The sequence below is a fragment of the Pseudomonas sp. FSL W5-0299 genome (assembly GCF_005930655.1).
In the GTDB taxonomy this organism is placed as follows: domain Bacteria; phylum Pseudomonadota; class Gammaproteobacteria; order Pseudomonadales; family Pseudomonadaceae; genus Aquipseudomonas; species Aquipseudomonas mandelii.
Genome location: NZ_RXHX01000002.1, coordinates 277,944 through 335,614 on the forward strand (window position 1 = coordinate 277,944; position 57,671 = coordinate 335,614).

Below are 57,671 nucleotides of genomic sequence, written 5' to 3' on the forward strand. Positions count from 1 at the left end.
CTCGCGAAAGCGTCAGGTCAGTCGACATTACGTTGATTGAATGACCGCTTTCGCGAGCAAGCTTCGCTCCTACAAGTATGGTTTACAGGATATAACGGGACAGGTCTTCGTTCTGCGCCAATTCGCCGAGGTGACTGTTGACGTAATCGGCGTCGATCAGGATCGCCTTGTCGTCATGGGCGCTGGCCAGGTCGCCGGCGCTGAACGACACTTCTTCGAGCAAGCGTTCGAGCAAGGTGTGCAGGCGACGGGCACCGATGTTCTCGGTCTTCTCGTTGACCTGCCAGGCGATCTCGGCAATACGCTTGATGCCGTCCGGCTGGAACTCGATGACCAGGCCTTCGGTTTTCAGCAGGGCGCAATACTGCTCGGTGAGCGACGCATGCGGCTCGCTGAGGATGCGCTCGAAATCTTCCGGCGTCAGCGCCTTCAGCTCGACACGAATCGGCAGGCGACCTTGCAGCTCCGGCACCAGGTCACTTGGCTTGCTCAGGTGGAACGCACCGGAAGCGATGAACAGGATGTGGTCGGTCTTGACCATGCCCAGCTTGGTGTTGACGGTGCAGCCTTCGATCAGTGGCAGCAAGTCACGCTGTACGCCTTCACGGGATACGTCGACGCCACCGGAGTTGCCGCGCTTGGCGACTTTGTCGATTTCATCGATGAATACGATGCCGTGCTGCTCGACCGCTTCCAGCGCCTTGGCCTTCAACTCTTCATCGTTGACCAGGCGGCTGGCTTCCTCGTCACGCACCAGTTTCAGCGCTTCCTTGACCTTGATCTTGCGGTTTTTCTTTTTGCCCTTGCCCATGTTGGCGAACAGGCTCTGCAACTGGTTGGTCATTTCTTCCATGCCCGGTGGCGCGGAGATGTCGACGCCGGCCATTTCGGCGACTTCGATTTCGATCTCCTTGTCATCCAGCTGACCTTCGCGCAGGCGCTTGCGAAACAGCTGGCGGGTGTTGGAGTCGGCTGACGGGGCGTCGTCATTGTTAAAGCCCATGCGTGCCGGTGGCAGCAGGGCGTCGAGGATGCGTTCCTCGGCGGCGTCTTCGGCGCGGTGGCGAACCTTGGTCATTTCCTGTTCGCGCAGCAGCTTGATCGCCGCGTCGGCCAGGTCACGAATGATCGATTCGACATCGCGACCGACGTAGCCGACTTCGGTGAACTTGGTCGCTTCGACTTTGATGAACGGCGCGTTGGCGAGTTTGGCCAGGCGACGGGCGATCTCGGTTTTACCGACACCGGTCGGGCCGATCATCAGGATGTTCTTTGGCGTTACTTCAACGCGCAGCTCTTCGGGCAGCTGCATCCGGCGCCAGCGGTTACGCAGCGCGATGGCGACGGCGCGCTTGGCATCGTCCTGGCCGATGATGTGGCGATTGAGTTCGTGGACGATTTCACGGGGAGTCATGGACATAGTAATTGGCGGTCCTCAAGCAAAAGTGAGCCGTGGCACTAAGGCCGGAACAGGCTTACTCGGCGAGGTCCTGCTCCTCAATGGTGAAGGTGTGGTTGGTGAATACGCAAATGTCGCCGGCGATACCGAGTGCGGTTTCGACGATTTCCCGGGCCGACAGATCGGTTTTCTTCAGCAGCGCGCTGGCGGCGGCCTGGGCGTAACCGCCACCGGAACCCATGGCGATCAGGCCTTCTTCGGGTTCGACCACGTCGCCGTTGCCGGTGATGATCAGTGAAGCGTCTTTGTTCGCGACGGCGAGCATGGCTTCGAGGCGGCTGAGGGAGCGGTCAGTGCGCCATTCTTTGGCGAGTTCGACAGCGGCGCGAACCAGGTGGCCCTGATGTTTCTCAAGCTGGCCTTCAAAACGCTCGAAGAGGGTGAAGGCGTCAGCGGTGGCCCCGGCAAAACCGGCGATGACCTGGCCGTGGTACAGGCGACGAACTTTCTTCGCGTTGCCTTTCATCACGGTATTACCGAGAGAAACCTGGCCGTCGCCGCCCATGACGACTTTGCCGTGGCGGCGAACTGAAACGATGGTGGTCAAGGGAGAGTCTCCACGCAGCGGGGCGAAAATGCCTTATGCCAACTCATATGGGGGTGGCGATGCGTTTTTCAACTGCGGGGCGGGAGAGGGGACGAGCGGTGTTGCGCGGGGAAGGGTGTGTTGGCTGTACTGGCGCCTTCGCGGGCACGCCTCGCTCCTACAGGGAATCACGCAATCCTTGTAGGAGCGAGGCTTGCCCGCGAAGAACGATAACGCGGTGCCCCTGACGAAATCAGCGGTTCTGGCGTTGTTGTAACAACAGGTTGCTGAAGCCGGCGCCGGACAGTTGTTTCTGCGCCGTGGTCAGCTGTTCGCGATTGCTGAACGGCCCGACCAGCACTCGATACCAGGTTTCGTCTTTGACTGTGCCGGATTCAACCGCCACCGCCTGGCCCAGCAGGATGATCTGCGCCCGAACCTTGTCCGCGTCAGCTTCCTTGCGGAACGAACCGGCCTGGAGGAAGAACTTGGTCACCGGGGCCGCTTTGGACACCGGTGGCGCTGGCGGCGGCGTGATCCCTGCCAGTGCCGCCTGGGCTCGCGCAGTATCAATCTTCGCTGCTTGCTCTGGCGTGACCGGCGTGGTCGGAATTGCCGGCACTTGTGGCGTCGGCAGGGTTTTCTCCGGCACGGCATCCGGCGGCACGATCACTTCCGATTCCGGCAGCAGGGTGTAGAAGTCGTACTTTGGCTTCACCGGTTGCGTCGGGCTCGGCGGGGTCTTGTTGGCCTCGGCGATCTTGGTGGCTTTCTGCTGTTCGATCTTCTCGCGCTTGACGCTCTCGCTGCCCTTGCCCGGTTCCAGTTTCATCAGGAACACAATGAACGCGCCGACCGTCAGGCCGATGGCCATCCACAGCCAACCCGGGATCGGTTGCTTTGCAGGAGCTTGGTAACGGCTGGCGCCACGCTTGGGTGCAGGTTTTTTCTTGGCAGCCAACTTACATACGCTCCAGAGTTTCCAGACCCAAGAGTTCCAGGCCTTGCTTGAGAGTGCGGCCGGTCAGCGCGGCGAGGCGCAGACGGCTTTGCATTTGCGCCGGGGTGTCGGCGCTGAGGATCGGGCAGTTCTCGTAGAAGCTGGAGAACAGGCCGGCGACATCGTACAGGTAGGTGCACAGAATGTGTGGCGTGCCTTTTTCGCACACGTTGTTCAGCACTTCGCCAAATTGCGCGAGCTTGGCTGCCAACTCGTGTTCGTGTGCTGCTTCGAGGACGATCTGGCCTTCGACTTCACTGAAGTCCTTGCCGAGTTTGCGGAATACACCGGCCACGCGGGTGTAGGCGTACAGCAGGTACGGAGCAGTGTTGCCTTCGAAGTTGAGCATCAGGTCGAAGTTGAAGCTGTAGTCGCTGGTACGATGCTTGGACAGGTCAGCGTATTTCACGGCGCCAATGCCCACGACCCTGGCGATGTTGCGCAATTCGTTTTCGGCCAGCTCCGGGTTCTTGTCTTTCACCAGGGTGTAGGCGCGCTCCTGGGCTTCGGTCAGCAGGTCGATCAGCTTCACGGTGCCGCCATCACGGGTCTTGAACGGACGGCCATCGGCGCCGTTCATGGTGCCGAAGCCCATGTGTTCCATTTCCATCGGGTGCGTCACGAAGCCGGCCTTGCGGGCGACTGCGAACACTTGCTGGAAGTGCAGCGCCTGGCGCTGATCGACGAAGTACAGCGCGCGGTCAGCCTTGAGTTTGCCGCTGCGATAACGCACGGCTGCCAGGTCAGTGGTGGCGTAGAGGTAGCCGCCATCGGCCTTGACGATGATCACCGGCAGCGGGTCGCCGTCGGCGTTCTTGAATTCGTCGAGGAACACGCACTGGGCGCCATTGCTTTCGACCAGCATGCCGGCGGCCTTGAGGTCGTTGACCACGTTGATCAGGTCGTCGTTATAGGCGCTTTCGCCCATCACGTCGGCCATGGTCAGTTTGACGTTCAGCAGTTCGTAGATTTTCTGGCAGTGCGACAGCGAGATGTCCTTGAACTTGGTCCACAGGGCCAGGCAGTCCGGGTCGCCGGCTTGCAGCTTGACCACCAGACCACGGGCGCGATCGGCAAACTCTTCGGATTCGTCGAAGCGTTGCTTGGCGGCGCGGTAGAAGTTTTCCAGGTCGGACAGTTCATCGCTGGTGATCGGGTTTTCTTGCAGGTAAGCCATCAGCATGCCGAACTGGGTGCCCCAGTCGCCGACGTGGTTCTGACGGATGACGTCGTCGCCGAGGAACTCCAGAACGCGTGCCACGCCGTCGCCGATGATGGTCGAACGCAAGTGACCGACGTGCATCTCTTTGGCCAGGTTCGGGGCCGACAGGTCGACCACAGTGCGCTGCACCGGGCCAGCTTTGCGCACGCCGATGTGGTCGTCGGCGAGGGCGGCATCCAGGCGAGTGGCCAGGGCATCAGTGTTCTGGAAGAAATTCAGGAAGCCCGGGCCGGCGATTTCGGTCTTGGTGACGTTTTCATCAGCCGGCAGCGCAGCGATGATTTTCTCAGCCAGGTCACGCGGCTTCATGCCGGCCGGTTTGGCCAGCATCATCGCGATGTTGCTGGCGAAGTCGCCGTTCTTCTTGTCACGGGAGTTTTCCACCTGGATCGCCGGCGACAGGCCTTCAGGCAACACACCTTCGTTGACGAGTTGGGTGATGGCTTGTTGGATCAGCTGGCGAATGGTGTCTTTCATGGTGTTCTCTTTCGACCGCAAGCGCGGCGGCGCTTCGATGCGCTAGTGGAAAAACTGGGCATTATCCGTTGCGAAGACGGGCTTGCCAACTATAGCGGGCAGGTTATGGATATGTGGTGACAAATCGGGCCTCTTCGCGGGCCAGCCTCGCTCCTACAGATTTGTGTCGTTCACAATATTGGCAAACGACTCTCCCCCTGTAGGAGCGAGCCTTGCCCACGAAGGCAATTGACCAATCAATACAAATCGACGGGATCCACATCCAGCGACCAACGCACCGCCCGGCCGCTCGGCATCTGCTCCAGCGCCAGCAACCAGCTACTCAGCAGCCGATGCAACGGCGCCCGGGCCGTGGCTTGCAACAACAACTGCGCACGATAACGCCCGGCCCGGCGTTCCATCGGAGCCGGCACCGGGCCGAGCAGCTCAATACCGGTCAGATTCTGCTCAGCCAGCAAGCGCTCGGCCTCGCTACACGCCTCATCGAGAAAACCTTCGGCCTGTCCCGGTTTATGCGCTTCAGCCCGCAGCAACGCCAAATGCGCAAACGGCGGCAATCCTGCCGAGCGGCGTTCGCTCAAGGCCTGTTCGGCAAAGGCGAAATAGCCTTGTTCGGTCAATTGCACCAGCAGAGGATGATCGGCCAGGTGCGTCTGGATAATCACCTTGCCCGGCTCTTCGGCCCGCCCGGCCCGACCTGCCACCTGAACGATCAACTGTGCCATGCGCTCGCTGGCGCGGAAGTCGCCAGAGAACAATCCACCGTCGGCATCGAGAATCGACACCAGCGTTACCCGTGGAAAGTGGTGCCCTTTGGCGAGCATTTGCGTGCCCACCAGAATGCACGGCTGGCCTTTCTGGATGGTGGCGAATAACTGATTCATCGCGTCCTTGCGCGACGTACTGTCGCGGTCGACCCGCAGCACCGGGACGTCCGGGAACAGAATCGCCAGGCGCTCTTCTGCGCGTTCGGTGCCGGCACCCACCGGCCGTAAATCGACCTTGCCGCACTTCGGGCAATGCCGCGGCACGCGTTCCACGTAGCCGCAATGGTGGCAGCGCAATTCGCCGGAGCGCTGGTGCACGGTCATCCGCGCATCGCAGCGCTGGCACTCGGACATCCAGCCGCAGTCATGACACAGCAGCGTCGGCGCAAAGCCGCGACGATTGAGAAACACAAGGACTTGCTGGCCAGCCGCCAGCGTCTGGCCGATGGCTTGCTGCATCGGCCCTGAAATACCGCTATCCAGCGGACGGCTTTTTACATCGAGACGCAGGAATCGCGGTTGTTTGGCGCCGCCAGCACGCTCGTTCAGGCGTAGGAGCCCATACCGACCGGTGTAGGCGTTGTGCAGGCTTTCCAGTGAAGGCGTGGCGGAGCCGAGGACAATCGGGATGTTTTCCTGCCGCGCGCGCACCAAAGCCAGATCGCGGGCGTGATAGCGCAGGCCTTCCTGCTGTTTATAGGAGCCGTCGTGCTCTTCGTCGATGATGATCAGGCCGGGATTTTTCATCGGCGTGAACAGCGCCGAGCGGGTGCCGATAATGATGTCGGCGTCACCGTCCCGGGCCGCGAGCCAGGCCTCGAGGCGCTCCCGATCATTGACTGCCGAGTGAATCAGGGCGATGCGCGCATTGAAACGCTGCTCGAAGCGCGCCAGGGTTTGCGGGCCGAGGTTGATCTCCGGGATCAGCACCAGCGCCTGCTTGCCGGCTTCGAGCGTTTCGCGGATCAGCTGCAGATAGACTTCGGTCTTGCCGCTGCCGGTAACGCCGGCCAGCAGGAACGCATGATAACTGTCGAACCCGGCGCGAATCGCTTCATACGCGGCACGCTGCTCAGGGTTGAGCGGCAATTCCGGTTGCGCCAGCCAATGTTCGTGGCGGGCGCCGGGAGCGTGCTTGCGGATTTCCACCTGCACCAGATCCTTGGCCAGCAGCAGATCCAGGCTGTCCTTGCTCAGCATCAGTTTGCTCAACAACTGATGGGCCACGCCGTGAGGGTGCTGGGCCAACGTGGCCAGGGCTTCGCGCTGGCGCGGGGCACGGGCGATACGCGGATCATCCAGGCTGGCACCGGGCGCGGCGGACCAGAAGCGTTCCTGGCGCGCCTCGGCCAATTCGCCCTGGCGCAGCAACACCGGAAGCGCCCAGCTCAAGGTGTCACCGAGGCTGTGCTGGTAATACTGCGAGGTCCACAGGCACAGCTTGAACAGTGCTGGCGGTAGCGGCGGGGTGGCGTCGAGCAGGGCCAGCGCCGGTTTGAGCTTTTCCACCGGGACTTCGCTGGTGTCGGTGACCTCCACCAGAATCCCGATCATCTCCCGCCGGCCAAACGGCACCCGCAGGCGCATGCCCGGTTGCAACTGGGCGCGCAGGATCCCGGCCGGGGCACGGTAATCGAACAGGCGGCGCAGCGGCGAAGGCAGGGCGAGGCGCAAAATGGCGTCGGGCACGCGGGGATCTCGATAAACGGGCAGTAAAAGAAGTCGGACGCATACTAATTGTGGGAGTGGGCTTGCTCGCGTATGCGTTGGGTCAGACACCTCATCGCTGGCTGGCAGGCCGTATTCGCGAGCAAGCCCGCTCCCACAAGGGGCACATATCAGGCGGGGAGCCTAGCAGACGGTCGGTAGAAGCGACAGCTTGCGCGATTGGCATTGTCTGGTAGAATCCGCGGCCTAATTACGTGCGGTATTCAACAATAGTGTTGAGTGGCGGCACGCTAGCTCGAGGAAGACACCATGAAAGCCGATATCCATCCAGATTATCCAGTCATTGCTGTTACTTGCAGCTGTGGCAACAAGTTCGAAACCCGTTCGACCTTCGGCAAAGCTCTGCCGATCGACGTTTGCAACGAATGCCACCCGTTCTACACCGGTAAGCAGAAGACTCTGGATACTGGCGGCCGTGTACAGCGCTTCGCAGACCGTTTCGGCGCTTTCGGCAAGAAAGCTCCTGCTGCTGCAGAGTAAGCTTGAAAAGCCCCATGGGCTTTACCTTGCTAACGAAAAAGGCGTCCCTCGCGGGCGCCTTTTTTGTGTCCGCGATTTGGCTGTCCGGCGCCCAGGCCTTCTGCCCGGTGCCGAGCGGGCTTACACCCGTCGCGGTGCAGCGTGTGGTGGATGGCGACACTTTGCGCCTGAGCGATGGCCGCAGTGTGCGCATGATCGGCTTGAATACGCCTGAGCTGGGCAAGCAGGGCCGTTCCGACGAGCCGTTCGCCGTGGTCGCGCGCAAACGCCTGGAAGCGCTGGTGGCGGCCAGCGACGGGCGCGTGGGTTTGCTGCCCGGCAAAGAAAGCAAAGATCATTACGGTCGCACGCTGGCCCATGTTTATGGCGCCAATGGCGCCAACCTCGAAGCGCAGATGCTCGCCGAGGGCCTTGGTTTTCAAGTGGCGGTCGCGCCGAATGTCGATTTGGTCAGCTGTCAGCAAGCCGCCGAACTCAGCGCCCGTCAGGCCGGCCTTGGCCTGTGGCGGCAATCCCCTGTACTGAAAGCGGAGCAGATCAACGCCTCCGGTTTTGCCGTGCTCAGTGGTCGTGTGAGCAAGGTTCAGCGCAATCGCGGCGGAGTTTGGATTGAGTTGCAGGACGCGGTTGTATTGCGCGTTGCACCCAATTTGCTCGGGCAGTTCGATGTTGCATCGCTTGAGCGGCTGAAGGGCAAGCAGATTGAGGCGCGTGGCTGGGTCGTGGATCGATCGCGTCGGGGCGGCTTGAAATCCGGGCAGGCACGCTGGCTTCTGCCGCTGACCGATCCGGCGATGCTGCAAGCGGCGCCCCGATAAAAAATTGTAGACATTTTTTATAGCGATTGTGAACAGTCTATCCCTTGTGTTCCGCGGCTCTTGGCCCAAAGTCGTAGGGCAGGGCGCTTGACAGGGGTGACCGGTCAGTCTTGTGGGGACTTTGCGACACGCGTATCCTCGGCGGTCCGTCTGTCCAACAGTAAAAGCGGAATGCCCACATGTCTGATTTGAAAACTGCCGCTCTCGAATATCATGCCCATCCTCGTCCAGGGAAGCTGAGTGTCGAGCTCACCAAGGCCACCGCTACCGCCCGCGACCTGTCGCTGGCCTACAGCCCCGGCGTAGCCGAACCAGTACGCGAAATCGCCCGCGATCCTGAACTGGCCTACAAATACACCGGCAAAGGCAACCTGGTTGCAGTCATTTCCGATGGCACCGCGATTCTCGGCCTGGGTAACCTCGGCCCATTGGCTTCCAAGCCAGTCATGGAAGGTAAGGGCGTGTTGTTCAAGCGCTTCGCCGGCATCGACGTTTTCGACATCGAAGTCGACTCCGAAAGCCCGCAAGCCTTCATCGACACCGTCAAGCGTATCTCCATCACCTTCGGCGGCATCAACCTGGAAGACATCAAGGCACCTGAGTGCTTTGAGATCGAGCGCGCTCTGATCGAGCAGTGCGACATTCCAGTGTTCCACGATGACCAGCACGGCACCGCAATCGTTACCGCGGCCGGCATGATCAACGCCCTGGAAATCGCTGGCAAAACCCTCGCTGACGCCAAGATCGTCTGCCTGGGCGCCGGTGCGGCCGCCATCTCCTGCATGAAATTGCTGGTGAGCATGGGCGCCAACATCGAAAACATCTTCATGGTTGACCGTACCGGTGTGATCCACTCCGGCCGTGACGACCTGAACCAGTACAAGGCTGTCTTCGCTCACGCGACCGACAAGCGCACCCTGGCTGACGCCCTGACCGGTGCTGACGTGTTCGTTGGCCTGTCCGGCCCGAACCTGCTGAGCGCTGAAGGCCTGAAGTCCATGGCGGCCAACCCGATCGTGTTCGCCTGCTCGAACCCGGATCCGGAAATCGCCCCGGAACTGGCGCACGCCACCCGTGACGACGTGATCATGGCGACCGGCCGTTCGGACTACCCGAACCAGGTCAACAACGTATTGGGCTTCCCGTTCATCTTCCGCGGTGCCCTGGACGTTCGCGCCAAGCGCATCAACGAAGAAATGAAAGTGGCAGCGGCCAACGCCCTGCGCGAACTGGCCAAGCTGCCGGTTCCTCAGGAAGTGTGCGACGCCTACGGCGGCATCAAGCTGGAATTCGGTCGTGAGTACATCATTCCGAAGCCAATGGATGCCCGCCTGATCACCGTGATCTCCGATGCCGTGGCCAAGGCCGCCATCGAGACCGGCGTAGCGACCCTGCCGTATCCGAAGAACTACCCGCTGAAAAGCGTGGATGACGTGTTCAACGGCTAAGCCGTTGTAGCGCTTCAACCGAAAGCCCCGGCTCATTTGAGTCGGGGCTTTTTTTTGTCTGTGGTTTTTGTGGTGTCTGTAAGGATCTCTTTGCGGGCAAGCCTCGCTCCTACAGGGGCAAGCGCTGGGAACTTTCCATGTCCGTAGGAGCGAGGTTTGCCCGCGGAGAGGCCCTCAAGGACAAAGCAAAACCTGCAGGCCATAAAAAGCCCCGCTCTTCTTGAGAAGGCGGGGCTTTTGCGTTGCGCTACGCGATCAGAACAGATCGATTGGCGCTGCTTCGTCCGCTGGCAGCGGGCTGCCCGGCGCATTGCCGTTACCCAGTTCATTCACCGACGGAGGCGTGTCCTCGGCCTTGAACAGCTCGAAGTACGCGCCAGGCGTGCCTGGGCTGGCCGCACGGCCGCTGACGGGGTCAACCCGCAAACTGAGAATGCCTTCCGGCTCTGGTTGAGTGTGAGGCGGCTTGTCCTTGAGCGCGGCCGCCATGTAGTTCATCCAGATCGGCAGCGCGACGGTGCCACCGAACTCGCGCTTGCCCAGGCTTTCAGGCTGATCGAACCCGGTCCAGACGGTGGTTACGTAATCGGCGTTGTAGCCGGAGAACCAGGCGTCCTTGGATTCGTTGGTGGTACCGGTCTTGCCCGCAATGTCACTGCGACCCAAGGCCAGTGCGCGGCGGCCGGTGCCGAGTTTGATCACGTCCTCAAGCATGCTGTTGAGGATGTAAGTGGTGCGACCGTCGACGATGCGTTCGGCCACGGCCGGCGTTTGCGGCGCAGTGCCGGGTGCGGCTGGAGCTTCCCCTGGAGTCGCATTGACCGTGAATGCCTGGGCGTCGGTCGGTGCGGCGATGCCGTTGGTCACTGCGGCGCCCTGAGGAACGCTCGGCGGGTTGGCGACGAACAGCGTGTCGCCATTGCGGCTTTCGATCTTGTCGATGATGTACGGGCTGATTTTGTAGCCACCGTTGGCGAAGGTGCTCCAGCCGGTGGCGATTTCCATTGGCGTCAGGGTCGCGGTGCCCAGGGCCAGGGACAGGTTGCGCGGCAGGTCCTGCTTGTTGAAGCCGAACTTGCTGATGTAGTCGATGGTGCGATCGATGCCCAGCGCCTGCACCAGACGGATCGACACCAGGTTGCGCGACTTGTACAGCCCTTCGCGCAGGCGGATCGGGCCGAGGAAGGTGTTGGTGTCGTTCTTCGGGCGCCAGACCTTGTCCAGGTATTCATCGACGAACACGATCGGCGCATCGTTCACCAGGCTGGCGGCGGTGTAGCCATTATCCAGCGCGGCGCTGTACACGAAGGGCTTGAAGCTCGAACCCGGCTGACGCTTGGCCTGCATGGCGCGGTTGTAGTTGCTCTGCTCAAAGGCGAAACCACCGACCAGCGAGCGAATGGCGCCGTTCTGCGGATCAAGTGACACCAGCGCGCCTTGCGCTTGCGGGATCTGGCTGAACTTCAGCGAATTGTCCGGTTGGCGCTGCACGCGAATCAGGTCACCGACCTGAGCCACGTCCGAGGGCTGCTTCGGATTGGCGCCCATGCTGTTGGTGTTCAGGAACGGACGCGCCCATTTCATGCTGTCCCAGCCGACGTGTTCTTCGCCGGTGCGGGTCAATACTTGCAGGCCAGTCTTGTCGACCTGAGTGACGATGGCGGGCTCGAGGCTGCTGATGGTCCGCTGTTTGGTCAGTTCGGTGGCCCAGGCCTCGCGAGTCTTGCCCGGCAGGCGCGACTCGGGACCGCGATAGCCGTGACGCTGATCGTAGGTCATCAAGCCTTCGTGCAGCGCGGTGTTGGCCATTTCCTGGAGATTGCTCGGCACCGTCGTGGTCACGCGAAAACCTTCGGTGTACGCATCGCTGCCATAGCGGCCGACCATTTCGGCACGGGCCATTTCAGCAATGTACGGCGCGTTCACTTCCGGCGTCGGCACGTGGTAGCTGGCGTTCAGCGGTTCGTTGATCGCAGTGGTGTAGTCGGCTTCGGTGATTTTGCCGAGCTTGTACATGCGCCCCAGGATCCAGTCGCGACGTTCCTTGCTGCGGGCCGGATTGGCCAGCGGGTTGAAGCGCGAAGGGGCTTTTGGCAGGCCGGCGATCATCGCCATCTGCGCCAGGCTGACATCACGAATCGATTTGCCGTAGTAAACCTGCGCGGCGGCTTCGATGCCATAGGCGCGGTTACCCAGGTAGATCTTGTTGACGTACAGCTCCAGGATTTCGTCCTTGGTCAGCTGCCGTTCGATCTGCAGGGCCAGGAGGATTTCGGTGGTTTTGCGCGAGAAGCTGCGTTCGCTGGTCAGGAAGAAGTTCTTCGCCACCTGCATGGTGATGGTGCTGCCGCCGGACTGGATGTGTCCGCTTTTTACCAACTGGGTTGCAGCGCGCATCAAGCTGCTGGGATCGACGCCGTAGTGGTTGGCGAAATTATCGTCTTCAGCACTTAGTAACGCATTGATGAAATTGGGGGGAATGTCGGCGAAACGGATTGGTGTGCGGCGCATCTCGCCAAATTCTGCGATCAACTTGTTGTCGCTGCTGTATACCCGCAATGGAATCTGCAACTGGATGCTTCGCAGAGCCTCCACAGATGGCAATCCCGGACTAAGGTAAAGAAACGCGCCGCTCAGACCAAGGAGCAGTCCGCAGAAAACGGCGACGATGGACCAACCGAAAAATTTCAGCAGACGAATCAAGGCTTTGGGATATCCAGGGCAAAGAATGAATTGGGCAACAGGGTTCAGATAACAGGGAACGACCCGCGCTTGCAGTAAAAACCGGAAAAAATCGCTGGGCATTATAAGCATTTTTCCGTCGAGGGCGTCATTTGCGCTGCTGTCAAGACGGGTGGTTTGAACGCAATGGGTATTACAGAGTCCGTAAGACACGGATAGTCATAGGGAATTGGTAGTGCTAGGACTCTTCAATAAAAAAGCCAATACGCTTCTGGGCATCGACATCAGCTCCACGTCGGTGAAGTTGCTTGAGCTAAGTCGCCAGGGTGAGCGTTATCGGGTCGAGGCCTATGCGGTCGAGCCCTTGCCTACCAACGCAGTGGTCGAAAAAAATATCGCCGAGCTCGAAGGCGTGGGCCAGGCACTCGCGCGCGTGCTGCTCAAGGCCAAAACCAACCTCAGGAATGTCGCCGTGGCCGTCGCCGGTTCGGCAGTCATCACCAAAACCATCGAGATGGACGCAGGTCTTTCCGATGACGAGATGGAAAACCAGCTGAAGATCGAGGCCGATCAGTACATCCCCTATCCATTGGATGAAGTCGCCATCGACTTCGAAGTCCAGGGCGTGTCGGTGCGTAACCCCGAACGGGTCAATGTGCTGCTGGCGGCCTGTCGCAAGGAAAACGTGGAGGTGCGTGAAGCTGCCCTGGCGCTGGCCGGCCTGACCGCGCGAGTGGTGGATGTCGAGGCCTATGCGCTGGAGCGGTCGTTCTCCTTGCTGGCGGGGCAACTGGCGGTCTCTCAGGAGGGGCTGACCGTGGCGGTGGTCGACATCGGCGCGACCATGACCACCCTGAGCGTGCTGTACAACGGGCGGATCATCTACACCCGGGAACAATTGTTCGGTGGTCGTCAGCTCACGGAGGAAATCCAGCGTCGTTATGGCCTGACCGTCGAACAGGCGGGGCTGGCGAAGAAGCAGGGCGGGTTGCCGGATGACTACGTCAGCGAAGTCTTGCAACCGTTTCGCGATGCGCTGGTGCAGCAGGTTTTCCGGTCGTTGCAGTTCTTCTTCGCATCCGGTCAGTACAACGCGGTCGATCACATCCTGCTGGCTGGCGGTACCGCGTCGGTCCCGGGGCTTGACCGCCTGATCGAGCAGCGGTTGGGCACGCCAACCCAGGTGGCCAATCCGTTCTCCGACATGGCATTGAGCAGCAAGGTCAACGCCGGGGCCCTGGCAAGCGATGCGCCAGCACTGATGATCGCTTGCGGGCTCGCCCTCAGGAGTTTCGACTGATGGCACGGATCAATCTTTTACCCTGGCGCGAGGAGCTGCGTGAAGAGCGCCGCAAGCGCTTTTTGCTGGCGCTGGTCGGCGTATTGGTGTGCTCGGTGGGCGCGATTTTTATCGCGGACCAGGTCATCAGCAGCGCCATTGACCGACAAGTGGCCCGTAACGAATACATCGGCAAACAGATTGCCGTGGTCGATGAGCGCATCAAGCAGATCAGCGACCTGAAGTCCCGTCGCCAGCAGCTCGTCGAGCGCATGCGCATCATCCAGGACCTGCAAGGTAACCGTCCGATCAGTGGGCGGATTTTCGACCAGTTGGCGCGTACCCTGCCTGACGGGGTGTATTTCACCGAAGTGAAAATGGCCGGAAAAACCCTGTCCATTACCGGTGCGGCGGAATCGAACAATCGTGTTTCGGACCTGATGCGCAATCTGGATGCGTCCGATTGGTTCGATGCGCCGAGTCTCACGGAAGTCAAAGCCACCACCGCCGGTCAGCTGGATCAGGCCAACGTCTTTCAGTTGACCGTCCGTCAGACTCAGCCCGCCGTTGTGGAGGCTGGCAAATGAGCCCCTCGGAATGGTTCGAAAGCCTGCGCAAGATCGACATCAACGATCTGGACACCAACAACATGGGGTCCTGGCCGCCAGCGATCAAGGCCCTGGCGGGCGTCTTGCTCATGGTTCTGGTGTTGACCCTCGGCTACACCTTTTACATCAGCGATCAGGAAGATCACCTCGGACTCAAGCGTGAAGAGGAGTCGACCCTCAAGGAGCAATTCGCGAACAAGGCGCACATGGCGGCAAACCTGGAGCTGTATACCCAGCAAATGAAAGAGATGGAGAACTCTTTTGGCGTGTTGCTGCGGCAATTGCCCAGCGATACCGAGGTGCCCGGGCTGCTGGAGGACATCACCCGCACCGGCCTCGGTAGCGGGCTGGAGTTCGAAGAGATCAAGCTGTTGCCGGAGGTTGCCCAGCAGTTCTACATCGAACTGCCGATCCAGATCACCGTGACGGGTGCCTATCACGACCTGGCGACGTTCGTCAGTGGCGTGGCCGGGTTGCCGCGGATCGTTACGCTGCATGATTTCGACCTTGCGCCGGCCGACCCCGAGGGCGGTCCGAAACTACGCATGAGCATCCTTGCCAAGACCTATCGCTACAACGACAAGGGGTTGCAGAAATGAACCCGATTCGTTGCGTGTCGATGGTTGTGTTGCTCGCCGGCCTGGCCGGTTGCGGCAACGGCAATGACGTTGGCGACCTCGACGCCTTCATGAATGAAGTCCGTCTGCGGCCGCCGGGCAAGATTGAACCAACGCCGACATTCCGGTCTTACCCAACGTTCACCTATAACGCTGCCAACCTGCGCAGCCCGTTTTCTCGGCAGGTCAGGGTCGATCTGGCGGGGCAGAAGCGCGGCTCGCGCAACGTCAAACCCGACCCCAACCGGGCCAGGCAATACCTCGAAGGTTTCAACATCGAGCAGTTTGAAATGGTCGGCACGATCTCCAATGCAACCGGCTCCTTTGCGCTGTTGCGCGGGGCAGGCGGGGTGCATCGGCTGAAAGTCGGCGATTACCTGGGGCGTAACGATGGACGGATCGTCGCCATCAGCGGCTCGCAAGTCGATGTGGTCGAAATCGTTCCCGACGGCGAAGGCGCCTGGCTGGAACGGCCACGAACCATCCCTTTGAAAGAGCACTCATAGTGGAACTCGAATAATGAACAGGATTTTCTCAACCCTCGGTATCTCGCTATGGATAGCGTTGCTGTCGCCGATGGTACAAGCGGCCAACCTCAAAGCGCTGGATGTTGCTGCGCTGCCGGGTGATCGTGTCGAGTTGAAGTTGTCTTTCGATGGCCCGCCCCCACAACCTCACGGTTATACGACCGAGTCGCCGGCACGAATCGCGCTGGATCTGCCCGGGGTGGTCAATCAGCTTTCGAGCAAGAGTCGTGAGCTGGGTGGTGGCAATGCCCGTAGCGCGACGGTGGTGGAAGCCAAGGACCGGACGCGGCTAATCATCAATCTGACCCAGTTGACCCCGTACAGCGCCCGTGTCGACGGCAACAACCTGATTGTGGTGGTCGGGCAAGGCGCCAATAACAAAACGCCTCGGCCGACTACCCGCGCGCCTCGCGCCGCGACTGCAATGCCCGCCCCGACGAAAGCCTATGCGCCCGTGGGCAAAGCCATTCGCGGTGTGGATTTCCAGCGCGGTACGCAGGGTGAAGGCAATGTAGTGATTGATCTGTCGGATCCGTCCATCGCCCCGGACATCCAGGAGCGCGACGGAAAGATCATCCTGGGATTCGCCAAAACCCAATTGCCAGAACCGTTGCGCGTGCGCCTGGACGTCAAGGATTTCGCCACCCCGGTGCAGTTCGTCAATGCCAGCGCCACGGGGGATCGGGCCACGATCAGTATCGAGCCTAGTGGAGCCTTCGATTATTCGACCTACCAGACCGACAACAAGCTGACGGTCAGCATTCGGCCAATGACCGTCGACGACCTGCAAAAGCGCAACGCCGAACGTTTTGCCTATACCGGTGAAAAACTCTCGCTGAATTTCCAGGACATCGATGTGCGTTCGGTGCTGCAACTGATCGCTGATTTCACCAACCTCAATCTGGTGGCCAGCGACACGGTGCAGGGCGGCATCACCTTGCGTTTGCAGAACGTGCCGTGGGACCAGGCGCTGGACCTGGTGCTGAAAACCAAAGGCCTGGACAAGCGCAAGATCGGTAACGTCCTGCTGGTGGCGCCGGCCGATGAAATCGCCGCGCGTGAACGTCAGGAACTGGAATCGCAGAAGCAGATTTCCGAGCTCGCGCCTTTGCGTCGCGAATTGCTGCAGGTCAACTACGCCAAGGCCGCCGACATCGCCAAGCTGTTCACGTCGGTGACCAGTGCCGAAGCGAAAATCGACGAGCGGGGTTCGATCACGGTTGATGAACGGACCAACAACATCATTGCCTACCAGACCCAGGACCGACTCGACGAACTTCGTCGCATCGTCGCGCAACTAGATATCCCGGTGCGTCAGGTGATGATCGAGGCTCGAATCGTCGAAGCCAACGTCGACTACGACAAAAGCCTCGGCGTGCGCTGGGGCGGTTCGGTGCAGAACAAGGGCAACTGGAACACATCCGGCGTCAGCAATGGCTCGTCGACCACTATTGGTACTCCGGGCAGCACCAGCACCAACTCGCCGTTTGTCGACCTGGGCGCTGCGGGCAACACCTCGGGGATCGGCATCGCCTTCATCACCGATAACGTGTTGCTGGACCTGGAGCTGACCGCAATGGAGAAGACCGGTAACGGCGAAATCGTCTCACAACCCAAGGTGGTCACGTCCGACAAGGAGACCGCGAAAATTCTCAAGGGCACCGAGATTCCCTATCAGGAAGCCAGTTCCAGCGGTGCCACGTCGGTGTCGTTCAAGGAAGCGTCGCTGTCCCTTGAGGTCACGCCGCAGATCACCCCGGACAACCGGATCATCATGGAGGTCAAGGTGACCAAGGATGAGCCGGACTACCTGAACAAGGTCCAGGATGTACCCCCGATCAAGAAAAACGAGGTCAATGCCAAGGTCCTGGTCAATGATGGCGAGACCATCGTGATTGGTGGGGTTTTCTCAAATACTCAGAGCAAGGTTGTAGATAAGGTGCCATTTCTCGGTGATGTGCCGTATCTTGGCCGCCTTTTCCGGCGTGATGTGGTTTCGGAGAAAAAATCCGAGCTGCTGGTATTTCTCACTCCGCGTATCATGAATAACCAGGCGATTGCTGTGAGTCATTGATTCTGTGCGAAATTTGATTCTTGTTGGACCGATGGGGGCTGGAAAAAGCACCATCGGCCGGTTGCTGGCCAAAGAGCTGCGCCTGCCGTTCAAAGATTCCGATAAGGAAATTGAATTGCGCACGGGCGCCAATATCCCGTGGATTTTCGATAAAGAAGGCGAACCGGGCTTTCGTGACCGCGAGCAGGCGATGATTGCCGAGCTGTGCGGCTGCGACGGCGTGGTGTTGGCGACCGGTGGTGGCGCGGTGATGCGCGAAGCCAATCGTCGGGCGTTGCACGCCGGCGGTCGGGTGGTCTATCTGCATGCCTCTGTCGAGCAGCAGGTCGGCCGCACGTCCCGCGATCGCAATCGCCCCTTGTTGCGCACCGCTGATCCGGCCAAGACCCTGCGGGATCTGCTGGCGATCCGCGACCCGCTGTATCGGGAAATCGCTGACCTGGTGGTTGAAACCGATGAGCGGCCGCCGCGAATGGTCGTGCTCGATATTCTCGAACGCTTGCAGCAACTACCTCCCCGTTAAAGCGAGGCGCGAAATGCGCTATCCTCGGCGTCCTGTCACGACTGCTCATGGTTGTGGCGGATGGCTACCGAACGGCGTCACACCAGCAGACGCCGTGGACATTCGTTAATTCAAGGCAGGACGCCTGATTCCATCTTCACTGTGGGGACACATGCAGACACTCAAGGTCGATCTAGGCGAGCGCAGCTACCCGATTCATATTGGCGAAGGTTTGTTGGATCAGCCGGAACTGCTGGTACCGCACATCCGCGGACGGCAAGTGGCGATCATCTCAAACGAGACCGTTGCGCCGCTCTATCTCGAACGTCTGACCCGCAGCCTCGCGCAGTTCTCGGTGATTTCCGTGGTGCTGCCCGACGGCGAAGCCTTCAAGACCTGGGAAACCCTGCAACTGATTTTCGACGGCCTGCTGACTGCACGCCACGACCGCCGTACCACGGTGATCGCCCTCGGTGGCGGTGTGATTGGTGACATGGCCGGTTTCGCGGCTGCCTGCTATCAGCGCGGTGTCGATTTCATCCAGGTCCCGACCACGTTGCTGTCGCAAGTCGACTCCTCGGTGGGCGGCAAGACCGGGATCAACCATCCGCTGGGCAAGAACATGGTCGGCGCGTTTTATCAGCCGAACGTCGTGCTGATCGATACCGCGACCCTAAACACCCTGCCGGCCCGCGAACTCTCAGCGGGGCTGGCGGAAGTCATCAAGTACGGGCTGATCTGCGACGAGCCATTCCTGACCTGGCTCGAAGAAAACGTCGATCGCCTGCGCGCCCTGGACCAGGTCGCCCTGACGTATGCCATCGAGCGTTCCTGCGCCGCCAAGGCTGAAGTGGTCGGTGCCGACGAGAAGGAAACCGGTGTTCGTGCCACGTTGAACCTGGGCCACACCTTCGGCCACGCTATCGAAACCCATATGGGCTATGGTGTCTGGCTTCATGGTGAAGCCGTCGCTGCTGGCACCGTAATGGCTTTGGAAATGTCCGCGCGATTGGGCTGGATCAGCGAGCAAGAACGCGATCGCGGCATTCGCCTGTTTCAGCGTGCCGGCCTGCCGGTCATCCCGCCTGAAGAGATGACTGAAGCCGATTTTCTAGAACACATGGCAATTGACAAGAAAGTGATCGACGGTCGTTTACGCCTGGTGCTGCTGCGCCACATGGGCGAAGCGGTGGTGACCGACGATTATCCGAAAGAAGTTTTACAGGCCACGCTGGGAGCGGATTACCGCGCCCTGGCTCAGCTTAAAGGTTAATAAGATCCCGATGACTAGTTTGCATGCCGACGAGGCTTTCCTCGGCCATTACCAGTTGAGTCATGACCCTTTTGCTCCACGGGTGCCTGGCTTCAAATTCTTCCCGGCCCAGCGCAAACCGGTGCTGGGGCAGCTGCATCATCTGGCGCGCTATAGCCAGTTGCTGCTGGTGGTCACCGGCCCGCAGGGCAGCGGCAAGACCCTGTTGCGCCAGGCCCTGGTGGCCAGCACCAACAAGCAATCGGTGCAAAGCGTGGTGGTTTCCGCCCGTGGCGCTGGCGATGCGGCCGGCGTGCTGCATCAGGTGGCACAGGCGCTGAATGTTGCCCAGGCGGAGGTCAATGCGATTCTTTCGCAGGTCGTGCAACTGGCGCTGACCGGGCAGGAAGTCTATTTGCTGGTCGATGACGCCGAGCAGCTCGACGAATCCGCGCTGGAGGCCTTGCTGGCCCTGGCCGCCGGTGCGCCGGAAGGTCGTCCGCATGTGTTTCTGTTCGGTGAGTCGTCGCTGATTGCGCAACTGGACGCGCTGAGCCTCGAGGAAGAACGCTTCCACGTCATTGAGCTGCAGCCTTACACCGAAGAAGAAACCCGCGAATACCTGGACCAGCGGCTCGAAGGCGCCGGCCGGGGTATCGAACTTTTTACCGCAGATCAGATCTCTGATATTCACGAAAGCTCCGACGGCTGGCCTGGCAACATCAACCAGGTTGCCCGCGATGCAATGATCGAAGCCATGATTGCCAGCCGCTCAGCGGTCAAGCGTCCAAGTATGGGGTTCAACATGCCGAAGAAACACGTATTGGCGATTTCCGCCGTCGTCGTGGTCGCGGTAGCCGCCGCCTGGTTGATGCCGGGCCGCAGCAAAGCACCGACCACCGGCGCGCCGGCCAACGAACAGGCGCAACTGCCGCTCGGCCAGGGCACGCCACAACCTAATAGCGGCGGGGCACCTTCCGTCGAATTCGCCGGCAATTCGCAGCCGATGCCATTGCCGCTGGTCGGCAACTCGCAACCGGTCATGCGCGGTCCGCTGGCCGAAGCCGCCGGTGGCATCACCGAAGGCGACGACGGTGTGCCGGTCGAAGGTTCCAGCGCTACACCGCCAACCGTGACCACCACTGCGCCGCCGGCGGGCATCCAGCCTGGCCCTGCGCCGACGCCTGCCGCCAAACCGGTGCCTGCGCCGACTCAGGTTGCGACCGCCAAGCCAGTCCCGACTGCGCCAGCCGTGAAGCCGGCCCCAGCCCCAGCCAAGCCAGCCGCCGTGGCCACCGCCAAGCCTGTCGAGAAGCCAGCCGCCGCTCCTGCGAAAGGCGCTGGTGGCACCTGGTACGCCGGGCAGCCTACCAGCAACTACGTGGTGCAGATCCTCGGCACCAGCTCCGAAGCGACTGCGCAAAACTTCGTGAAAGAGCAGGGCGGCGAGTACCGTTACTTCAAGAAAGTCCTCAACGGCAAGCCGCTTTACGTCATCACCTACGGTAACTTCGCCAACCGCGATGCAGCCCTGACCGCCATCAAGGCCTTGCCAGCGAAGGTTCAGGCTGGTAAACCTTGGCCTCGCACTGTCGCCAGCGTCCAACAGGAACTGGCAACAACTCGCTGAAGATTCGGCGGCCTTACCCAGGCCGCCTCTCCAAGCACCTCAAAATTTCTACAAGTGCATGCCGCCTCTACAGGCCGCGTGCCTTGTGGTGTCTGCGTCACAGTAGTCTTTGAGTCGTTGCGGTCAAAATTAAAAAAGTTTTGACTAGCACAGCAGATCGCTTTAAACCTTTCACAAATGCGACATAGATTTGCGACAGTTCGTCGTCAAATTTGTGAGCCTCTGTGTCGCTGTGTACAATGACCACCCTTTTGCCCCCGCTAAAGCCGGCGAACGTTCGGCGCGGAACGCAAGTGGTTGAATTGAAAAGAAATTTGCCTCGAAAAGAGGCAGCCTGGTGAGAAAGTGTCTATGAAAGCAGGTCTGTACCAACCAGATGAATTCAAGGATAACTGCGGTTTCGGCCTGATAGCCCATATGCAGGGCGAGCCCAGTCATACCCTTTTGCAAACGGCCATCGAGGCCCTGACCTGCATGACCCACCGCGGTGGGATCAACGCCGACGGCAAGACCGGTGACGGTTGCGGTCTGCTGATTCAAAAGCCGGACGTGTTCCTGCGAGCCATCGCCCAGGAAACCTTCGGCGTCGAACTGCCCAAGCAATATGCCGTGGGCATGGTCTTCTTCAACCAGGACCCGGTCAAAGCCGAAGCCGCTCGCGAGAACATGAACCGCGAGATTCTGGCCGCTGGCCTGCAGCTTATCGGCTGGCGCAAAGTGCCGATCGATACCAGCGTCCTCGGCCGTCTGGCCCTGGAGCGCCTGCCGCAGATCGAACAGGTGTACATCGGCGGTGAAGGCCTGAGCGACCAGGACATGGCGATCAAGCTGTTCACCTCCCGTCGTCGCTCGTCCGTGGCCAACGCTGCCGATGCCGATCACTACATCTGCAGCTTTTCGCACAAGACCATCATTTATAAAGGCCTGATGATGCCGGCGGATTTGACCGCCTTCTATCCAGACCTCAGCGATCAGCGCCTGCAAACCTCGATTTGCGTGTTCCACCAGCGCTTCTCGACCAACACCCTGCCGAAATGGCCGTTGGCGCAGCCGTTCCGCTTCCTCGCCCACAACGGCGAGATCAACACCATCACCGGCAACCGTAACTGGGCCGTGGCCCGTCGCACCAAGTTCACCAACGATCTGATGGACCTGGAAGAGCTCGGCCCGCTGGTCAACCGTGTCGGTTCCGACTCCTCCAGCATGGACAACATGCTCGAGCTGATGGTCACTGGTGGCATCGACCTGTTCCGTGGCGTGCGGATGATCATTCCGCCTGCGTGGCAGAACGTCGAAACCATGGACCCGGATCTGCGGGCGTTCTACGAATACAACTCGATGCACATGGAACCTTGGGACGGCCCGGCCGGCGTGGTAATGACCGATGGTCGTTACGCGGTGTGCCTGCTCGACCGTAACGGTCTGCGTCCGGCGCGTTGGGTCACCACCAAGAACGGTTTCATCACCCTGGCCTCGGAAATCGGCGTCTGGAACTACCAGCCTGAAGACGTGATCGCCAAGGGACGTGTGGGCCCGGGCCAGATCTTCGCCGTGGACACCGAAACCGGTCAGATCCTCGACACCGATGCCATCGACAACCGCTTGAAGTCCCGTCATCCGTACAAGCAATGGCTGCGCAAGAATGCCCTGCGCATCCAGGCGACCATGGAAGACAACGACCACGGTTCGGCTTTCTACGATGTCGACCAGCTCAAGCAATACATGAAGATGTACCAGGTCACGTTCGAAGAGCGCGACCAGGTATTGCGTCCGCTCGGCGAGCAGGGCTACGAAGCTGTCGGCTCGATGGGCGACGATACGCCAATGGCCGTGCTGTCCCAGCGCGTGCGCACGCCGTACGACTATTTCCGCCAGCAGTTCGCGCAGGTCACCAACCCGCCGATCGACCCGTTGCGTGAAGCCATCGTCATGTCGCTGGAGATCTGCCTCGGTGCCGAGCGCAACATCTTCCAGGAGTCGCCGGAACACGCCTCGCGCGTGATCCTAAGCTCGCCGGTCATTTCGCCGGCCAAGTGGCGTTCGCTGATGAACCTGGATCGTCCGGGCTTCGAGCGCGCGATTATCGACCTCAACTACGACGAAAGCGTCGGCCTCGAAGCGGCCATCCGCAACGTCGCCGATCAGGCTGAAGAAGCCGTGCGCTCCGGCCGCACCCAGGTCGTGCTGAGTGACCGCCACATTGCCCCGGGCAAGTTGCCGATCCACGCTTCGCTCGCCACCGGCGCGGTGCACCACCGCCTGACCGAGAAAGGCCTGCGTTGCGACTCCAACATCCTCGTGGAAACCGCCACCGCTCGTGACCCGCATCACTTTGCGGTGTTGATCGGTTTCGGCGCCTCGGCGGTCTATCCGTTCCTGGCCTACGAAGTGCTGGGCGACCTGATCCGTACCGGTGAAGTGCTGGGCGACCTCTATGAGGTGTTCAAGAACTACCGCAAAGGCATCACCAAAGGTCTGTTGAAGATCCTGTCGAAGATGGGTATCTCGACCATTACGTCGTACCGCGGTGCGCAGTTGTTCGAAGCCATCGGCCTGTCTGAAGAAGTCTGTGAGCTGAGCTTCCGTGGCGTACCGAGCCGCATCAAGGGTGCGCGTTTCGTCGACATCGAAGCCGAGCAGAAAGCCCTGGCGGCCGAAGCCTGGAGCCCGCGCAAGCCGATCCAGCAGGGCGGTCTGCTGAAGTTCGTCCACGGTGGCGAATATCACGCGTACAACCCGGACGTGGTCAATACTCTGCAAGCCGCTGTGCAGCAGGGCGACTACAGCAAGTTCAAGGAATACACGGCGCTGGTGGATAACCGTCCGGTGTCGATGATCCGCGATCTGTTCAAGGTGAAGACCCTGGACACGCCGCTGGACATCAGCGAGATCGAACCGCTGGAATCGGTGCTCAAGCGCTTCGACTCTGCGGGCATCTCGTTGGGCGCATTGTCGCCAGAAGCCCACGAAGCCCTGGCCGAAGCCATGAACCGCCTCGGTGCGCGTTCCAACTCCGGCGAAGGCGGCGAAGACCCGGCGCGTTACGGCACCATCAAAAGCTCGAAAATCAAGCAAGTCGCGACTGGCCGTTTTGGTGTAACCCCGGAATACCTGGTCAACGCTGAAGTGCTGCAGATCAAAGTCGCTCAGGGCGCCAAGCCCGGTGAAGGGGGTCAGCTGCCAGGCGGCAAGGTCAACGGTCTGATCGCCAAGCTGCGTTACGCGGTGCCGGGCGTGACCCTGATTTCGCCGCCGCCGCACCACGACATCTATTCGATCGAAGACTTGTCGCAGTTGATTTTCGACCTGAAACAAGTCAACCCGAAGGCCCTGGTCTCGGTGAAGCTCGTTGCAGAAGCGGGCGTCGGCACCATCGCCGCCGGTGTGGCCAAGGCCTACGCGGACTTGATCACCATCTCCGGCTACGACGGCGGCACCGGTGCATCGCCGCTGACGTCGATCAAATACGCCGGTGCTCCGTGGGAGCTCGGCCTGGCCGAAACCCACCAGACCCTGCGTGGCAACGACCTGCGCGGCAAAGTCCGGGTGCAGACCGACGGCGGCCTGAAAACCGGCCTCGACGTGATCAAGGCCGCGATCCTCGGCGCTGAAAGCTTCGGCTTCGGCACCGCGCCAATGATCGCGTTGGGCTGCAAATACCTGCGCATCTGCCACCTGAACAACTGCGCCACCGGCGTCGCCACTCAGAACGAGAAGCTGCGCAAGGATCACTACATCGGGACCGTCGACATGGTGGTGAATTTCTTCACCTACGTCGCCGAAGAAACCCGCGAGTGGCTGGCCAAGCTGGGCGTGCGCTCCCTCGAAGAGCTGATCGGTCGTACCGATCTGCTGGATATCCTCGAAGGCCAGACCGCCAAGCAGCAACACCTGGACCTGACCCCGTTGCTCGGCAGCGATCACATCCCGGCAGACAAGCCCCAATTCTGCCAGGTCGACCGCAACCCGCCGTTCGACAAGGGCCTGCTGGCCGAGAAAATGGTCGACATGGCCACCTCGGCCATCAACGACATGAGCGGCGCTGATTTCGCCCTGGATATCTGCAACTGCGACCGTTCGATCGGCGCGCGGATCTCCGGTGAAATCGCCCGCAAACACGGCAACCAAGGCATGGCGAACGCGCCGATCACCTTCCGCTTCAAAGGGACGGCCGGTCAGAGCTTCGGCGTGTGGAACGCCGGCGGCCTGAACATGTACCTGGAAGGCGATGCCAACGACTACGTCGGCAAAGGCATGACTGGCGGCAAGCTGGTTATCGTTCCGCCGAAGGGCAGCGTCTACAAGACTCAGGACAGTGCCATCATCGGCAACACCTGCCTGTACGGCGCCACGGGCGGCAAGTTGTTTGCCGCCGGCACCGCGGGTGAGCGGTTTGCCGTGCGTAACTCCGGTGCTCACACCGTGGTTGAAGGCACGGGCGATCACTGCTGCGAGTACATGACCGGTGGTTTCGTCTGCGTCCTGGGCAAGACCGGCTACAACTTCGGCTCAGGCATGACCGGTGGTTTCGCCTACGTGCTCGACCAGGACAACAGCTTCGTTGACCGGGTCAACCACGAACTGGTGGAAATCCAGCGGATCAGCGGTGAGGCGATGGAAGCCTATCGCAGCCACCTGCAACGCGTGCTGAACGAATACGTCGAGGAAACCGACAGCGAGTGGGGTCGTAACCTCGCTGAAAACCTCGATGACTATTTGCGTCGTTTCTGGCTCGTCAAACCTAAGGCGGCGAGTCTGAAATCTCTGCTCTCAAGTACTCGTGCGAGTCCGCAATAAACGACGCAGCGGCAAGTCGCAAGCTTCAAGCGCCAAGCTTGAAGCTTGCGCGGTGTGGCGGATTAATTTGATTTTCTTGCAGCTTGAAGCTTGTAGCTTGAAGCTGTCGTGTACGAGGTTTTGAAGATGGCCGAACGTCTCAGCAACGACTTCCAATTCATCGATGTCGGGCGCAAAGATCCGAAGAAGAAACTGTTGCGTCAACGCAAGAAAGAGTTCGTGGAAATCTACGAACCCTTCAAACCCCAGCATTCGGCCGATCAGGCCCACCGCTGCCTGGGTTGCGGTAACCCGTATTGCGAATGGAAGTGCCCGGTGCACAACTTCATTCCGAACTGGCTGAAACTGGTGGCCGAGGGCAACATCCTCCAGGCCGCCGAGCTGTCGCACCAGACCAACACCCTGCCGGAAGTCTGCGGTCGGGTGTGCCCGCAGGATCGTCTGTGTGAGGGTGCCTGCACCCTCAACGACGGCTTCGGCGCGGTGACCATCGGTTCGGTCGAGAAGTACATCACCGATACCGCGTTCGCCATGGGCTGGCGCCCGGACATGTCCAAGGTTATACCGACCGGCAAGCGTGTTGCGGTGATCGGTGCAGGCCCGGCAGGTTTGGGTTGTGCCGACGTGCTGGTACGTGGCGGTGTGACCCCGGTGGTGTTCGACAAGAACCCGGAAATCGGCGGTCTGCTGACCTTCGGTATCCCCGAGTTCAAGCTGGAAAAGACCGTGCTGAGCAATCGTCGCGAAGTCTTCACCGGCATGGGCATCGAGTTTCGCCTGAACACCGAAGTGGGCAAGGACGTGACGATCGAGCAACTGCTCGAAGAATACGATGCCGTGTTCATGGGCATGGGCACCTACACCTACATGAAGGGCGGCTTTGCCGGTGAGGATCTGCCGGGCGTGCATGACGCGCTCGACTTCCTGATCGCCAACGTCAACCGCAACCTGGGCTTTGAAAAGTCGCCGGAAGATTTCGTCGACATGAAAGGCAAGAAGGTTGTGGTGCTGGGCGGCGGCGACACGGCGATGGACTGCAACCGCACCTCGATTCGCCAGGGTGCCAAGTCGGTGACCTGCGCTTATCGTCGTGACGAAGCGAACATGCCGGGCTCGCGCAAAGAGGTGAAGAACGCTAAGGAAGAAGGGGTGAAATTCCTCTACAACCGCCAGCCGATCGCCATCGTCGGTGAAGACCGCGTCGAAGGCGTGAAGGTGGTCGAGACCCGTCTCGGCGAACCGGACGCCCGTGGCCGTCGCAGCCCCGAGCCGATCCCGGGCTCCGAAGAGATCATCCCGGCCGACGCCGTGGTCATCGCATTTGGTTTCCGTCCGAGCCCGGCGTCGTGGTTCGAGCAGTTCAGCATCCAGACTGACAGCCAGGGCCGCGTGGTGGCCCCGGAACAAGGTCAGTACAAGCACCAGACCAGCAACCCGAAAATCTTCGCCGGTGGCGATATGGTTCGCGGATCTGACCTGGTGGTAACGGCGATCTTCGAAGGCCGCAATGCGGCCGAAGGGATCCTGGATTACTTGGGCGTCTGATCACTTTCCAGAACTGGAATGCGATCAATTGTGGGAGCGAGCCTGCTCGCGAAAGCGGTGGATCAGTCAACAGAGATGTTGAATGTGAAGCCCTCTTCGCGAGCAGGCTCGCTCCCACATTGGTTTCAGCGTGTTGCTAAATAGCGTATTTCCCCGCGACATATTGACCCGATAGACAAAAGGCTGACCTGCAACCGTGCCTTTTGCGTCGAGCTCTGAGAAAATGCCCGCACTTTTTTTCCGGATGCCGACATGACTGCCCTGAAGAACGACCGTTTCCTTCGCGCCCTGCTCAAGCAACCCGTAGACGTCACGCCGGTATGGATGATGCGTCAGGCCGGTCGCTACCTGCCGGAATACCGCGCCAGCCGTGCCAAGGCCGGTGACTTCATGAGCCTGTGCATGAACCCGGAGTTCGCTTGCGAAGTCACGATGCAGCCACTCGACCGCTATCCGCAACTGGACGCGGCGATCCTGTTCTCCGACATCCTCACCATCCCGGACGCCATGGGCCAAGGCCTGTACTTCGAAACCGGCGAAGGTCCACGCTTCAAGAAAGTCGTCAGCACGATAGCCGATATCGAAGCCCTGCCGATTCCTGATCCGCACAAAGACCTTGGCTACGTCATGGACGCGGTCAGCACCATCCGACGCGAACTCAACGGCCGCGTGCCGCTGATCGGCTTCTCCGGCAGCCCGTGGACCCTGGCCACTTACATGGTCGAAGGCGGTTCGTCGAAAGACTTCCGCAAGACCAAGGCCATGCTCTACGACAACCCGCAAGCCATGCACCTGCTGCTGGACAAGCTCGCGCAGTCGGTCACCAGCTACCTCAATGGCCAGATCATGGCCGGCGCGCAAGCGGTGCAGATTTTCGACACCTGGGGCGGTAACCTCTCGGCGGCGGCGTACCAGGAGTTTTCCCTGGCCTACATGCGCAAAATCGTCAGCGGCCTGATCCGCGAACACGAAGGCCGCAAAGTGCCGGTCATCCTGTTCACCAAGAACGGCGGCCTGTGGCTGGAAAGCATCGCCGACGCTGGCGCTGATGCGTTGGGCCTGGACTGGACCTGCGACATTGGCGAAGCCCGCCGACGCGTCGGCAACAAAGTCGCCCTGCAAGGCAACATGGACCCGACTGTGCTGTACGCCAAGCCAGAAGCCATCCGCACCGAAGTCGGTCGGATTCTCGCCAGCTACGGCAAAGGCAGTGGTCATGTGTTCAACCTCGGCCATGGCATTACCCCGGAAGTGGATCCTGAACACGCGGGTGCGTTCATGCGCGCAGTGCATGAACTGTCGGCGCAGTATCACGAGTGATCGTCGTCCAATAAAAAACGCCCGGCTTATGCCGGGCGTTTTTGTATAGAGATCTCAGGTCACACTCGGCCCCTGTGGGAGCGGTGTCAGGCTTTGACTCCGCCCAACGGCGGTAACTTCGCCAGCTTCAACGCCACCAGCAGCGCAATCACCAGCAACGCACCAATGAACAACCCGATCCCGTTCCACCCGCCCAAGTGCCAGAACACCCCGCCCGCTGTCCCTGCAATACTCGACCCGGCGTAATAGCTGAACAGGTACAGCGACGAAGCCTGCCCCTTGGCTTTCACCGCTCGCCGTCCTATCCAACTGCTGGCCACGGAATGCGCGCCAAAGAAGCCGAAGGTGAAGATCAACATGCCGATAATCACCAACGGCAGCGGCGTGAACATGGTCAGCGCAAGGCCTGCGAGCATCAGCACAATCGTCGCCCACAGCACTTTGCGCCGGCCCAGTTGGTCGGCCAAGGAGCCGATTTTCGCCGAGCTGTAGATGCCCGACAGGTACACCACTGACAGCAGACCGACGAAGACCTGGTCCATGTGGTACGGCTCGGCCAGCAAGCGATAGCCGATGTAGTTGAATAGGGTGACAAACGCACCCATCAGCACGAAGGCTTCAAGGAACAGCAGCGGCAGGCCAGCGTCGCGAAAGTGCATGGTGAAGCCATCGAGCAGACTGCGCGGGTGCAGCGAGCGGGGGCGGAAGTTGCGTGATTCGGGGAGAATTTTCCAGAACACCGTCGCCGCGATCAGCGCCAGCCCGCCAATCACCAGCATTGCCGTGTGCCAGCTGACGAAGTCGATCAACACGCCGGTGATCAAGCGGCCGCTCATCCCGCCAATCGCATTGCCGGCGATGTACAAACCCATCGCCAGCCCGATGTGCTGCGGGTGGATCTCTTCGCTCAGATACGTCATGGCGACCGCCGCCAGGCCGCTCAACGACAAGCCGATCAACGCACGCATCACCAGCACGCCTTGCCAGCTCGGCATCATCGCGCTGGCCATGGTGCACAGTGCGGCGGCGAACAAGGCCGCGACCATCACCGGTTTGCGTCCGACACGGTCGGAGATCGGGCCGGTGATCAACAAGCCAATGGCGAGCATGCCGGTGGCCACCGAGAGGATCAGGCTGCTCTGCGCCGCATTGATCGAATACTCGTGGGACAGCAGCGGCATCATCGGCTGTACGCAGTAGAGCAGGGCGAAGGTCGCAAAGCCGCCGGAGAACAGCGCCAGTACCGTGCGCATGAACATCGGCGTGCCTTTCTCGATGTAGATCTCTTTCAATTCGGCGACAACATCGTCCACCGAGGTGGGCGGAACTTCGTGGGCAAGGGGGGCGACAGCAGTTTTCACTTCGGACCTCGGAGGGCGCAGCCGGTCAGGCAATGAAAAAAGCATATAGCTGCCTAATGATTCAATCCAATATATTGTTCGACCTGTTTGATAGGTTTAACGACCTAATGGAGTTTTCATGGAATTGCGTCACCTGCGCTACTTCATCGCCGTCGCCGAAGAATTGCACTTCGGCCGCGCCGCTCAGGTGCTGGGCATCTCGCAACCGCCCCTGAGCCAGCAGATTCAGGCGCTGGAACAGGAAGTCGGAGCACGGCTGTTCGAGAGAACCAATCGTCGGGTCGAACTCAGCGAGGCCGGTCGGCTGTTTCTGGAAGAAGCGCGACTGGTGCTGGCGCAGGTCGACAAAGCGGCCGACGTGGCACGGCGTGCGCAGTTGGGTGAGTTGGGCGAACTGAAAATTGGTTTCACTTCGTCGGCGCCGTTCAACTCGACCATTCCCCAGGCGATTTTCTCGTTCCGCCAGCGTTTCCCGGCGGTGCATTTGAATCTGCGGGAGATGAGCAGCACCCAAGTGGCCGAAGCGCTGGTCGATGAGTCGATCGAAGTCGGCATCATGCGACCGCTTGGGCTGCCGGATTCCCTCAGCGTCGTGGAGTTGATGCGTGAGCCGCTGGTCGCGGTGCTCAGCTCCAAACATCCGCTAGTGAACGACAGCGAAGAGGGTTTGTTCCTCTCGGCATTGGCCCTCGAACCGTTCGTTTTCTTCCCACGCAGCTATGGCAGCGGCCTGTATGCACAGTTGCTCAGCCTGGCCCGCGATGCCGGTTTCAGCCCGCACTTCGCGCAAGAGGCAGGCGAGGCAATGACGATTATCGGGTTGGTGGCGGCGGGGCTGGGCGTGTCGGTGCTGCCGGCGTCTTATCAGCGGATGCGCATTGACGGCGTGGTGTACCGGCCGTTGCTTGATCCGGAAGCGGTGTCGGCTGTGTGGCTGGTGCAGCGCAAGGACCAGAAGTCGCCGATGGCCAAGGCGTTTGTGGATTTGTTGACGAGGAAGGTTGAGGGGGCTTGAGCGCAGGGACACTTAAAGTAACGGATCCTGTTTAGTGATTTGCGCGATTGTTGAGCAAAATCGATTTCTTTCGATGAGTGCCATGGATGCCACTTCTATATCAACCGAAGGAAGGCAGTGTGCTGATTTGTGATTTCAGGGGGTATGAAGTCCCCGAAATGATCAAAGTCAGACCTGTTGTCGTGATACGAAAACACAAAACCAACAGCTTACTGGTGACAGTTGTGCCGCTCAGTACTACCGCTCCGGATCGCATACTTGATCACCACCTGGAACTTCAAAGTCATCTACAGGGTGCCAGTCCTGTTTGCTGGGCGAAATGCGATATGGTTGCGACAGTAAGCCTCTCCAGGCTGGACCGGATCAAAAGTCGAGACCGACATGGAAAGCGTGTTTATGTTATTTCACACCTTGAAACAGATGAGTTTTACGCAATCAAAGTCGCGGTACGTAGTGCGCTTGGCCTGTGATGGCATCGGAAGTGGCGCAGTCAGGCGAATGGCCAGTCGTTGCCCTTGATCCTGTTTCGGGCAATACTCCCCCCGTTCCCGTAAGGGGCTTGTGAGACTCTGAGGATCCTGGGCAACCAGCCATCGCAGAGCCAGACAGGTACAGGGCGATGACAAGCCGACCTGTTTGTGAAGGGGCGCCGAAAGGCGCCCTTTGTCGTTCTCGAGGTGCTCGCCTCAGTCAACCCGCACCAGATCCCCGCGCAACGCCACCCCGGACACCACGGCCTTGAGCGCTTCCAGCCCAGGTATTTCCTCGTCGTCACTGCACTGGTATTTCCCGGTGTCCTGGCTCAGGTCGCGCTTGTTGATGCCGGCGATGTTGATCACGGCGTTAGCACCAGCCTTCTTGGCCTTGCTTTGCAACGTCGCCAAGGTCGATTGCAACGCCCAGTAGCAGGCGTCTTCAGCGGAGTTGTCTTCGTTGTCGTCGGCTCTTCGGCTGCTGCTCACCGCCTTCAGCTTGTGCACTTGAGTCGGCAGTGCTTCTCCTGCCAGGTAGAACTTGACGCTGCCGTCCAGCAGACCGACTTCGGTGGCGCGTTTCACGCCTTCCTGAAAGTCCTGGTAGGTGGGTTCATAGGCGCCTTGCGAGGCGAAGACTTGATCAGCGTCCGGGTCGGTGGCCAGTTGCTTGACCACGTCGTCGCGCAGGTAATTGATCCAGCGGTTGTAGGTGCCGTGGATCCTGCCGTCCTTGTAGTCCAGGCCGCGGCTGTCGCGGTAGTCCATTTCGAACGAGGTGGAGGTATAGGGAATGTCGATTTCGGCGTGGTGCCGGTCGCGCACGGTGATTGCCGCTTTGATCATGCCGGGGCGCGCCGACTGCACGATCCATTGGCGCTCGATCAGTGCGGTGACGATGGCGCGGCTCATCCTGTCGTCGCTCAGGCCCTTGTCGCCGGGAAAGTGTTCCTTGGCGGTGTACACCGGGCTGGTGCAGCCGCTCAGCGCAACGGCCAGGGTGAATACTGCGCCGATGCGCTGAAACAGAGTCATTCCCTTCACTCCAGACGTTTTTTCAGATCAGTGCCAGCGACGGAAAATCAGCGAAGTGTTGACGCCACCAAACGCAAAATTGTTGTTCATCACGTACTCATTACTCATCTGGCGGAACTCGCCGCGCAGGTAGTCGAGCTTGCCGCAGTGCGGATCGACCTCGTCGAGGTTGAACGTGTGCACGTACAGGTCGCGGTTCATCATTTCGATGCTGAACCAGGATTCCAGCGCACCGCAGGCGCCCAAGGTGTGCCCGAGGAAGCTCTTCTGCGAACTGATCGGCATGTGCTCGCCGAACAACGCGCTGGTGGCCAGTGTTTCGGCAATGTCGCCCTGCTCTGTCGCTGTGCCGTGGCCGTTTACGTAGCCGATGTCTGACGGTTGCAGCCCGGCGTCTTCCAGCGCCAGTTCCATGGCCCGGCGCATGGTGACTTGCTCTGGGCGGGTGGTGTGCTGGCCGTCGGCGTTGCTGCCGAAACCGACGAGTTCGGCATGGATGTGCGCGCCGCGTGCCAACGCATGTTCAAGCTCTTCGAGCACCAGCATGCCGCCGCCCTCACCGATCACCAGGCCATCGCGGTCTTTGTCATACGGACGTGGGCTGGTTTGCGGGGCGTCGTTTTTCAGGCTGGTGGCGTAGAGTGCGTCGAAGACCATGGCTTCGGTGGGGCACAGTTCTTCAGCACCGCCGGCGAGCATCAGCGGCAGGCGCCCGAATTTGATCGACTCGTAGGCGTAGCCGATGCCCTGGCTGCCGCTGGTGCAGGCGCTGGACGTCGGGATCAGCCGGCCGGTGAGGCCGAAGAAGATGCTGATGTTCGCCGCAGTGGTGTGCGGCATCATCCGCACGTAGGAGTTGGCATTAAGGCCCTCCGCCACCGAGTTGAGCAGCATATTGCCGAACGCCTTGATCTCGTCGGTGCTGCCGGTGGAGGAGCCGCAGGCGACGCCCATGCGCCCATCCTTGATGATCGGGTTACCCAACAGTCCGGCATCGGCCAGCGCCTGCTCCGACGCGCCGACCGCCAGGCGCGAGACTCGGCCCATGCTGCGCAGCTGCTTGCGGGTCCAGTGGCTCGGGACTTTGAAGTCGTCGATAGGCCCGGCCAGGCGCGTGTTGAGTTCGGTGAACCGATCCCACTCGTCCATCCGGCGTATGCCGCTGCGGTTGGCCGCGAAGTTGCCAGCGATGGTCTCCCAGTCGCTGCCCAGTGAAGTGATGCCGGCCATGCCGGTGACGACGACGCGCTTCATCAGCACAGGCCTCCGTTGACGGCCAGAACCTGCCGGGTGATGTACGACGCTTCCGCCGACATCAGGAAATTCACCGCGCCGGCCACCTCTTGCGGAGTGCCCATGCGTTGTGCGGGGATCATTTTCATCAGTTCTTCCACCGGCACGTTTTCGTCGAGCATGGCCGTGTCGATCAGGCCGGGTGCGACACAGTTGACGGTGATTTTGCGCTTGCCCAGTTCGATCGCCAACGCTTTCGCCGCGCCGATCAAACCGGCCTTGGAGGCGCTGTAGTTGACCTGGCCACGGTTACCGATCAACCCGGAAACCGAGGTGATGCAGACAATCCGCCCGGCCGCGCGACGCCGAATCATCGGCATCATCACCGGGTGCAGCACGTTGTAGAAACCGTCGAGGTTGGTGCGCATCACCACATCCCAATCATCCTCGCTCAGCGCCGGAAAAGCACCGTCACGCGTCAGGCCGGCGTTCAGCACTACGCCGTAATAGGCGCCATGAGCTTCCACGTCGGCTTCGAGGATGGCCTTGCAGCTGGCGCGATCTGAGACGTCGAACTGCAAAACGCGAGCATTGCGTCCCAGCGCCTGGATTTCGCCCTGGACGGCGATGGCGTCGGCCAGGCCGCTGCGGCAATGCAGCACGATGTCGTGCCCGGCCTGGGCCAGACGCAACGCAATGGCACGGCCGATACCACGGCTGGAACCGGTGACCAGTACGGATTCAGTCATGGCTGGCTCCTTGGGATTCATGAAGGTATTGAGCGGCCTGAGGCGGGCGGAACACGTTCAGGCGGGCGGTGGCGTGAATGCCGGGGGCGTTGATGTGGCATTCGAACACGCCCATGCCGTTGTCGTCTTCCAGCGAGCGCAGTCCATGGATGGTCAGCTCGGTGCCCGCGGGGAAGTGCTCCACGTTGCATTCGAATTTCCGGGTGCCGAGCAGAAAACCCAGCGCCACCGCATCACCGCGCTGGCGCGCATGGCAACCGGCGTAGGCGGCAACACTCTGGGCCATCAGTTCGATACCGACCCACGCCGGCAGGCTGCCGTCGGGACGATTGAACAGGCCCCCGGGCTTGACGGTGAGGCGGGTGTGAATCTGCTCGTCATCGAACGCCAGGATCTGCTCGATGAGGATCATGTCGCCAGCGTGCGGCAGCAGCTCGGCGAGCGGCCAGTCAATCATGGGGCATCTCCGATAATCAGGCTGACGTTGTTGCCACCGAAGGCAAAGGAATTGCTCATCAGGTAGCGAGGTGCAATGGACGTCAGGCGATGGTCCGGGGTCACCCACTGCAAGGCCGGCAAGTCGGGGTCGGGCTGACCGTCCCACACGTGGGGCGGCAGGAGGTTTTCCCGATTGTTCGTGCTCAGGCTCAACCAGCAGAACGCCGCTTCCAGGGCGCCGGCCGCGCCGAGCGTGTGTCCGGTCATCGGCTTGGTGGAGGAGCAGGGCACGCCCTGCGGGAACAGGGCCGAGACCGCCAGGCTTTCCATCGCGTCGTTGTGTTGGGTCGCGGTGCCGTGCAGGTTCAGGTAGCCGATTTGCTCGGGCTGCACCTTCGCGCGGTTCAGGGCTTTGCTCATCGCTTGCAGGGCGCCCCGGCCGGTCGGTTCCGGCGCCGAGATATGGTGCGCATCGGAACTGGCGCCGCTGCCGAGCAGGGCAATCGGTTGGCTCGCGCCGGCTTTTTTGCTCATCAGAAACAGCACGGCGGCTTCGCCGATATTGATGCCGTTGCGGTTGGCCGAAAACGGATTGCAGCGCTGCTCGGACACCGCTTCCAGGGCCGAAAAGCCGTTGAGGGTCAGTTTGCACAGACTGTCGACGCCGCCGCACAGTACGGCATCGCACACACCCAGATCGAGCAGCCGCTGGGCACTCATCAGCGCCCGGGCGCTGGAGGTGCAAGCCGTCGAGATCACATAGGCCGGGCCGCTCAATTGCAGCCAGTCGGCGAGGAAGTTGGCCGGCGCGCCGAGTTCCTGCTGCTGATAATCGTAGTCGGCAGGGAATTCATGTTCACGAATGTAATGGGCCAGGCCACGGCTGGCTTCATCGATGCCGGAAGTGCTGGTGCCGAGGATCACGCCGATTCGATCGCGGCCGTAAGTCTGGATCACTTGATCAATGTCATCGCGAATTTGCAGCGCGGCTTCCAGCAGCAGTTGGTTGTTGCGGCTGCTTTGCTCGGCCAGTTCCGGCGGGATCGGCGCCAGCTCACCACGCACCGCCGCCACCGGCAACGACCGCTCCGGCACCCAGCCGGATTCGCTGCGCATGCCGGAGCAATCGCCAGCAAACAGGTTGCGGGCGACTTCCTGTTTGTCGCGACCCAGGGCGCAGATCACCCCGAGAGCATTCAGGTAAGCGGTCATGGCGTCTCCCCGCTCAAGGGCGTTACCAAGTACTTCGGACCTTTAGGCAGGTTCAACTCAAATCTCAGTGGTGGCGAGTAACGCACGTCCCAGCGAGCGGGCAGGGAGCGTTGGGAGCCGTGTTGCCAGGCTTCGGGGTAGTTGGCCTGCAATTCGTCTTGCGGGGTCAGCGCGAACAGTAACGCTGCGAACAATTCCCGGGCTTCCGGATTCGGCGGCAGCAGGCCGTCAGCTTGCCACTGGCCATCGATCAGTTTCTGGCGTGCCTGCGGAATGCCCAACAAATCCATCATCGACCAGCGAATGCCGGGGCCTTCGCGCGCAATTACTAACACCCAGTCCTGACGCTGATCAGCCAGCAAGCGCTGAATGTGCAGTTGCTGCGGCAGCGGCAGGTTTTCGGTTTGCCCGGGCAGCGGCGCCTGGCTGGCGCAAGCGCTCAGCAGCAGGAGGCAACCCAGAAGCAGGTAACGGATCATGTGGCATCTCTAGCGCAAAGTTCCGACAGCACGCGCAGCCGACGTTTGGGTTCGCTGACGAACGGATTGCGCTCGTCCCAGGCATAACCGGCGAGGATTGCACTGATCATACGGCGGATATCCGCTGAGCTGCCTGGATGATAAATCACATCCTGAAAAGTCCCGGCGTACCAGCCTTCGACGTAGCAGCGGAACGTGTCGACGCCGCGCTTGAGCGGTGCGGCGAACTCGGTCTGCCAGTCGACGCTTTCACCTTGCAGCTGGCGATGCAACACGCCGGCGGCCATGCTGGCCGAGCGCATGGCGATGGTCACGCCGGAGGAGAACACCGGATCGAGGAATTCTGCCGCGTTGCCGAGCAACGCAAAGCCCGGACCGTGCAAGGTTTTGACGTTGGCCGAGTAGCCGCCGATGGTGCGGGCTGGCGTGTCCCAGACCGCGTTTTCCAGGACACAGGCCAGGCTTGGAGTTTCAGCGATGAAGCCGCGCAGGCACTCGTCCAGGTTGTCCATGCGGCCTTCGAAGTGCTCGGCGGCCGCGACCACGCCCACCGAGCAGCGACCGTTGCTGAACGGAATGGTCCATAACCAGATGTCGCGATGGATCGGATGGGTGGTGATAAGGATCTTTTCCCGCTCGAAGGTCGGGCTGTCGATATGGTCTTCGATGTGGGTGAACACCGCCTGGCGCACCGGGAAATTCGACGGTGCTTCAAGGTCCAGCAGGCGTGGCAACACGCGGCCGTAGCCGCTGGCATCCAGTACAAAATCAGCTTCGACGCGGTACTGGCTGCCATCCTCACGAAGCACATCGAGCTGCGGCTTGGGCAGGTCGAAATCGGCACTGACGATGGCTTCGCCATAACGAACGTCGACGCCTTGCAACGCGGCCTGATCGGCCAGCAGTTTGTCGAAATCGGCGCGCTGGACCTGGAAGGTGGTCGGCTTGCCGTTGCTGAACGTGTCGCCGAAATCAAAGGCGCTGTAGTGCTCGCCCCAGGCGAACGCGGCGCCGTTTTTCATCTGGAACCCGGCGGCGTTCACGGCGTCGAGCATGCCGGCTTCTTCGACGAAATCCAGGCAGTGCGACAACAGGCTTTCACCGATGGAAAACCGTGGAAAATGCTGGCGTTCAATCATCAGCACGTCGTGGCCTTTGCGCTTGAGCAGCGCGGCGGCAATGGCGCCCGAAGGACCCGCGCCAATGACAACAACCTGGCGACGTTCCATTTCAACTGTTGGCACGGGGGCTCCTTGCCGGGGCGGCGATATTCAAAGGGGATTGGTGCATGCCGGCAAGTGCCGGCAGCAGTGTGGCGATCAGGCCCATCACCATCAGCGCGAAGTACAACGCCGGGCTGATGAGCTGTTGTTGCAGCAGCAGGTTGAGAAAGACGATCTCGCTCAAACCGCGAATATTGAGCAGCAGGCTTTCGCGCCAGCGACTGGCGCCTTCAAATGAAGCGCCGGCCCAGCCGAGACCGAGCCAGTTACCCAGCAGTTTGCTGGCAATCGGCAACAGCAGCAGCGCCGCCAACTGCACCCAGCCGAGACTGGCCATGGCGGCGTGGACATTGATCTGCACGATACCGAAGGTGAGGATCAGCGGGATGGCGATCCAGGTTTGCAAACGGTTCATCCAGATCGCCGGCAACGGCAACACCAGCGGCACTTTCAGCGCGGCCATGCACAGCAAATAACCGATGCCGAAAATCAGTGCATTGAGCTTGAAGTGTTCGGCGACCACCAGCAGCGCAAAAAAGCAGCCGCTGTGCAGTAACGGTTGGCGCAAACCCAGCAAATGAAGAAGCACCGGAAAGCAGGCGCCGACCAGCGGCAGTAGCAGACTGCTCAGGTGCAGACTGCCTTGGGCGAAGCCGAACAGGGTCCAGCATGCCAGGTCGATGAGGATCGCGGTTTGCACCAGCCGCCGGGTTGCGGCGGGCGGGTAATTGATGTGTCGCAGGTAGAGGTACAACACCGGGATCGCGGTGATGGCGAACACCAGGCCCACTGCCAATGAACTGATCCACGGCTGTGCGGGTAACAACCAGACCGCAGTCGCCAGACCGCAGACAAATGGAATGCAAAAACTCGGCAGGGCGATTTTCAGGCTCTGGCGATCGAGTCGCAGGTCGATCACATCGCTGAGGATGTTTCCCAGCAATAAGGCAAAACCGAGGCTGTAGAGGTTTTTCAGCCATACCGGCGAGATCAGCTCGGCGCCGCTGAGTTGCCAGCCCGGCTCGATCCAGAAGTACATCAGCAGCGGTAGACCGAATGTCGCCAGCAGCAACTGACTGACGATCGGGATCAGGCCGAAGTGACGACCCACACGGGTGGCCACGGCGAACATCGTCAGGGCCATCAGCCAAAACAGGGCGATCATCATGCGGCTGGCTCCACGACGGCGGCGGCATGCACTTGGCGTCCGGCCCAGGGCGCCAGGATGAAACTGAACGCCAGCCCGAGGCTCACGGACAGGCCGAAGTTGCTCACCGCCGGCGTGCTGGACACGGCCAGCAAACCGAATGACAGCCATGTGGTCACCGCTGCCAGCAAGGTGCCCAGCAGGCTCACGGCGGCGCCGCCGACCTGTTCGCGCATGAGGATTGCGTAATCGACGCTGATCGCCGTCACCAGTAACAGGCCGAACAGGCTGAACAGGGTCAGGGGTTGGCCCATCCAGCCGAGGCTGGCCAGGCTGCACAGCGCGGCCAGCAAGGGCAGTGAGACGATGCGCAACGCACCACCGAAGCCAAACGGCAGGATCAGCACCAGCACGATCAACACGCAGGAGGCGAGTTTGAGCTGCGCCGCGCTGATCTGTGTCGCGGCGAAAACGCTGTTCAGTTCACCGAGACGGTCGACCAGTTCGACCCCCGGCAAGTCCAGCGCCTGAATGCGCAACAGCGAAGGATTATTCAGGCCTTGCAGGCTGACCATCGCCGCCACGCCTTCATCGGTCGGCCCCAGCCATAGGATGCGATAAGGTTCCGCCAGCGGACCGACCAGCGAGGCGTCGATGTCTTCGGCGGGCAGCGCCAGCAACGTTGCAAGCTCCGCTTGCAGCGCTTCTGCCGGCACGCCGAGGTCGAGCAAGGGTTGCCAGAACTGCGGCAACTTGCTCAACGCTTCGCGCACTTTGCGCTGCTCGCTCGGTTGGCTGACCAGTTGATTTAGCGACAGGTAACCCTGGAGTTTTTCCAGGTTGACCAACTGATCCAGGCGCTCGCTCAGTGCAGTCTGGCGTTCGAGCAGTTCCTGTTGATTGGCCGCGCGCACCAGGAAGAACTGGCTGGTCGGCTGATAGCCGGTGATGCGCGCAATGGCCTGGGCTTCGTCGGTCAATTGCTGCGGTGCGCCGATCCACTGGCGGATATCGTTTTTGCTTTCCAGTTGCAACAGGCCGCCGACGCAGAAGGCAATCAGCAGTGCCAATAACACGGGCGTACTGACGTGTTTGAGCAGCGCTTCGCGCAGGTTCAGCAAACACTCGCAGATACGCAGCGGCCAATGCGCCGGTCGCAGGTTCACGCCCTTGAGCAACGCTGGCAGCAGGCACACGGCCGACAAGTAGGCGCCGAGCAGGCCGGCGGCGGAGAACACGGCAATCTGGGTCAGGGCCGGGAACGGCGTCCAGGCCAGGGCCAGGTAGCCGATGCAACTGGTGATCAGGCTCAGCGTCAGGCCCGGCAGGGTCAGGCGTAACGCCGGCCAGCTGTTCCAGGGTTTCAGGCTCCAGCTTTTCGACAGGTAATGCAGCGGGTAATCGACAGCCACGCCGATCAGGCTCGAGCCCAGTACCAGCGTCATCACATGCATGTGACCGAATAGCGCCACGCACGCCACCGCACCAAACAGCATGCCCACCAGCACGGGAACGAAAGCGAGCAAGACACGCCAGCGCCGGAAGGCCAGCAACAGCAGCAACAAAATGCCCACGGTGGCACCGCCGCCGACCCATGTCATTTCGCGGGTGGCTTGTTGCTGACCGTTGGCCGCGTACAGCAGGCCGCTGGCAGCGAGCAGTTGCACGTCGGCCTGGGCGGCTTCTTTTCGGCTGCGTTCAAGCAGGTCAGCCACTTGCAGCGGCAGGCTCATGTCGAAGGCATTGCCGGTGGTTTTTGCCCGCAGCAACACCCAGCTCTTGCCGTCGGCATCGGCGACCAGCGCTCCGCTGCCGATGTCCAGTTGCACGGCGCCGTGTTGTGGTTGGCTGTTCTGGATGCGCCCGGTCAGGCCCAGCCAGTCATCCTGGCTCGGCACCAGGCTGAAACCGGTGAACGGGTCGAACAGCGCTTGCACCCGCTGCTGGATAAAGGCGTCGGGGTGTTCGATCAACTGCTGCCGATCCATCGCCGAAAGCATCGACAGCCGGCCTTGCAGCAATTGCGTGCGCAGCGCCGGCAAGTCGGCTTGCAGGTTCCACTGAACCTTCTCGAACAAACCGCTGGCCTGCCACTGCTCGCCGAGTTTCTGCGCCATGGCAATGGCTTGCGGGCGATCTTTATGGCCTACCAGCACCAGCATTTCCCGGTTCAACGGTTCTTGTATGCGTTTTTCGGCGCGCAGTTCCAGCGCGTCCGGCGCCGTGCCCGGCACCAGTTCCATCAGGTTGGCCGACAGCGGTGCACCGTCGCGCCATTGCCAACCGGCGAGCGCGAGCACCGCCAACAGCAGGATCAGAAACAGCCACGGAAGTCTGCGTTCACTCGGCAAAGTCATGTTGCTCCGCGTCGCTCAACGGTTGGGTGCTGGTGCTGTCCTGCATGCGCAAAAGGGTGCTGTCGCCCTGGGTTTCCAGCAGCTCGATGCTGTGCACCAATTCGCTGCCGGTGATGTTGATCTGATTGAACACCTGCTTGAGCAGCATTGAGCGCGGGATCAGCGTCAGTTTCCAGTTCTGTGCGTCGCCGCTCAGAGACAGTTCGAAGTCCCGTTGCAGACCGCTGCTGTCACCTTGCAACACGGCGAGGAACAAGCGGTTCTGCTCGGCGCCGGCGCTCTTGCCCGGGAGCATTTGCCAGCCGCTGGCGTCGCGGCGGGCGATGCCTTTGTTGGTGATGCGGTAATCCTGTTGCAGCGGGGTTTTCAACAACCAGAGCAATCCGTGGTTTTTAGCGAGGATAAAAGTGCCCTTGCTGGTCAGCGGCTGGGGCAATGCGCGCAGGTGTTTTTCCTGGATGAAATGGCCGTGGATCACATCAGGCTTGGCCAGTTGATCGCTCAACTGCTGCAAATCGAAGGCATGAGCCATCGATGACAGCCCGAGCAACGCCAACGCACCGAGGTATTTGAAAAACGGGGTCATGCGAGCATCCTTTCTACGGCATCGGTGAAGATCTTCGGTGAGGCCAGCTGCATCTCGCGGCTGCTCATGTCGACAGCGACCTGTACGGAACTGGCGCGGGTCAAACGCTCACCGGTTTTCACATCGCTGATCAGGTAATTGATCTTCAGACGGTTCTCCCACTCCACCAGATTGGCCCGCACGTTCAGCTTTTGACCGAACACGGCGCCGCGCACATAGCGCAATTGCAGGTCGATCACCGGCCAGGCATAACCCGACTCGACCATGGCGGTGTAGTTGTGACCGATCTTGTCCAGCAGCGCACAACGGGCGACTTCCAGGTATTTGACGTAATGGCCGTGCCAGACCACGTTCATGGTGTCGACGTCAAAGAACGGCACGAGGATTTCCGTATCGGTGTGAAGCACTCCCTTGCTACGCATGCAGCCTCCAGTGTTGCTCGGCGATACGTTTCAGGCACAGGCGCAATTCGCCTTCCAGCGCGCGATCTTCGATGACCGGCGGGAAGTCTTTGGCCAGCTCTTCGTGCATGGCCGCCAGGGCTGGCGGTAACGGGCGCGCGTCCTCGGCTTTGCTGCGCAGCCAAACACCCTGGTTGGCGGCGAGCAAGGTGGCGGCGGCGACCTGTTCGGTCAGCTCCAGCACACGGATCGCATCGCGGGCGGCAATGGTGCCCATGCTCACCTTGTCCTGGTTGTGGCACTCGGTGGAGCGCGAGAAGACGCTGGCCGGCATGGTGTTTTTCAGCGCTTCGGCGGTCCAGGCGCTGGTGCCGATCTGCACGGCCTTGAAGCCGTGATTGAGCATCGCGCGGTCAGCCGTGGCGCCGGAAAGGTTGCTTGGCAAGCCATGGTTGTAACGCTCGTCCACCAGCAGGGCGAGTTGCCGGTCCAGCAGATCGGCCACGTTGGCCACCAGGTTTTTCAGGCTGTCCATGGCGAACGCAATATGGCCACCGTAGAAGTGCCCGCCGTGCAGCACGCGTTCGGCTTCGGCGTCGATGATCGGGTTGTCGTTGGCGCTGTTGAGTTCGATCTCGATGAACGAACGCAGCCAGTTCAGGCTGTCGGCCAGGACGCCGAGCACGTGCGGCGCGCAGCGCAGTGAATAGCGGTCTTGCAGGCGGTGCAGCGGTGCGGTCGGCGCATCGATTGCCAGATCCTTGCGCAACCACGCGGCGACTTGCATCTGCCCCGGATGCGGTTTGGCGGCGAACAGGCGCTCGTCGAAGTGCTCGGGATTGCCTTGCAGCGCGACCACGTTCAGCGCGGTGATACGGGTCGCCAGTTGCAGCAGGTAATCGGCGCGGGCGTAGGCCAGGCAGGCGAGGCCGGTCATCACGGCGGTGCCGTTCATCAGCGCCAACGCTTCTTTCGGGCGCAGCACCAGCGGTGTCCAGCCCAGTTCGCGATGGACGTCGGCGGCTTGTCGGCGCTCGCCCCGGAACATTACTTCGCGCTCGCCGGACAAGGTTGCGGCGACGTACGACAGCGGCGTCAGATCACCGCTGGCGCCCACCGACCCTTCTTCCGGGATCAGTGGCAGGATGTCGTGTTCGAGGAAGGCCTGAAGACGCTCCAGCAGTTCCACGCGCACCCCGGACACGCCGTGGCACAGCGACTGCAAACGCGCCGCCAATACAGCTCGAGTGGCCTGGGCGTCGAGCAGTTTGCCCAGTCCGCAGCCGTGGAAGGTGTACAGATGACGGGGCAATGCCTCGACGTGATGCAGCGGCACCGCGACCACGCACGAGTCGCCGTAACCGGTGGTCACGCCATAGATCACGCCTTCCTTGTCCAGCAGGGAATCGAGAAATCGCGCGCCCTTGGCGATGCGCTCACGGTACGCAGGGTCGCTTTGCAACTGCGTCGGCACCTGACGGTTGGCCGCGGCCAGCACGTCTTCGATGCGCAAAGGGAGTTCGCCGAAGGTTACCGGCTCAAGCGTTGGCGTCGTCATCGGTCTTCCAGAAAGGGTAAAAGTTGAACCATTGTTGGGGCGCTTCAAGGCAATAGTGACCCAGGCGTTCGGCGTAGCGGGAAGCCCACTGATGAATGACCTGTTCGCGGTCGTTGCGTTTCCACACCACGGCCTCGGCAAACGGTTCGAGGGTCACGCGATATTGGCCCGTCGGTTTCTTCAGGCACATCAGCAAATTGATCGGGCATTTCAGCAAGCCGGCCAGCAGCCACGGCCCCTGGGGCAATGCAGCCTGATGACCGAGGAAGTCCACGGTCACGCTGCGCCCGCCATGCAGCGGCACGCGGTCGCCGGCAATCGCCAGCCACTCGCCACGCTCCAGTCGTTCATGCAGTTGCAGCATGATCACCGGGTCCAGTTCACTGACCTGAATCAGCCGCAGATTGGTCGCGCCGGCCTCGCCCAGCAATCGGTTGAACTGCTCGGCGTGCTTGGTGTGCACCAGCACATTCATGGTGACCTTCTCGCCGATCTCCGCGAGTGCGCGGCAGACTTCGAGATTGCCCAGGTGCGCGCCCACCAGCATCTGCCCGCGAGTGCCACGCAGCTGACTGCGCAGCAGCGCCGGGTCGACGATTTCGATGTGATCGATGCTCAACTTGCCGTTCCATACGTCGAGTTTGTCGAGCATCGAATCGGCGAAGGCCATGAACTGGCTGAACACTCGCCAGTGGGTCGGTCGCAATTGCGGGCGTGCGCTCCAGTCCGCGAGGCGTTGCTGGTATTGCCAGGCACTGCGGCGGGCACTGCGACCGAACAGGAAAAAGTACAGGACGATGCCGTACAGCAACGGACTCAGCAGCCGTCGGCCCAGCACTTTGGCGCAGAGCGCGGTGAATTTCATCAGCCAGAAGCTGCCGCGCTCCTGGCGGTCGGCCCAGTGCTGTTTGTCTGCGTTACTGCTCATGCTCGCCACCGTCGCCAGAGGATCACCGGGGCCCGCAGCAACATGCCGAAGAACAGCCGGGTGTGCATGCTCGAAATCAGCACATTGTCGTGGAACATACGGAAATGCGAGACACCGTCCAGCGGGTAATGGACCTTGGTCGGCAGCCACTGCATCGGCTGATTGCGCCAGGCCAGGCGCACGAGGATGTCCGAGTCGAAATCCATGCGCTTGCCGATCTTCGCCGAGTCGATCACTGCCAGGGTCGGCGGCAACGGGTAGACGCGGAAACCGCACATGGAATCGCGGATCTGCAAGGAAAGCGTGTTGATCCAGACCATGACGTGGGTCAGGTAGCGGGCGTACAGACGGCCCTTCGGCACGCTGGCGTCGTATTGCGGATAGCCGCAGATCACCGCGTCGGGATGAGCGCGCGATTGTGCGATGAAGGTCGTGACATCCTGCAGGTCGTGCTGGCCGTCGGCGTCCACCTGCAAGGCATGGCTGAAACCCAGGCGCGAGGCTTCGCGCAGGCCGGTCATGACCGCGCCGCCCTTGCCTTGATTGGCGGCGAGGCGGATCAGGTTGACCATTTCACGCTGGGCCAGTTGGTCGAGCACCCTGGCGCAGGATGGATCGCTGGCATCGTCCACCAGAATGCACGGCAGGCCACTGGAGATCAGCGCGTCGACCACCGTGGTGATCGCGGTTTCGTGGTTGTAGACCGGGATGATTGCGCAAGGGTTATACATCACCTGCAACCTCCAGCAGAATCCGCCCACTGGAGCAGGTTGCGGTTTCATTGCGGTAGGCGAAATACAATTTGCCGCGTTCCGGATCGAAGCGCAGGTGCAGTTGGACTTCATCACCGGGGCGCACCAGTTGCTGGAACTTCAGCACTTCCATGCCAGCGAATTTAGCCGGCAGGTCCATCAATTGCTGGCCGAGGCTCAGCGCCCAATCCACCTGCACCACACCGGGCAATACCGGCGTTTGCGGGAAGTGTCCGCTGAAGTAGGCGAGGTCCGGCGGAACGGCCAGTTGCAGGCTCCATTCGCCATCGACCTCGACCTGTTCCAACACTTCCGGCGCTTTCGGGCGGGCGGCCAACAGCAAGGCTTCGACGTCGGCTTGAGGCAGTTTGCCTTGAGCGTTCAGGGGCAATTGCCGCAGTAACCGCCAGCGTCTTGGCAGGGCCAGGGCTTCGCAGTGCTGGCTCAAGTGCTGACGCAATTCTTGCGTGACGGTGCGTCGGCCCTGATTGCGCAAGGCATGCAGGCCGGCGTCGGTCAGCACCAGCAGCGCGCCCAGCGAGGCGCGGTTTTCCCGGACCACGCCGAGGCGTGCTTCTGCGACCCAGTCATGCTCCATCAACGCCTTTTCCAGCATCGGCAGCGAGATACGTTTTTCTTCCAGTTTGACGATCCGGTCCAGCCGTCCGAGCAGTTCGAATCGGCCGTCGGCAGCGATTCTGGCGGCATCAGCGGTGTGTTCAATATGGCCGACGGGCAAGTAGGGAGAGGCGATCAGCAGCGCGCCCTCGCTGTCCTGACTCAGTTCGACTTCAGCAAACGGCTGCCAGAGATCGTGACCCTGACGCCAGGCGATGCCACCGGTTTCCGAGCTGCCAAGGATTTCCGTCGGCCATTGCTGCAAGCGTTCGTAGAGGCTTTGCGCAGCCTCGGCCGGTAGCGCTCCACCCGAGGAAAACACCCTGCGAACCGCGCTCAAGGCCGGCCAGTCGAGGTTGTCGCCCATGCGCTTGAGCAGCGCCGGGCTGGCGACCCAGGCAAACGCCATGTGTTCGCGACTGGCTCGCTGCAAGTCTTCCGGGAAGGCCAGTTGCTTGCGCACAAACGAGCGCCCGGCACACAGCGGCCACAGCACCCGAAACAGCAGGCCGTAGATGTGTTGGGCGGCGACGCTCCCGATGATGCACGCCTGGCCCAGATCGGCACCCCAGAGCTGCTCCAGCGCCTGCACTTCATTGGCTATCTGGCGCAGGGTCTTGTCGATGCGCTTGGGTTCGCCGCTGGAACCGGACGTGCACAGGCTCAGGCGACAGGCGTCCAGATCCAGTGCGGCGTGGGGCAGGGGCGGTTGCCGATAGTCGGTGAGGTGCGCGTCATCGGCCAGGTCGGTCAGCCACAGATCGACTTCGCTCGACCAGCGTTGGCGAGTCTGCGGTTGCAGGTCGGCAGGCAGCAGCACACTGACCCCGGCACGCCAGGCGCCGAGCAGGGCAATCGCCAGGTCAGCAGCATCTTCAAGGTGCACGGCGATGCGCTGCACGCCTTGGGATTGCAGGCCGGCCGCCAGGCTTAGCGCCTGTTCGCACAGCTGTGCGTGATTCAACGCCGGTTCTGCCGTAACGGCACGCTCCGGCTGTGCCTTGAGCAACAGCTGCTCAAGTGATATCCAATTCATGGGTGGCCTCGTACCCGTTGTCGTATGAGCCATTCAATGGCAAACAGCAGGCCCATCAATCCATAGGAAATCAGGCCGGTGTACAACATCCACCAACTCAGCGGCGCCCACAGGGTCAAGGCGGCGGCAAGCAAACCGTTACAGAGGAAAAACACACACCAGACGACGGTCACCTGGCGGGTGTAAACAATCGCCTTGGGCGGCAAGTGCGGCTCACGCAGGCGCGCCAGGCGCTCAACCATCGGCGGCCCGATTTTCAGGCTCAGGCCAAACAGCCCCAGCATGAAAGCGCTGATCAGCACCGGATACCAACGCAGCAACAACGGGCTGTCGAACAGCGCCAGCAACAGGCAAAAGCCGATCGCAGTGAGCGCCATCCACAGGCTGCCGGGGCGACGGGCACCCAGCAGCGCCCGCGCCAGCCACAGGCTGCCCAGCAGCAGACCGAACTGCCACGGAGCAAAGTGTTCCATGCCGAAATACACCGCAAAGGGGTACAACAGGCCCGCCAGCAGCAGGCCAAGGCCGATCAGTCGACTCATGCGGCCGGTTGAACCAGACGGTAGACCGCCTCGACCACGTCACTGACGGTGCGCACCGATTTGAATTCTTCGGCGGCGATTTTCTTGCCGGTCTGACGCTTGATGTGATCAATCAGGTCGACGGCGTCAATGCTGTCGATTTCCAGATCCTGATACAGGTTGGATTCGAGGCTCACGCGCTCAGGGTCCAGCTCGAAGAGTTCTACCAAGGCATCGCGCAGGGTGTTGAAAATGTCATCACGAGTTTGCATGGTCCGGTCTCAAGCTGCCTGTTTTGCGGTGACGAACGCCGCAAGGCTCGCCACGTTGCTGAAGTGATTGCGGGTGTCCTTGGCGTCGGCGTCGATTTTGATGCCGTACTTTTTCTGGATGGCCAGGCCGAGTTCCAGGGCGTCTACCGAATCCAGGCCCAGGCCTTCGCCGAACAGCGTCTGGTCATCGCCGATGTCTTGTGCGCTGATGTCTTCAAGGCCCAGGGCGTCGATGATCAGTTCTTTGATTTCACGGTGTAGATCGCTCATCTTCGGCGAGCTCCTTAATAAAGTAAGAGTGCAAATAATCGTTGAGCTTGCGCGAAGCCTGAGGTGCAGGGCCACATGAAGCAAAGGCTTGTGGGTCTATATCGGCCCCGACACGGAAACTGAAGTGCACGCGACGTTTCGGGATGCGATACCAGGGTTCGGCCTTGGTCAATGTGGTCGGGCTGACCTTGATGATCACCGGGGTCAGGATTCTCGCACCGCGCAGGGCGATTGCCGCGCCCCCCCGATGAAAGGCTGGCGGTTCGCCTGGCTGGGTGCGCGTGCCTTCGGGAAAGATGATCAGCGTCTGACCGCTTTTCAGTGCGTCAGCCGCGGCGTCGAGCATGTCCATGCTGCCGTCGTTGCTGATGTAGTCGGTACGGCGTAGCGGGCCGCGGGTAAACGGGTTCTCCCAGAGGCTGTTTTTGACCACGCAGTTGGCGTGACGCACCAGGCCGATCAGAAATACCACGTCGATCAGCGACGGGTGATTGGCCATGATCATCTGTCCCGGGCGACCGAGTTTTTCCGCGCCCTGGATGTCGTAAGTCAGTACCCCGGCACGGGCCATGAACCGGACGAAAAACCAAAAGCAGCGACTGACGGTTTGCCGTGCCCGTAACCGATGGGTCTGCGCATCGCCGGGCAGGCAGCCCAGCAACGGGAACACCACCAAGCGCAGGCACAGCCCGCCCAACCCGAACAGGGTGAAGCTTGCGGCAGTCGCCAGCAGACGCCAGTAATAGGCGTCGCGGTTTTTTTCGCTTACAGGTTGCGTTGCCAGGTCCATACACGATTTTTCCAGGCATGTTGGCAGGTAGTCTGCTGGCCGAGCAGGGTACGCAAGAGATTCAGGGCATGGGGCCAGTGGGCATTGGACAACGTATCTGAAGTGCTGTTCAGGGACAGCTGCCAGTCGGTACCCGGTGTCAGCAATAGGCCAACTGCATAGGGGAACGGCACGTCGTCGATCCAGGCCGAGTAGGCTTCGGGCGGTATTTCTTCAGTGACGATCAGCAGCACGGCAGGCGCGCCTTCGGAAAGTAGCGCCGCGGCCTCTAGCATGCCGTTTTCAAGGCCGTCACCCGCGGCGGCAAGGGCGGTCATCTCGCTGGTTTCACCGCGCATGATCGACCACAGGCCAATGACCGCGTTGTGCACCGACAAGCTGAATTGAGTTGGCGACAAGGGTTGCCCGGCTGCCAGATCACTCAGGATCTCGAAGGTACGGGGTGTTTCGCCATGACGGGAAATAAAGACCAGCGGTAGGTCTTGGCGACCATCGGCCAGGGGCCAGCCGACGCTGAACGCCATCCGCGCCAGGCGACTGAGCCGTCGGCGCTGCATGGCGGGCAGAAAAGACACGTCGGGGGCGGCATCGCTGCTCTGAAGCACGACCGGTTGTCGGCTCCAGGCCTGCCAATCGTCCACGCTTTCGAGCCCAGGGGCCCACGCGCGCCATTGGGCGATGTTGAAATTGATCACAGCCATTCATCCCGCCCCTGCGGGCTTTCTTGACACGGCGAATCGCAAAAAAAAGCGAACGGCCATACGTGGCGCTTAGCGCCGAGTGGCGCGCATTATCCCGTTGCGACGGGCGTGTAGCAAATGATGGTTACATTTTGCTCAGTGAAACGTACTGGTTGGTCCGTGAAAAAGCTGTCGTTTGGCCATTATCCACATCGGGGTGATCATGTCTGTCAGCTCTGTCGGTAATCAGTGGCGGGGTTGGCGGCTTTTTTATTAAGAGATTGCCGCTGACTGTGTAGTCCCCATGCCAGCGAGGTAGCTAAGCAGTGTCGTGGACTACTACACTCGGTCATTCTTTGATACACGGAGGTTTTTGACATGCGGCGCGTGGTGTTCAATCAGAAAGGTGGCGTGGGCAAATCCAGCATTGCCTGCAATCTGGCGGCGGTCAGTGCCAGCGAGGGTTATCGCACCCTGTTGGTGGATCTCGATGCCCAGGCCAACTCCACTCAGTACCTGACAGGCCTTACCGGTGATGACATCCCGATGGGCATCGCCGACTTCTTCAAGCAGACCCTGTCCTCTGGACCGTTCTCGAAGAAAAACAAGGTCGACATCTACGAAACGCCGTTCGAAAACCTCCATGTCATTACCGCGACCGCCGAGTTGGCTGACCTGCAGCCCAAACTTGAGGCCAAACACAAGATCAACAAGCTGCGCAAATTGCTGGAGGAGCTGGGGGAAGATTACGACCGCATCTACCTTGATACCCCGCCTGCGCTGAACTTCTATGCGGTATCGGCATTGATCGCCGCTGACCGGGTGCTGATCCCCTTCGATTGCGACAGCTTCTCGCGCCAGGCGCTGTACGGTCTGCTGGCGGAAATCGAAGAGTTGAAGGACGACCACAACGAAGGCCTGGAGGTTGAAGGCATCGTGGTCAATCAGTTCCAGGCCCGTGCCAGCCTGCCGCAGCAAATTCTCGACGAGCTGATCGCCGAAGGATTGCCGGTGCTGCCGGTGTACCTGACCAGCTCGGTGCGCATGCGCGAATCCCACCAGGCCAATACGCCGCTGATCCACCTCGACCCACGGCACAAGTTGACGCAGCAATTCGTCGAGCTGCACAACCTGCTCGAAAACGCCTGACAGTCCCCTGTAGGAGCGAGGCTTGCCCGCGAAGAGGCCATAACATTCAACACTGCAGTTGACTGCCAGATCGTCTTCGCGGGCAAGCCTCGCTCCTACAGTTGCGGGGTGATGACGAGATCTCGTTCAGATCCCCTGGCTACGCAACCAGCTCATCAACTGCGGTAACGGAAACGCCCCGCTCTGACGCGCCACTTCCCGGCCGTTCTTGAACAGAATCAGACTCGGAATCGAGCGAATCCCCAACTGCGCCGACAATTGCTGATTCGCCTCGCTGTCCAGCTTGGCCAGCCGACACTTACCCGCCAATTGCCCTGCCGCCTGCTCGAACACCGGCGCAAACGACTTGCACGGCCCACACCACTGCGCCCACACGTCCACCAGCAGCGGCAGATCACCCTTGATCTGACTGGCGTAATCGCCTTGCTTCAATTCGAACGGCTTGCTCAGCAGGACCTGGGCCTTGCAGCGGCCGCACTTTGGATGGTCGTTGAGGCGTTCGGCGGGGATGCGGTTGAGGCCGTTGCAGTGGGGGCAGGGGATGAGGAGTGGGTCGGTCATGGTCGGAGCTCTGAATGTTTGGGCTGTCTAAAACTGATTTGGAGTCGCACGCTACGTTTATCAAGACAACACAACCGGGCAGGCACGGTGATGCTCACATATTCGGGAGAAACAAACGGTGTCGCGGTTTGTAATCAGGTACGTAGTTTTGATATTGAGCAGCGTGTGCGCGACGGCTCAGCCAGGTTCATTGAGCGACTTGATGACGTTACGATGGCAGACATCGTTGCTCGCGTCGTCAGCGCCATTGATCCCCTGGACTGACCAACATCACGACGAACAACTGATCTCCAAATGCTTCCCCCACTCCGGCGGCCGCTCGGCGTAGCTTTCCATCCCCGCTTGCTCGTCGAACGGATTACTCAGCACCGTATGCAGTCGCCGAACCTCTGAATAGTCGCCGCTCTCTGCCGCATCGATGGCTTTCTGCGCCAGATAGTTGCGCAGGATGTACAGCGGATTGACCGCGTGCATCCGCTTGCGCCGCTGCTCCTGATCTATCTCGCCTTCGCGGACAACCCGGGCGACATAAAGCTCGGCCCAGGCATCGAAGCCTTTGATGTCGACGAAGTCATCGCGCAAGCGGGCGACGGCCAGTTTCGGTGATTCATCCCCCAGGCGACGGAAGAACAAGGTGTAATCGACGCCGCTGTTCTGCATCAGTTGCAGCAGGTGTTCCAGCAGTTTCTGGTCATCGTCTTCAGCGGTGGTGAGGCCGAGGCGGCGGCGCATCAGGTCCAGGTAGTGGGCCTGGTACAGCGGCAAGTACAGGCCAAGGGTTTCGCGCAGGGCGTCGACGCTGATGAACGGCGTCAGTGCCTGGGCGAGGGCGCTGAGGTTCCACTGGCCGATCGGCACCTGGTTGCTGAAGGAATACCGGCCCTGATCATCCGAGTGATTGCAGATGAAATGGGCGTCGAAGTCGTCGAGAAAGGCGAACGGTCCGAAGTCGAAGGTGATGCCAAGGATCGACATGTTGTCGGTGTTCATCACGCCGTGGCAGAAGCCGTACGCCTGCCATTTGGCGATCAGCTCGGCATTGCGTTCGACGATTTCGCGGAACATCGCCAGATACGGTTCCGGTTGTTCCAGGCACTCGGGGAAATGCATGGCCAATACGTGCTCGCCGAGTTCTTTCTGCTTCTCGGGGCGTTTGGTGTAGTAGAAATATTCGAAATGCCCGAAACGCACATGACTCGGCGCAAGGCGCAGGACCATGGCCGCGCGTTCCTGCTTCTCGCGCCACACCGGGGTGTCGGAGCCGATCACGCACAGGGCGCGGGTGGTCGGGATGTTCAGGGCATTCAGTGCTTCGGAGGCGAGAAACTCGCGGATCGACGAGCGCAGTACCGCGCGTCCATCGCCCATGCGCGAAAAGGGGGTCTGACCGGCGCCCTTGAGGTGCAGGTCCCAGTGTTCGCCGGCCTCGTTGTAGACCTCGCCCAGCAACAAACCGCGACCGTCGCCCAGCTGCGGGTTGTAAGAACCGAACTGATGCCCGGAATAAACCATCGCCCTCGGGACCGCATCGGCCCAGAGCTTGTGGCCGCTGAACAGCTCGGCGAACTCCCGGGTGTCGGCTACGGCTGGGTCGAGGTCGAGCAACGCCATGGCTGCTGGGCTGGCCACCACCAGGCGCGGGTTGTCGATGGGCTCGGGCAGCACATGGGCGGAAAACGTATCGCCCAGGCGGGCGAAGCGATTATCGAAGGTCAGTTCGTCGAGAGGTTTCAACGGCCATCTCCAGCAGAATGTCCGAGCATTCTGCTAGGGATAGGGCCGTTAGTCGAGTTTGGTGGGCGGCGGCTCTTGCGGCGCCTTGCTATCCACCAGCGGCGCGATGGTTTTGGATTCGGGATCGATCGGTACCATTTTGTATTCCTGGCCTTGAAGGTTCTTGAGGTAAACCTCCATCTGCCGGAACGAGATGTTGATGTGTTGCTTCTTGAATTCGCGATTGATGAAGCGGTTGACCTCGTCCAGCACCGGGTTGCGGTCACCGAGGTCGCGCACGTGCATGCGCAACTCGTGGTCGAGGGTGCTTTCACCGAAGTTCAGGAAGTACACGTGGGGTTCCGGGTCTTTCAGGACTCGCGGGTTATCGCGCGCGGCCTTGAGCAGCAGTTCTTTCACCAGGTCCAGGTCTGAACCGTAGTCGACGCCGAGCTTGAGGGTCACCCGGGTGATGGTGTCGGTCAGGGACCAGTTGATCAGTTGCCCGGTAATGAACGTCTTGTTCGGGACAATGATGTCCTTGCGGTCGAAGTCGGTGATGGTTGTGGCGCGGATACGGATCTTGCTGACCGTGCCCGACAGGTTGCCGATGGTGATGGTGTCGCCGATCCGCACCGGGCGTTCGAACAGAATCATGATGCCGGAGATGAAGTTGGCGAAGATCTCCTGCATGCCAAAGCCGAGGCCGACCGACAACGCCGCCACCAGCCATTGCAACTTGTCCCAGCTCACGCCGAGGGTGGACAGGGTCGAGACGAAACCGATGCCGGCGATCGCATAGGAGAGCAACGTGGTCGTGGCGTAGGCGCTGCCCTGCGCCAGGTTCAACTTCGACAGCACCAGCACTTCCAGCAGCCCCGGCAAGTTGCGCGCCAGAGCGAATGTGATGCCGATGATGATCACCGCGCCGAGCATGTCGCCGATGCTGATCGGCACCATGCTCATATTGGCGCCGGTGCCGCTGGTGTATTCGTAGAGGGTGACGTTGTCCAGGTACGAAAACACCGAGATCAGGTCGGACCAGACCCAATACAGCGCCGCGATGAATCCGCCCAGCAGTGCCAGGCGAATCAGGCGCAGGGACTGTTCGTTGACCTTCTCGATGTCCAGCGTCGGCTCTTCGATCACCGCTTCGCCGTCGCCGGCCTCTTTCGCCGCCTGGCGTTTGGCCAGGGCGCGTTGGTAGGCCAGGCGTCGTGCCGCCACGCTGAGGCCACGAACGAACGTGGCTTCGATCACCAGCCAGAACATCAGCAGGTAAAGGGTGTTGATCAACCGGTCGCTGAGCTTCAGCGCGGTGTAGTAGTAGCCGAAGCACACCGCCACGAACAATGCCACGGGCAGGATGGTAAACAGGACCCCGACTGCTTTGCGGAACAGCGAAGCGTTCTGGTGCGTCGGGCTGCTGACCAGCAGGCGGCTGAGCAGCCAGGCCATCAAGGCGTAGCAGGTCAGCACCACGGGCATGCCGAGCACGTCATCCGCCAGCGTCGAGGGTTGCAGTTCGGCAACCGCCACCACGGCGACCAATGCCATCACCACCAACCCGAGTCGGCGGACCCAGCCCTGAAGGAATTCGACCTGGGGTTTTTCCCAGCGGAAATGCAGTTCAGCCACGCCGCCCGGCGCGAGAATCCGGTAAGCGGTGTAGAACACCAGCCAGGCCTGGGCCATTTGCAGCAGCGCCGCGCCCATGTTGGCGTTCTGCCCGCGGGCGTCGATCTGCAGGGCCAGGCCGCACAAGGCCAGGCCCAGCGAGACCGGCATCGCCAGCAGAATATTGATCAAGATGGCCTGCGGCGTGTGCCATTGGCTGTCACGCTTGAAGTGGCCGATGTCCTGGTGAACTTTGCTCAGTCGGGCGTACAGGCTTTTACGCCGCCACAGCAGGGCGCCGATCAGCAACACCAGGGGCAGGAACAACAACGGCCGCTGGATCAGGCCATCGCTCAATTCGCTCAGGCTGGAAGCCCACGGCAGCGTGGTGACCTGCCGTTGCAAACGCTCCGGTACGCCGTGCATCCATTCCAGATCCAGCGGCTTGTTGCTGGGGATCCAGAACATCTGCTCATCGAGCGTCGCCCGCAGGCTTTGCGTGGTACTGAGCAGTTGCTTCTGGTTGAGTTGCAGGGTGATGGATTGGTTGAGCACCGCGCTCAGTTCGCGGTTGAGGCGCTCCAGCAGGTCTGCGCGGGTGGTGGCCAGCTCCAGCAGGCTCTTGCGCAGCTGCGGGGTGACTTGCTCCGGCGGTTGGGTCGCCAACAGATTGTCGACGTAGGTTGCCGGGTTGTTGAGCAGCTCCCGTTGCTGGCTGACTTCGAATTGAAACAGGCGAATGTCGGCGATCTGGTCAGCGAGGTCGCGGTCGAGCTTGAGGCGCGGCAGGGCCGCCTTCTGTTTGTAGAGAATCTTGGAGAGCAGCAGGCTGCCCTTGAGTACGCTGATCTGCTCGTCCAGGGCCGAATCGCTTTGGGTCACGCTGTCCAGTTGCTGCTTGGTTTGCAGGTTTTGCTGGGTGATTGCGTTGAGGCGGTCGGTGTTTTTGAGCAGGTAGTCAGAGAGTTTCAGGTTCGCCGCGCTTTCGGTGGCCAGCAAGCTGCTGCTGCCGGATTTCTGCGCTTCGATGGATTGTTGGGTCACCGCCTCTTGGGAGTGGGCCAGGCGCTTCTGATTGATCAGGGTCTGCAACTCCTGGATTTCCTGATCCAGGCGATCGGTTTTTTCCGTGAGCAAATCATGCTGGCTGTTGCCCAGGTCCTGCAACTGGCTGTTACCGGCCAGTTCCTCGCGGCGCAGCGGGATCAAGGCATTCAGTGCCGCAAGCTCGGCGTTGAGCTGGTCACGCTGTTCGCCGCTCAAGGCTTTGCCGTTGTCTTTGCCGGCCTTGAGAATGTTGTTGATCTGCTGGATGCGCGTCTGGCTGGTGGAAATTTCAGCCTGGGCGCGCTCGGGTCGTGTCTGGGCGGTAATCACCAGACTGTTGGCGTCGGCCAGTGCTTTCTGCAGATCGCTTTGCTGGGTCGAGCGCTCGGTGAGCACTTGCTCGAGCTGCTGGACCGACTGGTTGGCGTAGCGCTGCGCAACTGGCTGTGCCTTGCTGGCTTTCAGCCGCGCCAATTCCCGCTGGTTCTCGATGTTCTGCTTGGGAGCGGTGGCCAGTTGCTGCTTCAGATCGATCAATTTCTGATCGTAATCGCGTTTGTTATTGAGCTGAGTCAGCGTGTTTTGCAGGATGCCCTGCAACGCTTTTTGATCCGCTTCCGGCAGTTTGCGATCGGCGATCTTGTCCAGACTCGCCTGCACGGCTTCGCTGGTCGGCGGTCCAGCCGCTTGCAACGTACCGACAGAAAGACTCAAGCCCAACAGGGCCATGATGAAAAAAGTGCGCAGGGTTGGCATAGAGACCGATCGAAAACGAGACGAAGGTTGGAGTTTAGAGGAACAAGCCCGGGCCGGGGCGACTTCCTTCGGGGAATCTGACGCCCACTTTGCCGATCTTGTTCCCTTCCATGACCGCAACGGTCCAGATGGTGTTGTTCCACTCCACCTGGTCACCGACGACGGGAGCACCACCGACTTTCTGGGCAATGAATCGGCCCAGGGACATGTCCGGGTCGATGCCTTCGACTTTCAACCCGTACAGTGCCGCAACCGCGGCCAGCTGGGCGTCTCCTTCGAGCACGAAGTCGCCGAAGAAGCGCAAATCGAGGCCGCGCTGCGGTGCCTGACTGAAGAGCTTTCCGAGGGCTGGAAGGTTGTGCTCATGGCCGATAACGCACAGCAAATCATCGACTTCGAGCACCGTACTACCCGACGGATGGAGCAGTTGCTGACCACGAAACAGAGCGGCGATACGCGTGCCGTCGGGCATTTTCAGCTCGCGAAGGGGCGAACCGATGCACCATTTCTCGGCGCCGAGGCGATAAACGAACAACTCCCACTCGCTGGTAACGTGCACTTCCAGCGCTGCGCGCGAGATCGGTGCCGGCTCCGGCGGAACGGTCACTTTCAAAAGTTTCGCCACCCACGGCAGGCTCGTGCCCTGCACCAGCAGCGACACCAGCACGATAAAGAAGGCAAGGTTGAAGTAGAGCTGGGCATCCGGCAGGCCGGCCATCAGCGGGAACACCGCCAGAATGATCGGGACCGCGCCGCGTAGGCCGACCCAGGAAATAAACGCCTTCTCGCGGCCATGGAACGCCTTGAACGGCAGCAGGCCGACCAGCACCGACAGCGGCCGTGCAAACAGAATCATCCACAGCGCCAGACCCAGCGCGGGCAGGGCGATCGGCAACAGGTCATGCGGCGTCACCAGCAGCCCCAGCACCAGGAACA

At 60.9% G+C, this 57,671-nt stretch carries 48 protein-coding genes (1 of these 48 only partly in view); 17 read left to right on the forward strand and 31 right to left on the reverse strand.

The features are described 5' to 3' along the window. Positions 1 to 82: 82 nt before the first annotated feature. The 5 genes from hslU to FHL16_RS05065 form a co-directional block, all read right to left on the reverse strand. Positions 83 to 1,420, reverse strand: coding sequence for an ATP-dependent protease ATPase subunit HslU (hslU, locus tag FHL16_RS05045; protein ID WP_010464452.1), 1,338 nt, complete (start codon positions 1,418 to 1,420; stop codon positions 83 to 85). 55 nt (positions 1,421 to 1,475) lie between these two features. Further along, positions 1,476 to 2,006, reverse strand: a complete 531-nt coding sequence (hslV, locus tag FHL16_RS05050) for an ATP-dependent protease subunit HslV (RefSeq protein ID WP_007899242.1) — start codon at positions 2,004 to 2,006, stop codon at positions 1,476 to 1,478. A gap of 232 nt (positions 2,007 to 2,238) precedes the next feature. Next, positions 2,239 to 2,946, reverse strand: coding sequence for an SPOR domain-containing protein (locus FHL16_RS05055; RefSeq protein WP_010464446.1), 708 nt, complete (start codon positions 2,944 to 2,946; stop codon positions 2,239 to 2,241). Position 2,947: 1 nt separating this feature from the next. After that, positions 2,948 to 4,684, reverse strand: a complete 1,737-nt coding sequence (argS, locus tag FHL16_RS05060) for an arginine--tRNA ligase (RefSeq protein WP_010464443.1) — start codon at positions 4,682 to 4,684, stop codon at positions 2,948 to 2,950. A 236-nt stretch (positions 4,685 to 4,920) separates the two neighbouring features. Next, positions 4,921 to 7,140, reverse strand: a complete 2,220-nt coding sequence (locus tag FHL16_RS05065; protein WP_010464441.1) for a primosomal protein N' — start codon at positions 7,138 to 7,140, stop codon at positions 4,921 to 4,923. 288 nt (positions 7,141 to 7,428) lie between these two features. Here FHL16_RS05065 and rpmE point away from each other — a divergent pair, with 288 nt between their 5' ends. From rpmE to FHL16_RS05080, 3 genes are all read left to right on the forward strand, one after another. Next, complete coding sequence (gene rpmE, locus FHL16_RS05070) at positions 7,429 to 7,659, forward strand: 50S ribosomal protein L31 (protein ID WP_077747612.1); 231 nt, start codon at positions 7,429 to 7,431, stop codon at positions 7,657 to 7,659. A 14-nt stretch (positions 7,660 to 7,673) separates the two neighbouring features. Beyond that, a complete protein-coding gene (locus tag FHL16_RS05075) occupies positions 7,674 to 8,477 on the forward strand; it encodes a thermonuclease family protein (RefSeq protein ID WP_077747613.1) in 804 nt (267 codons plus the stop codon). 179 nt (positions 8,478 to 8,656) lie between these two features. Then, on the forward strand, positions 8,657 to 9,925 hold the full coding sequence (locus FHL16_RS05080; RefSeq protein ID WP_010464435.1) for a malic enzyme-like NAD(P)-binding protein: 1,269 nt from the start codon (positions 8,657 to 8,659) through the stop codon (positions 9,923 to 9,925). A 255-nt stretch (positions 9,926 to 10,180) separates the two neighbouring features. Here FHL16_RS05080 and FHL16_RS05085 read toward each other — a convergent pair whose 3' ends face one another. Further along, the gene (locus FHL16_RS05085) at positions 10,181 to 12,625 is read right to left on the reverse strand and encodes a penicillin-binding protein 1A (RefSeq protein ID WP_370693249.1); all 2,445 of its coding nucleotides are present in this window, start codon (positions 12,623 to 12,625) and stop codon (positions 10,181 to 10,183) included. A 217-nt stretch (positions 12,626 to 12,842) separates the two neighbouring features. Here FHL16_RS05085 and FHL16_RS05090 point away from each other — a divergent pair, with 217 nt between their 5' ends. From FHL16_RS05090 to hemE, 11 genes are all read left to right on the forward strand, one after another. After that, positions 12,843 to 13,907 carry a pilus assembly protein PilM gene (locus FHL16_RS05090; RefSeq protein WP_010464432.1) on the forward strand — a complete coding sequence of 355 codons (1,065 nt, stop codon included), beginning with the start codon at positions 12,843 to 12,845 and terminating at the stop codon, positions 13,905 to 13,907. Further along, positions 13,907 to 14,473 (forward strand): PilN domain-containing protein, encoded by a 567-nt coding sequence (locus FHL16_RS05095; RefSeq protein ID WP_010464430.1) that lies wholly within the window; start codon positions 13,907 to 13,909, stop codon positions 14,471 to 14,473. The genes FHL16_RS05090 and FHL16_RS05095 overlap by 1 nt, the downstream gene beginning before the upstream one ends. Beyond that, complete coding sequence (pilO, locus tag FHL16_RS05100; RefSeq protein WP_010464427.1) at positions 14,470 to 15,093, forward strand: type 4a pilus biogenesis protein PilO; 624 nt, start codon at positions 14,470 to 14,472, stop codon at positions 15,091 to 15,093. The genes FHL16_RS05095 and pilO overlap by 4 nt, the downstream gene beginning before the upstream one ends. Further along, positions 15,090 to 15,617: a pilus assembly protein PilP gene (locus FHL16_RS05105; protein ID WP_010464425.1), complete on the forward strand. Its 528-nt coding sequence runs from the start codon at positions 15,090 to 15,092 to the stop codon at positions 15,615 to 15,617. The genes pilO and FHL16_RS05105 overlap by 4 nt, the downstream gene beginning before the upstream one ends. 13 nt (positions 15,618 to 15,630) lie before the next feature. Next, positions 15,631 to 17,712 carry a type IV pilus secretin PilQ gene (gene pilQ, locus FHL16_RS05110; RefSeq protein ID WP_042932443.1) on the forward strand — a complete coding sequence of 694 codons (2,082 nt, stop codon included), beginning with the start codon at positions 15,631 to 15,633 and terminating at the stop codon, positions 17,710 to 17,712. A gap of 4 nt (positions 17,713 to 17,716) precedes the next feature. Then, positions 17,717 to 18,235, forward strand: a complete 519-nt coding sequence (gene aroK / locus FHL16_RS05115) for a shikimate kinase AroK (RefSeq protein WP_010464421.1) — start codon at positions 17,717 to 17,719, stop codon at positions 18,233 to 18,235. Between the two features lie 151 nt (positions 18,236 to 18,386). Next, the gene (aroB, locus tag FHL16_RS05120; protein WP_077747614.1) at positions 18,387 to 19,487 is read left to right on the forward strand and encodes a 3-dehydroquinate synthase; all 1,101 of its coding nucleotides are present in this window, start codon (positions 18,387 to 18,389) and stop codon (positions 19,485 to 19,487) included. Positions 19,488 to 19,497: 10 nt separating this feature from the next. Next, entirely contained in the window at positions 19,498 to 21,096 is a 1,599-nt protein-coding gene (locus FHL16_RS05125; RefSeq protein WP_077747615.1) for an SPOR domain-containing protein, read from the forward strand. A 351-nt stretch (positions 21,097 to 21,447) separates the two neighbouring features. Next, positions 21,448 to 25,893 (forward strand): glutamate synthase large subunit, encoded by a 4,446-nt coding sequence (gene gltB / locus FHL16_RS05135; protein ID WP_077747616.1) that lies wholly within the window; start codon positions 21,448 to 21,450, stop codon positions 25,891 to 25,893. A 126-nt stretch (positions 25,894 to 26,019) separates the two neighbouring features. Then, positions 26,020 to 27,438 (forward strand): FAD-dependent oxidoreductase, encoded by a 1,419-nt coding sequence (locus tag FHL16_RS05140; protein WP_010464413.1) that lies wholly within the window; start codon positions 26,020 to 26,022, stop codon positions 27,436 to 27,438. A gap of 252 nt (positions 27,439 to 27,690) precedes the next feature. Further along, on the forward strand, positions 27,691 to 28,758 hold the full coding sequence (gene hemE / locus FHL16_RS05145; protein ID WP_077747617.1) for a uroporphyrinogen decarboxylase: 1,068 nt from the start codon (positions 27,691 to 27,693) through the stop codon (positions 28,756 to 28,758). An 86-nt stretch (positions 28,759 to 28,844) separates the two neighbouring features. On the opposite strand, the gene FHL16_RS05150 is transcribed toward hemE, so the two are convergent. Beyond that, on the reverse strand, positions 28,845 to 30,071 hold the full coding sequence (locus tag FHL16_RS05150) for an MFS transporter (protein ID WP_412034173.1): 1,227 nt from the start codon (positions 30,069 to 30,071) through the stop codon (positions 28,845 to 28,847). Positions 30,072 to 30,237: 166 nt separating this feature from the next. Between FHL16_RS05150 and FHL16_RS05155 the strand changes: the two genes are divergently transcribed. Together FHL16_RS05155 and FHL16_RS05160 are read left to right on the forward strand one after the other, a co-directional pair. After that, positions 30,238 to 31,134: a LysR family transcriptional regulator gene (locus tag FHL16_RS05155; protein ID WP_077747618.1), complete on the forward strand. Its 897-nt coding sequence runs from the start codon at positions 30,238 to 30,240 to the stop codon at positions 31,132 to 31,134. Positions 31,135 to 31,220: 86 nt separating this feature from the next. After that, positions 31,221 to 31,604, forward strand: coding sequence for a type II toxin-antitoxin system PemK/MazF family toxin (locus tag FHL16_RS05160; RefSeq protein WP_010464404.1), 384 nt, complete (start codon positions 31,221 to 31,223; stop codon positions 31,602 to 31,604). A 216-nt stretch (positions 31,605 to 31,820) separates the two neighbouring features. Here the strand turns inward: FHL16_RS05160 and FHL16_RS05165 are convergent, their stop codons facing one another. The 20 genes from FHL16_RS05165 to FHL16_RS05260 are packed head-to-tail and all read right to left on the reverse strand — an operon-like array spanning position 31,821 to position 49,913. Further along, the gene (locus FHL16_RS05165) at positions 31,821 to 32,642 is read right to left on the reverse strand and encodes a hypothetical protein (RefSeq protein ID WP_077747619.1); all 822 of its coding nucleotides are present in this window, start codon (positions 32,640 to 32,642) and stop codon (positions 31,821 to 31,823) included. 27 nt (positions 32,643 to 32,669) lie between these two features. Continuing rightward, positions 32,670 to 33,896 carry a beta-ketoacyl-ACP synthase gene (locus FHL16_RS05170; protein WP_010464400.1) on the reverse strand — a complete coding sequence of 409 codons (1,227 nt, stop codon included), beginning with the start codon at positions 33,894 to 33,896 and terminating at the stop codon, positions 32,670 to 32,672. After that, positions 33,896 to 34,624: a 3-oxoacyl-ACP reductase FabG gene (gene fabG / locus FHL16_RS05175; protein WP_010464399.1), complete on the reverse strand. Its 729-nt coding sequence runs from the start codon at positions 34,622 to 34,624 to the stop codon at positions 33,896 to 33,898. The genes FHL16_RS05170 and fabG overlap by 1 nt, the downstream gene beginning before the upstream one ends. Further along, entirely contained in the window at positions 34,617 to 35,081 is a 465-nt protein-coding gene (locus FHL16_RS05180) for a hotdog family protein (RefSeq protein ID WP_010464396.1), read from the reverse strand. The genes fabG and FHL16_RS05180 overlap by 8 nt, the downstream gene beginning before the upstream one ends. Beyond that, on the reverse strand, positions 35,078 to 36,274 hold the full coding sequence (locus FHL16_RS05185) for a beta-ketoacyl-[acyl-carrier-protein] synthase family protein (protein ID WP_077747620.1): 1,197 nt from the start codon (positions 36,272 to 36,274) through the stop codon (positions 35,078 to 35,080). The genes FHL16_RS05180 and FHL16_RS05185 overlap by 4 nt, the downstream gene beginning before the upstream one ends. Continuing rightward, positions 36,271 to 36,753, reverse strand: coding sequence for a hypothetical protein (locus FHL16_RS05190; protein WP_010464392.1), 483 nt, complete (start codon positions 36,751 to 36,753; stop codon positions 36,271 to 36,273). Before FHL16_RS05190 ends, FHL16_RS05185 begins: the two co-directional genes overlap by 4 nt. Next, positions 36,750 to 37,997 carry an NAD(P)/FAD-dependent oxidoreductase gene (locus FHL16_RS05195; protein WP_077747621.1) on the reverse strand — a complete coding sequence of 416 codons (1,248 nt, stop codon included), beginning with the start codon at positions 37,995 to 37,997 and terminating at the stop codon, positions 36,750 to 36,752. The genes FHL16_RS05190 and FHL16_RS05195 overlap by 4 nt, the downstream gene beginning before the upstream one ends. Further along, positions 37,984 to 39,144 (reverse strand): sodium:proton antiporter, encoded by a 1,161-nt coding sequence (locus FHL16_RS05200; RefSeq protein WP_077747622.1) that lies wholly within the window; start codon positions 39,142 to 39,144, stop codon positions 37,984 to 37,986. Before FHL16_RS05200 ends, FHL16_RS05195 begins: the two co-directional genes overlap by 14 nt. Beyond that, entirely contained in the window at positions 39,141 to 41,480 is a 2,340-nt protein-coding gene (locus tag FHL16_RS05205) for an MMPL family transporter (protein ID WP_077747623.1), read from the reverse strand. Before FHL16_RS05205 ends, FHL16_RS05200 begins: the two co-directional genes overlap by 4 nt. Next, on the reverse strand, positions 41,464 to 42,066 hold the full coding sequence (locus FHL16_RS05210; protein ID WP_077747624.1) for an outer membrane lipoprotein carrier protein LolA: 603 nt from the start codon (positions 42,064 to 42,066) through the stop codon (positions 41,464 to 41,466). The genes FHL16_RS05205 and FHL16_RS05210 overlap by 17 nt, the downstream gene beginning before the upstream one ends. Next, the gene (locus tag FHL16_RS05215; RefSeq protein WP_010464383.1) at positions 42,063 to 42,488 is read right to left on the reverse strand and encodes an acyl-CoA thioesterase; all 426 of its coding nucleotides are present in this window, start codon (positions 42,486 to 42,488) and stop codon (positions 42,063 to 42,065) included. Before FHL16_RS05215 ends, FHL16_RS05210 begins: the two co-directional genes overlap by 4 nt. Beyond that, positions 42,481 to 44,025: an HAL/PAL/TAL family ammonia-lyase gene (locus FHL16_RS05220; RefSeq protein WP_077747625.1), complete on the reverse strand. Its 1,545-nt coding sequence runs from the start codon at positions 44,023 to 44,025 to the stop codon at positions 42,481 to 42,483. The genes FHL16_RS05215 and FHL16_RS05220 overlap by 8 nt, the downstream gene beginning before the upstream one ends. Further along, positions 44,006 to 44,953, reverse strand: coding sequence for an LpxL/LpxP family acyltransferase (locus FHL16_RS05225; protein ID WP_077747626.1), 948 nt, complete (start codon positions 44,951 to 44,953; stop codon positions 44,006 to 44,008). Before FHL16_RS05225 ends, FHL16_RS05220 begins: the two co-directional genes overlap by 20 nt. Beyond that, positions 44,950 to 45,684, reverse strand: coding sequence for a glycosyltransferase family 2 protein (locus tag FHL16_RS05230; protein WP_077747627.1), 735 nt, complete (start codon positions 45,682 to 45,684; stop codon positions 44,950 to 44,952). Before FHL16_RS05230 ends, FHL16_RS05225 begins: the two co-directional genes overlap by 4 nt. Continuing rightward, positions 45,677 to 47,359, reverse strand: coding sequence for an acyl-CoA synthetase family protein (locus FHL16_RS05235; RefSeq protein ID WP_077747628.1), 1,683 nt, complete (start codon positions 47,357 to 47,359; stop codon positions 45,677 to 45,679). Before FHL16_RS05235 ends, FHL16_RS05230 begins: the two co-directional genes overlap by 8 nt. Next, positions 47,356 to 47,901: a COG4648 family protein gene (locus FHL16_RS05240; protein WP_077747629.1), complete on the reverse strand. Its 546-nt coding sequence runs from the start codon at positions 47,899 to 47,901 to the stop codon at positions 47,356 to 47,358. Before FHL16_RS05240 ends, FHL16_RS05235 begins: the two co-directional genes overlap by 4 nt. Beyond that, positions 47,898 to 48,152 (reverse strand): acyl carrier protein, encoded by a 255-nt coding sequence (locus tag FHL16_RS05245; RefSeq protein ID WP_007992314.1) that lies wholly within the window; start codon positions 48,150 to 48,152, stop codon positions 47,898 to 47,900. Before FHL16_RS05245 ends, FHL16_RS05240 begins: the two co-directional genes overlap by 4 nt. 9 nt (positions 48,153 to 48,161) lie before the next feature. Continuing rightward, positions 48,162 to 48,422, reverse strand: a complete 261-nt coding sequence (locus FHL16_RS05250) for a phosphopantetheine-binding protein (RefSeq protein ID WP_008149626.1) — start codon at positions 48,420 to 48,422, stop codon at positions 48,162 to 48,164. Then, positions 48,403 to 49,212 (reverse strand): lysophospholipid acyltransferase family protein, encoded by an 810-nt coding sequence (locus FHL16_RS05255; RefSeq protein WP_077747630.1) that lies wholly within the window; start codon positions 49,210 to 49,212, stop codon positions 48,403 to 48,405. The genes FHL16_RS05250 and FHL16_RS05255 overlap by 20 nt, the downstream gene beginning before the upstream one ends. Next, the gene (locus FHL16_RS05260; protein ID WP_077747631.1) at positions 49,188 to 49,913 is read right to left on the reverse strand and encodes a beta-ketoacyl synthase chain length factor; all 726 of its coding nucleotides are present in this window, start codon (positions 49,911 to 49,913) and stop codon (positions 49,188 to 49,190) included. The genes FHL16_RS05255 and FHL16_RS05260 overlap by 25 nt, the downstream gene beginning before the upstream one ends. 357 nt (positions 49,914 to 50,270) lie before the next feature. Here FHL16_RS05260 and FHL16_RS05265 point away from each other — a divergent pair, with 357 nt between their 5' ends. Beyond that, positions 50,271 to 51,041, forward strand: a complete 771-nt coding sequence (locus tag FHL16_RS05265) for a ParA family protein (RefSeq protein WP_010464357.1) — start codon at positions 50,271 to 50,273, stop codon at positions 51,039 to 51,041. 126 nt (positions 51,042 to 51,167) lie between these two features. Here the strand turns inward: FHL16_RS05265 and trxC are convergent, their stop codons facing one another. From trxC to FHL16_RS05290, 4 genes are all read right to left on the reverse strand, one after another. After that, positions 51,168 to 51,602, reverse strand: coding sequence for a thioredoxin TrxC (trxC, locus tag FHL16_RS05270; protein ID WP_010464355.1), 435 nt, complete (start codon positions 51,600 to 51,602; stop codon positions 51,168 to 51,170). Between the two features lie 270 nt (positions 51,603 to 51,872). Next, positions 51,873 to 53,336: a protein adenylyltransferase SelO gene (gene selO, locus FHL16_RS05280; RefSeq protein WP_077747632.1), complete on the reverse strand. Its 1,464-nt coding sequence runs from the start codon at positions 53,334 to 53,336 to the stop codon at positions 51,873 to 51,875. A 48-nt stretch (positions 53,337 to 53,384) separates the two neighbouring features. Next, positions 53,385 to 56,735 carry a mechanosensitive channel MscK gene (gene mscK, locus FHL16_RS05285; RefSeq protein WP_077747633.1) on the reverse strand — a complete coding sequence of 1,117 codons (3,351 nt, stop codon included), beginning with the start codon at positions 56,733 to 56,735 and terminating at the stop codon, positions 53,385 to 53,387. Positions 56,736 to 56,769: 34 nt separating this feature from the next. After that, positions 56,770 to 57,671: the 3' portion of a potassium/proton antiporter gene (locus FHL16_RS05290; RefSeq protein ID WP_010464348.1), read on the reverse strand. Its footprint extends 841 nt past the window's final position; the window shows 902 of its 1,743 coding nt (coding positions 842-1,743); its start codon lies beyond the right edge, outside the window; its stop codon occupies positions 56,770 to 56,772.

Bases quoted from the DNA above. Each gene is read 5' to 3' on its own strand.
- hslU (WP_010464452.1), bottom strand. From the start codon at position 1,420: ATGTCCATGACTCCCCGTGAAATCGTCCACGAACTCAATCGCCACATC.
- hemE (WP_077747617.1), top strand. From the start codon at position 27,691: ATGACTGCCCTGAAGAACGACCGTTTCCTTCGCGCCCTGCTCAAGCAA.
- FHL16_RS05230 (WP_077747627.1), bottom strand. From the start codon at position 45,684: ATGTATAACCCTTGCGCAATCATCCCGGTCTACAACCACGAAACCGCG.
- FHL16_RS05170 (WP_010464400.1), bottom strand. From the start codon at position 33,896: ATGAAGCGCGTCGTCGTCACCGGCATGGCCGGCATCACTTCACTGGGC.
- FHL16_RS05155 (WP_077747618.1), top strand. From the start codon at position 30,238: ATGGAATTGCGTCACCTGCGCTACTTCATCGCCGTCGCCGAAGAATTG.
- FHL16_RS05265 (WP_010464357.1), top strand. From the start codon at position 50,271: ATGCGGCGCGTGGTGTTCAATCAGAAAGGTGGCGTGGGCAAATCCAGC.
- FHL16_RS05095 (WP_010464430.1), top strand. From the start codon at position 13,907: ATGGCACGGATCAATCTTTTACCCTGGCGCGAGGAGCTGCGTGAAGAG.
- mscK (WP_077747633.1), bottom strand. From the start codon at position 56,735: ATGCCAACCCTGCGCACTTTTTTCATCATGGCCCTGTTGGGCTTGAGT.
- FHL16_RS05080 (WP_010464435.1), top strand. From the start codon at position 8,657: ATGTCTGATTTGAAAACTGCCGCTCTCGAATATCATGCCCATCCTCGT.
- aroB (WP_077747614.1), top strand. From the start codon at position 18,387: ATGCAGACACTCAAGGTCGATCTAGGCGAGCGCAGCTACCCGATTCAT.
- FHL16_RS05125 (WP_077747615.1), top strand. From the start codon at position 19,498: ATGACTAGTTTGCATGCCGACGAGGCTTTCCTCGGCCATTACCAGTTG.
- pilQ (WP_042932443.1), top strand. From the start codon at position 15,631: ATGAACAGGATTTTCTCAACCCTCGGTATCTCGCTATGGATAGCGTTG.
- FHL16_RS05160 (WP_010464404.1), top strand. From the start codon at position 31,221: ATGCCACTTCTATATCAACCGAAGGAAGGCAGTGTGCTGATTTGTGAT.
- FHL16_RS05235 (WP_077747628.1), bottom strand. From the start codon at position 47,359: ATGAATTGGATATCACTTGAGCAGCTGTTGCTCAAGGCACAGCCGGAG.
- FHL16_RS05260 (WP_077747631.1), bottom strand. From the start codon at position 49,913: ATGGCTGTGATCAATTTCAACATCGCCCAATGGCGCGCGTGGGCCCCT.
- trxC (WP_010464355.1), bottom strand. From the start codon at position 51,602: ATGACCGACCCACTCCTCATCCCCTGCCCCCACTGCAACGGCCTCAAC.
- fabG (WP_010464399.1), bottom strand. From the start codon at position 34,624: ATGACTGAATCCGTACTGGTCACCGGTTCCAGCCGTGGTATCGGCCGT.
- rpmE (WP_077747612.1), top strand. From the start codon at position 7,429: ATGAAAGCCGATATCCATCCAGATTATCCAGTCATTGCTGTTACTTGC.
- FHL16_RS05185 (WP_077747620.1), bottom strand. From the start codon at position 36,274: ATGACCGCTTACCTGAATGCTCTCGGGGTGATCTGCGCCCTGGGTCGC.
- FHL16_RS05105 (WP_010464425.1), top strand. From the start codon at position 15,090: ATGAACCCGATTCGTTGCGTGTCGATGGTTGTGTTGCTCGCCGGCCTG.
- FHL16_RS05210 (WP_077747624.1), bottom strand. From the start codon at position 42,066: ATGACCCCGTTTTTCAAATACCTCGGTGCGTTGGCGTTGCTCGGGCTG.
- FHL16_RS05240 (WP_077747629.1), bottom strand. From the start codon at position 47,901: ATGAGTCGACTGATCGGCCTTGGCCTGCTGCTGGCGGGCCTGTTGTAC.
- FHL16_RS05180 (WP_010464396.1), bottom strand. From the start codon at position 35,081: ATGATTGACTGGCCGCTCGCCGAGCTGCTGCCGCACGCTGGCGACATG.
- FHL16_RS05165 (WP_077747619.1), bottom strand. From the start codon at position 32,642: ATGACTCTGTTTCAGCGCATCGGCGCAGTATTCACCCTGGCCGTTGCG.
- FHL16_RS05200 (WP_077747622.1), bottom strand. From the start codon at position 39,144: ATGATGATCGCCCTGTTTTGGCTGATGGCCCTGACGATGTTCGCCGTG.
- FHL16_RS05220 (WP_077747625.1), bottom strand. From the start codon at position 44,025: ATGACGACGCCAACGCTTGAGCCGGTAACCTTCGGCGAACTCCCTTTG.
- argS (WP_010464443.1), bottom strand. From the start codon at position 4,684: ATGAAAGACACCATTCGCCAGCTGATCCAACAAGCCATCACCCAACTC.
- FHL16_RS05140 (WP_010464413.1), top strand. From the start codon at position 26,020: ATGGCCGAACGTCTCAGCAACGACTTCCAATTCATCGATGTCGGGCGC.
- FHL16_RS05225 (WP_077747626.1), bottom strand. From the start codon at position 44,953: ATGAGCAGTAACGCAGACAAACAGCACTGGGCCGACCGCCAGGAGCGC.
- FHL16_RS05075 (WP_077747613.1), top strand. From the start codon at position 7,674: ATGGGCTTTACCTTGCTAACGAAAAAGGCGTCCCTCGCGGGCGCCTTT.
- FHL16_RS05215 (WP_010464383.1), bottom strand. From the start codon at position 42,488: ATGCGTAGCAAGGGAGTGCTTCACACCGATACGGAAATCCTCGTGCCG.
- FHL16_RS05190 (WP_010464392.1), bottom strand. From the start codon at position 36,753: ATGATCCGTTACCTGCTTCTGGGTTGCCTCCTGCTGCTGAGCGCTTGC.
- gltB (WP_077747616.1), top strand. From the start codon at position 21,448: ATGAAAGCAGGTCTGTACCAACCAGATGAATTCAAGGATAACTGCGGT.
- FHL16_RS05250 (WP_008149626.1), bottom strand. From the start codon at position 48,422: ATGAGCGATCTACACCGTGAAATCAAAGAACTGATCATCGACGCCCTG.
- FHL16_RS05255 (WP_077747630.1), bottom strand. From the start codon at position 49,212: ATGGACCTGGCAACGCAACCTGTAAGCGAAAAAAACCGCGACGCCTAT.
- FHL16_RS05205 (WP_077747623.1), bottom strand. From the start codon at position 41,480: ATGACTTTGCCGAGTGAACGCAGACTTCCGTGGCTGTTTCTGATCCTG.
- pilO (WP_010464427.1), top strand. From the start codon at position 14,470: ATGAGCCCCTCGGAATGGTTCGAAAGCCTGCGCAAGATCGACATCAAC.
- FHL16_RS05245 (WP_007992314.1), bottom strand. From the start codon at position 48,152: ATGCAAACTCGTGATGACATTTTCAACACCCTGCGCGATGCCTTGGTA.